56 protein-coding genes, 1 tRNA gene, 1 rRNA gene and 1 riboswitch (1 of these 59 running past the window's edge) are annotated in these 57,671 nt (G+C 46.7%); of the genes, 34 read left to right on the plus strand and 24 right to left on the minus strand.

Annotated features, from left to right (window positions below):
• The first annotated feature begins 2 nt into the window (after positions 1-2).
• The 13 genes from rrf (at position 3) to C558_RS0126430 (ending at position 10,976) form a co-directional block, all read left to right on the plus strand.
• Positions 3-119: ribosomal RNA gene (gene rrf / locus C558_RS0126370) — 5S ribosomal RNA — on the plus strand.
• Positions 120-323: 204 nt separating this feature from the next.
• Positions 324-1,535, plus strand: a complete 1,212-nt coding sequence (locus C558_RS0126375; RefSeq protein ID WP_018759301.1) for a putative glycoside hydrolase — start codon at positions 324-326, stop codon at positions 1,533-1,535.
• 114 nt (positions 1,536-1,649) lie between these two features.
• On the plus strand, positions 1,650-3,107 hold the full coding sequence (gene guaB, locus C558_RS0126380) for an IMP dehydrogenase (protein WP_018759302.1): 1,458 nt from the start codon (positions 1,650-1,652) through the stop codon (positions 3,105-3,107).
• Between the two features lie 164 nt (positions 3,108-3,271).
• On the plus strand, positions 3,272-4,663 hold the full coding sequence (locus tag C558_RS0126385) for a D-alanyl-D-alanine carboxypeptidase family protein (RefSeq protein WP_026264153.1): 1,392 nt from the start codon (positions 3,272-3,274) through the stop codon (positions 4,661-4,663).
• 136 nt (positions 4,664-4,799) lie between these two features.
• Positions 4,800-5,684 (plus strand): pyridoxal 5'-phosphate synthase lyase subunit PdxS, encoded by an 885-nt coding sequence (gene pdxS / locus C558_RS0126390; protein WP_211220804.1) that lies wholly within the window; start codon positions 4,800-4,802, stop codon positions 5,682-5,684.
• A 17-nt stretch (positions 5,685-5,701) separates the two neighbouring features.
• Positions 5,702-6,286, plus strand: coding sequence for a pyridoxal 5'-phosphate synthase glutaminase subunit PdxT (gene pdxT, locus C558_RS0126395; protein ID WP_018759305.1), 585 nt, complete (start codon positions 5,702-5,704; stop codon positions 6,284-6,286).
• Positions 6,287-6,355: 69 nt separating this feature from the next.
• On the plus strand, positions 6,356-7,636 hold the full coding sequence (gene serS / locus C558_RS0126400; protein ID WP_018759306.1) for a serine--tRNA ligase: 1,281 nt from the start codon (positions 6,356-6,358) through the stop codon (positions 7,634-7,636).
• A 60-nt stretch (positions 7,637-7,696) separates the two neighbouring features.
• A tRNA-Ser gene (locus tag C558_RS0126405) sits at positions 7,697-7,785 on the plus strand.
• A gap of 187 nt (positions 7,786-7,972) precedes the next feature.
• Positions 7,973-8,323 carry a hypothetical protein gene (locus C558_RS0126410; RefSeq protein ID WP_018759307.1) on the plus strand — a complete coding sequence of 117 codons (351 nt, stop codon included), beginning with the start codon at positions 7,973-7,975 and terminating at the stop codon, positions 8,321-8,323.
• A gap of 39 nt (positions 8,324-8,362) precedes the next feature.
• Complete coding sequence (locus C558_RS34350) at positions 8,363-8,533, plus strand: hypothetical protein (RefSeq protein ID WP_018759308.1); 171 nt, start codon at positions 8,363-8,365, stop codon at positions 8,531-8,533.
• A gap of 17 nt (positions 8,534-8,550) precedes the next feature.
• Positions 8,551-8,703: a small acid-soluble spore protein P gene (locus C558_RS0126420; protein WP_018759309.1), complete on the plus strand. Its 153-nt coding sequence runs from the start codon at positions 8,551-8,553 to the stop codon at positions 8,701-8,703.
• Positions 8,704-8,880: 177 nt separating this feature from the next.
• Complete coding sequence (locus tag C558_RS0126425; RefSeq protein ID WP_018759310.1) at positions 8,881-9,780, plus strand: YitT family protein; 900 nt, start codon at positions 8,881-8,883, stop codon at positions 9,778-9,780.
• 119 nt (positions 9,781-9,899) lie between these two features.
• Positions 9,900-10,976 (plus strand): DUF6612 family protein, encoded by a 1,077-nt coding sequence (locus tag C558_RS0126430; protein ID WP_026264154.1) that lies wholly within the window; start codon positions 9,900-9,902, stop codon positions 10,974-10,976.
• A 94-nt stretch (positions 10,977-11,070) separates the two neighbouring features.
• On the opposite strand, the gene serS (C558_RS0126435) is transcribed toward C558_RS0126430, so the two are convergent.
• Together serS (C558_RS0126435) and tadA are read right to left on the minus strand one after the other, a co-directional pair.
• Positions 11,071-12,354 carry a serine--tRNA ligase gene (gene serS / locus C558_RS0126435; protein WP_018759312.1) on the minus strand — a complete coding sequence of 428 codons (1,284 nt, stop codon included), beginning with the start codon at positions 12,352-12,354 and terminating at the stop codon, positions 11,071-11,073.
• 499 nt (positions 12,355-12,853) lie between these two features.
• The gene (gene tadA, locus C558_RS0126440) at positions 12,854-13,333 is read right to left on the minus strand and encodes a tRNA adenosine(34) deaminase TadA (protein WP_018759313.1); all 480 of its coding nucleotides are present in this window, start codon (positions 13,331-13,333) and stop codon (positions 12,854-12,856) included.
• 290 nt (positions 13,334-13,623) lie between these two features.
• On the opposite strand from tadA, the gene C558_RS0126445 reads away from it, so the two are divergent.
• Positions 13,624-15,915: a PAS domain S-box protein gene (locus C558_RS0126445; RefSeq protein WP_018759314.1), complete on the plus strand. Its 2,292-nt coding sequence runs from the start codon at positions 13,624-13,626 to the stop codon at positions 15,913-15,915.
• A 25-nt stretch (positions 15,916-15,940) separates the two neighbouring features.
• Positions 15,941-16,642, plus strand: coding sequence for a pseudouridine synthase (locus C558_RS0126450; protein ID WP_018759315.1), 702 nt, complete (start codon positions 15,941-15,943; stop codon positions 16,640-16,642).
• Positions 16,643-16,696: 54 nt separating this feature from the next.
• Here C558_RS0126450 and motB read toward each other — a convergent pair whose 3' ends face one another.
• Both motB and motA read right to left on the minus strand, forming a co-directional pair.
• Positions 16,697-17,506: a flagellar motor protein MotB gene (gene motB, locus C558_RS0126455; RefSeq protein ID WP_018759316.1), complete on the minus strand. Its 810-nt coding sequence runs from the start codon at positions 17,504-17,506 to the stop codon at positions 16,697-16,699.
• Positions 17,490-18,290 (minus strand): flagellar motor stator protein MotA, encoded by an 801-nt coding sequence (gene motA, locus C558_RS0126460; protein WP_018759317.1) that lies wholly within the window; start codon positions 18,288-18,290, stop codon positions 17,490-17,492. Before motA ends, motB begins: the two co-directional genes overlap by 17 nt.
• Positions 18,291-18,470: 180 nt before the next feature.
• Here motA and C558_RS0126465 point away from each other — a divergent pair, with 180 nt between their 5' ends.
• Complete coding sequence (locus C558_RS0126465; RefSeq protein WP_018759318.1) at positions 18,471-18,764, plus strand: hypothetical protein; 294 nt, start codon at positions 18,471-18,473, stop codon at positions 18,762-18,764.
• Between the two features lie 81 nt (positions 18,765-18,845).
• Here the strand turns inward: C558_RS0126465 and C558_RS0126470 are convergent, their stop codons facing one another.
• Together C558_RS0126470 and C558_RS0126475 are read right to left on the minus strand one after the other, a co-directional pair.
• Positions 18,846-19,208, minus strand: coding sequence for a c-type cytochrome (locus tag C558_RS0126470; RefSeq protein ID WP_018759319.1), 363 nt, complete (start codon positions 19,206-19,208; stop codon positions 18,846-18,848).
• Between the two features lie 115 nt (positions 19,209-19,323).
• Positions 19,324-19,830, minus strand: coding sequence for a GNAT family N-acetyltransferase (locus C558_RS0126475; RefSeq protein WP_018759320.1), 507 nt, complete (start codon positions 19,828-19,830; stop codon positions 19,324-19,326).
• A gap of 61 nt (positions 19,831-19,891) precedes the next feature.
• On the opposite strand from C558_RS0126475, the gene C558_RS0126480 reads away from it, so the two are divergent.
• Positions 19,892-20,770 carry a sulfurtransferase gene (locus C558_RS0126480; protein WP_018759321.1) on the plus strand — a complete coding sequence of 293 codons (879 nt, stop codon included), beginning with the start codon at positions 19,892-19,894 and terminating at the stop codon, positions 20,768-20,770.
• Positions 20,771-21,051: 281 nt separating this feature from the next.
• Here the strand turns inward: C558_RS0126480 and C558_RS0126485 are convergent, their stop codons facing one another.
• Positions 21,052-22,275, minus strand: a complete 1,224-nt coding sequence (locus tag C558_RS0126485) for a hypothetical protein (RefSeq protein ID WP_018759322.1) — start codon at positions 22,273-22,275, stop codon at positions 21,052-21,054.
• Positions 22,276-22,528: 253 nt separating this feature from the next.
• On the opposite strand from C558_RS0126485, the gene C558_RS34035 reads away from it, so the two are divergent.
• From C558_RS34035 to C558_RS0126545, 12 genes are all read left to right on the plus strand, one after another.
• A complete protein-coding gene (locus tag C558_RS34035) occupies positions 22,529-22,690 on the plus strand; it encodes a hypothetical protein (RefSeq protein ID WP_156826280.1) in 162 nt (53 codons plus the stop codon).
• A 104-nt stretch (positions 22,691-22,794) separates the two neighbouring features.
• Entirely contained in the window at positions 22,795-23,250 is a 456-nt protein-coding gene (locus C558_RS0126495) for a GNAT family N-acetyltransferase (RefSeq protein WP_018759324.1), read from the plus strand.
• A gap of 149 nt (positions 23,251-23,399) precedes the next feature.
• A complete protein-coding gene (locus C558_RS31985) occupies positions 23,400-24,260 on the plus strand; it encodes an alpha/beta fold hydrolase (RefSeq protein ID WP_018759325.1) in 861 nt (286 codons plus the stop codon).
• 26 nt (positions 24,261-24,286) lie between these two features.
• Positions 24,287-24,877 carry a TetR/AcrR family transcriptional regulator gene (locus C558_RS0126505; protein ID WP_018759326.1) on the plus strand — a complete coding sequence of 197 codons (591 nt, stop codon included), beginning with the start codon at positions 24,287-24,289 and terminating at the stop codon, positions 24,875-24,877.
• A 28-nt stretch (positions 24,878-24,905) separates the two neighbouring features.
• Positions 24,906-25,289: a nuclear transport factor 2 family protein gene (locus tag C558_RS0126510; RefSeq protein WP_018759327.1), complete on the plus strand. Its 384-nt coding sequence runs from the start codon at positions 24,906-24,908 to the stop codon at positions 25,287-25,289.
• Positions 25,290-25,331: 42 nt separating this feature from the next.
• Entirely contained in the window at positions 25,332-25,910 is a 579-nt protein-coding gene (locus C558_RS0126515; RefSeq protein ID WP_018759328.1) for a histidine phosphatase family protein, read from the plus strand.
• A 250-nt stretch (positions 25,911-26,160) separates the two neighbouring features.
• Positions 26,161-27,552 carry a hypothetical protein gene (locus C558_RS0126520; RefSeq protein ID WP_018759329.1) on the plus strand — a complete coding sequence of 464 codons (1,392 nt, stop codon included), beginning with the start codon at positions 26,161-26,163 and terminating at the stop codon, positions 27,550-27,552.
• 188 nt (positions 27,553-27,740) lie between these two features.
• Complete coding sequence (locus tag C558_RS0126525) at positions 27,741-28,214, plus strand: DinB family protein (protein WP_018759330.1); 474 nt, start codon at positions 27,741-27,743, stop codon at positions 28,212-28,214.
• Between the two features lie 28 nt (positions 28,215-28,242).
• Entirely contained in the window at positions 28,243-28,674 is a 432-nt protein-coding gene (locus C558_RS0126530; RefSeq protein WP_018759331.1) for a hypothetical protein, read from the plus strand.
• 275 nt (positions 28,675-28,949) lie between these two features.
• Positions 28,950-29,918 (plus strand): iron-hydroxamate ABC transporter substrate-binding protein, encoded by a 969-nt coding sequence (locus tag C558_RS0126535; RefSeq protein ID WP_018759332.1) that lies wholly within the window; start codon positions 28,950-28,952, stop codon positions 29,916-29,918.
• 192 nt (positions 29,919-30,110) lie between these two features.
• The gene (locus tag C558_RS0126540) at positions 30,111-30,548 is read left to right on the plus strand and encodes a VOC family protein (protein ID WP_018759333.1); all 438 of its coding nucleotides are present in this window, start codon (positions 30,111-30,113) and stop codon (positions 30,546-30,548) included.
• Positions 30,549-30,661: 113 nt separating this feature from the next.
• A complete protein-coding gene (locus tag C558_RS0126545) occupies positions 30,662-31,426 on the plus strand; it encodes an HAD-IIB family hydrolase (protein WP_018759334.1) in 765 nt (254 codons plus the stop codon).
• A 60-nt stretch (positions 31,427-31,486) separates the two neighbouring features.
• Here the strand turns inward: C558_RS0126545 and C558_RS0126550 are convergent, their stop codons facing one another.
• Together C558_RS0126550 and C558_RS0126555 are read right to left on the minus strand one after the other, a co-directional pair.
• Positions 31,487-32,251 (minus strand): glucose 1-dehydrogenase, encoded by a 765-nt coding sequence (locus tag C558_RS0126550; protein WP_018759335.1) that lies wholly within the window; start codon positions 32,249-32,251, stop codon positions 31,487-31,489.
• A gap of 131 nt (positions 32,252-32,382) precedes the next feature.
• A complete protein-coding gene (locus tag C558_RS0126555) occupies positions 32,383-33,552 on the minus strand; it encodes a GNAT family N-acetyltransferase (protein WP_018759336.1) in 1,170 nt (389 codons plus the stop codon).
• A gap of 301 nt (positions 33,553-33,853) precedes the next feature.
• On the opposite strand from C558_RS0126555, the gene C558_RS0126560 reads away from it, so the two are divergent.
• A complete protein-coding gene (locus C558_RS0126560; protein ID WP_018759337.1) occupies positions 33,854-34,447 on the plus strand; it encodes a sugar O-acetyltransferase in 594 nt (197 codons plus the stop codon).
• 52 nt (positions 34,448-34,499) lie between these two features.
• On the opposite strand, the gene C558_RS0126565 is transcribed toward C558_RS0126560, so the two are convergent.
• The 3 genes from C558_RS0126565 to C558_RS0126575 form a co-directional block, all read right to left on the minus strand.
• Positions 34,500-36,023: a flavocytochrome c gene (locus tag C558_RS0126565; protein ID WP_018759338.1), complete on the minus strand. Its 1,524-nt coding sequence runs from the start codon at positions 36,021-36,023 to the stop codon at positions 34,500-34,502.
• Positions 36,024-36,254: 231 nt separating this feature from the next.
• Positions 36,255-36,893 (minus strand): DUF2306 domain-containing protein, encoded by a 639-nt coding sequence (locus C558_RS0126570; protein WP_018759339.1) that lies wholly within the window; start codon positions 36,891-36,893, stop codon positions 36,255-36,257.
• Positions 36,894-36,906: 13 nt separating this feature from the next.
• Positions 36,907-37,671, minus strand: a complete 765-nt coding sequence (locus C558_RS0126575) for an exodeoxyribonuclease III (RefSeq protein ID WP_026264157.1) — start codon at positions 37,669-37,671, stop codon at positions 36,907-36,909.
• A 170-nt stretch (positions 37,672-37,841) separates the two neighbouring features.
• Between C558_RS0126575 and murI the strand changes: the two genes are divergently transcribed.
• Positions 37,842-38,636 carry a glutamate racemase gene (murI, locus tag C558_RS0126580; RefSeq protein WP_018759341.1) on the plus strand — a complete coding sequence of 265 codons (795 nt, stop codon included), beginning with the start codon at positions 37,842-37,844 and terminating at the stop codon, positions 38,634-38,636.
• Between the two features lie 74 nt (positions 38,637-38,710).
• Here the strand turns inward: murI and arcC are convergent, their stop codons facing one another.
• From arcC to C558_RS0126610, 6 genes are all read right to left on the minus strand, one after another.
• The gene (arcC, locus tag C558_RS0126585; RefSeq protein ID WP_018759342.1) at positions 38,711-39,661 is read right to left on the minus strand and encodes a carbamate kinase; all 951 of its coding nucleotides are present in this window, start codon (positions 39,659-39,661) and stop codon (positions 38,711-38,713) included.
• Positions 39,662-39,680: 19 nt separating this feature from the next.
• A complete protein-coding gene (locus C558_RS0126590; RefSeq protein ID WP_018759343.1) occupies positions 39,681-41,159 on the minus strand; it encodes a cytosine permease in 1,479 nt (492 codons plus the stop codon).
• Positions 41,160-41,222: 63 nt separating this feature from the next.
• On the minus strand, positions 41,223-42,647 hold the full coding sequence (locus C558_RS0126595) for a YlbE family protein (protein WP_018759344.1): 1,425 nt from the start codon (positions 42,645-42,647) through the stop codon (positions 41,223-41,225).
• Between the two features lie 6 nt (positions 42,648-42,653).
• Positions 42,654-44,198, minus strand: coding sequence for an acyl-CoA synthetase FdrA (fdrA, locus tag C558_RS0126600; protein WP_018759345.1), 1,545 nt, complete (start codon positions 44,196-44,198; stop codon positions 42,654-42,656).
• Entirely contained in the window at positions 44,180-45,085 is a 906-nt protein-coding gene (locus C558_RS0126605; protein WP_018759346.1) for an oxamate carbamoyltransferase subunit AllH family protein, read from the minus strand. The genes fdrA and C558_RS0126605 overlap by 19 nt, the downstream gene beginning before the upstream one ends.
• 81 nt (positions 45,086-45,166) lie before the next feature.
• A complete protein-coding gene (locus tag C558_RS0126610) occupies positions 45,167-45,775 on the minus strand; it encodes an ankyrin repeat domain-containing protein (protein ID WP_018759347.1) in 609 nt (202 codons plus the stop codon).
• 155 nt (positions 45,776-45,930) lie between these two features.
• Between C558_RS0126610 and C558_RS0126615 the strand changes: the two genes are divergently transcribed.
• Positions 45,931-47,625 carry a PucR family transcriptional regulator gene (locus tag C558_RS0126615; RefSeq protein ID WP_018759348.1) on the plus strand — a complete coding sequence of 565 codons (1,695 nt, stop codon included), beginning with the start codon at positions 45,931-45,933 and terminating at the stop codon, positions 47,623-47,625.
• Between the two features lie 75 nt (positions 47,626-47,700).
• On the opposite strand, the gene gdhA is transcribed toward C558_RS0126615, so the two are convergent.
• The 5 genes from gdhA to C558_RS0126640 form a co-directional block, all read right to left on the minus strand.
• The gene (gene gdhA, locus C558_RS0126620; protein WP_026264158.1) at positions 47,701-49,074 is read right to left on the minus strand and encodes an NADP-specific glutamate dehydrogenase; all 1,374 of its coding nucleotides are present in this window, start codon (positions 49,072-49,074) and stop codon (positions 47,701-47,703) included.
• A gap of 254 nt (positions 49,075-49,328) precedes the next feature.
• Positions 49,329-50,306, minus strand: a complete 978-nt coding sequence (locus C558_RS0126625; RefSeq protein WP_018759350.1) for a diaminopimelate dehydrogenase — start codon at positions 50,304-50,306, stop codon at positions 49,329-49,331.
• 194 nt (positions 50,307-50,500) lie between these two features.
• Positions 50,501-51,001 (minus strand): C40 family peptidase, encoded by a 501-nt coding sequence (locus C558_RS0126630; RefSeq protein WP_018759351.1) that lies wholly within the window; start codon positions 50,999-51,001, stop codon positions 50,501-50,503.
• Positions 51,002-51,006: 5 nt separating this feature from the next.
• Positions 51,007-51,143: riboswitch (cyclic di-AMP (ydaO/yuaA leader) on the minus strand.
• A 319-nt stretch (positions 51,144-51,462) separates the two neighbouring features.
• Positions 51,463-52,266: a hypothetical protein gene (locus C558_RS0126635; protein WP_018759352.1), complete on the minus strand. Its 804-nt coding sequence runs from the start codon at positions 52,264-52,266 to the stop codon at positions 51,463-51,465.
• A 12-nt stretch (positions 52,267-52,278) separates the two neighbouring features.
• Positions 52,279-54,267 (minus strand): M1 family metallopeptidase, encoded by a 1,989-nt coding sequence (locus tag C558_RS0126640; protein ID WP_018759353.1) that lies wholly within the window; start codon positions 54,265-54,267, stop codon positions 52,279-52,281.
• 102 nt (positions 54,268-54,369) lie between these two features.
• Between C558_RS0126640 and C558_RS0126645 the strand changes: the two genes are divergently transcribed.
• On the plus strand, positions 54,370-54,870 hold the full coding sequence (locus tag C558_RS0126645) for a YwhD family protein (protein ID WP_018759354.1): 501 nt from the start codon (positions 54,370-54,372) through the stop codon (positions 54,868-54,870).
• A gap of 117 nt (positions 54,871-54,987) precedes the next feature.
• Here the strand turns inward: C558_RS0126645 and C558_RS0126650 are convergent, their stop codons facing one another.
• Positions 54,988-57,078 carry a transglycosylase domain-containing protein gene (locus C558_RS0126650; protein ID WP_051106932.1) on the minus strand — a complete coding sequence of 697 codons (2,091 nt, stop codon included), beginning with the start codon at positions 57,076-57,078 and terminating at the stop codon, positions 54,988-54,990.
• Positions 57,079-57,395: 317 nt separating this feature from the next.
• Here C558_RS0126650 and speE point away from each other — a divergent pair, with 317 nt between their 5' ends.
• Positions 57,396-57,671 carry the 5' end (the start) of a polyamine aminopropyltransferase gene (gene speE, locus C558_RS0126655; RefSeq protein ID WP_018759356.1) on the plus strand. It continues 552 nt past the right edge of the window, so 276 of the gene's 828 nt are visible here — the first part of the coding sequence; the start codon lies at positions 57,396-57,398; its stop codon lies off the right edge, out of view.

Here is a 57,671-nt window from a genome sequence, read left to right on the forward strand (position 1 = left end):
CGTTTGGTGTCGATGGCGGAGGGGTTCCACGCGTACCCATCCCGAACACGACCGTTAAGCCCTCTAGCGCCGATGGTACTTGGACCGCAGGGTCCTGGGAGAGTAGGACGATGCCAAGCAGCTAAAGACCACTTTTGAGATTTAATTCTCGAAGGTGGTCTTTTTTTGTGTTTATTCGGGGTCCCTGCAAAGTATCAGATTCGACATCAAGCTAAGACACCACTTTGCGGGACTATATATGTATTTTTTACCTGAATATCCTTCAACCCCCATTCAAGATTGCAGGGATTTACGCCCATACTACGGGGTAGGAGGTGGAAGACATGCCAAATCAACTCAAGTTGCTCTTAAATCTTCTTGGACTGGCAATGATTCTAACCAGTTGTCAATCTTCAGCAGCTCTATCGCAAAAGAACGCACAAACGGCTCAATCTCAAGGGACATATTCTTCTTATACACCCGAACAAGCTCAACATGTATTGGCACATAAGCTGCCGAAGAAAATTCATGCCCGGGGAATCTACGTTTCTGGATGGGTTGCTGGGAGTAATAAAGCACTCAATCGAATGATTGGACTGTTAGATCGGACCGATTTGAACACACTTGTCATTGATGTGAAGGCCGATGAAGGAAGATTAACATATACGTCTTCCATTCCACTTGTGAAAGAGATTGGTGCGGATGCTAACCCTGCCATTCAAGATATTCGCGCTCTGCTCAATCGGCTGAAAGCCAAACAAATTTATACGATTGGCCGTATCGTCACTTTTAAAGATCCTTACCTCGCCAAGAGAAAGCCAGAATGGGCATTACATAAGAAGAATGGAGCCGTATGGCATGATGTCAAAGGGACAGCATGGCTGGATCCTTACTTAGAGAAGACATGGGATTATAATATTGCAGTTGCAGTTGAAGCTGCGCGGTTCGGCTTTGATGAAATTCAATTCGATTATGTGAGGTTCCCGGACAATGCAAGACGAGTGAAGCAGGAAGTCGCCTTTACTAATCAGCAAGGACGGACTCGTGCGGAGGCCATTCGTCAATTCCTCCATCGCGCACGGCCTGCGATCCATGCTGCAGGCGCCTATGTGTCGGCAGATGTATTCGGACTGGTCACTTCCGAGAAGAATGATATGGGCATTGGTCAAGTGTGGGAACAAATTGCAAGCGAAGTAGACTACATCTCCCCAATGACGTATCCTTCGCACTATTCCAGTGGAGTCTATGGGATCACCCATCCTGATTTGGCACCTGGAAGCGTCATTCGGCATGCCATGATCGATGCGAAGAAGCGAAATGACGAGATCACAGCTTCGAATTCAGAGCAAGTCATCGCTTCTCAACCTGGATATCAACGATCCGCTAACGATCCAGCGGAGATCAGACCATGGTTGCAGAATTTTACTGCCACATGGATGCGCTCTCATCGCTCGTACGGGGAGAGTGAGGTAATTCAGCAAGTTAAAGCGTTAGAGGGACAAGGGATTCATCAGTTTTTGCTGTGGAATTCGAAGTGTAAATATAACTACAAATAACTGAATTATATGACTATTTCGGATTCCTTGACAGCCCATACCCCCTTTGCTAAGATGAACAATAATATTTGACGGCAATACTTAAAAATACAGATTTAAGGGAGGAACTATCCGGTGTGGGAAACGAAATTTGCTAAAGAAGGATTAACTTTTGATGATGTGTTGTTGGTGCCTCGAAAGTCAGAGGTGCTACCGCGTGAGGTTGATATTTCTGTATCGCTCAGTAAATCGGTGAAATTGAACATTCCTCTAATTAGTGCAGGTATGGATACAGTAACGGAAGCTGCGCTCGCTATTGCGATGGCACGTGAGGGCGGTATTGGGATTATTCATAAAAATATGACGATTGCACAACAAGCGGAAGAAGTGGACCGTGTTAAACGTTCCGAGAGCGGCGTTATTACCAACCCATTCTCGCTTACTCCTGATCACCACGTCTACGATGCGGAAGCATTGATGGCAAAATATCGTATATCTGGTGTTCCGATCGTCGATGAAAATAATAAGTTAGTCGGGATCTTAACAAATCGCGATTTACGTTTCGTACATGACTTTGCGATCAAAATCAATGAAGTGATGACACGTGAGAACTTGGTAACGGCACCGGTGGGTACAACCCTTCAAGCAGCAGAAGGCATCCTTCAGAAGCACAAAATTGAGAAGCTTCCGATTGTAGATGAGACGAATACCCTTAAAGGCCTCATTACGATTAAAGATATTGAGAAAGCCATTCAATTCCCACGCGCTGCAAAAGATGCACAAGGTCGCCTGCTAGTAGGGGCAGCGGTTGGAATCTCGAAAGATACATTTGAACGGACAGAAGCACTTGTTCAAGCAGGTGCGGACGTGATTACAGTGGATTCAGCACACGGACATCACATTAACATCGTTGAAGCGGTTCGTAAGCTTCGCGAACTCTATCCTGATCTAACAATCATCGCAGGGAACGTTGCAACAGGCGAAGGTACACGCGAATTGATCGAAGCTGGTGCATCCGTTGTCAAAGTCGGTATCGGTCCAGGTTCGATCTGTACAACGCGTGTAATCGCAGGGATTGGTGTTCCACAAGTAACTGCAGTTTATGATTGCGCAACGGTTGCTCGTGAATACGGTATTCCAATTATTGCAGATGGTGGGATCAAATATTCCGGTGAGATTGTAAAAGCAATAGGTGCTGGCGCAACGGCGGTAATGCTCGGAAGCCTATTCGCAGGTACAGAAGAAAGCCCAGGCGAGACAGAAATCTACCAAGGCCGCAGCTACAAAGTATACCGCGGAATGGGTTCACTCGGTGCGATGAAAGAAGGCAGTAAAGACCGTTACTTCCAAGAAAACGAGAAGAAGCTCGTTCCAGAAGGTATTGAAGGTCGTGTTGCTTACAAAGGGCCATTAGCAGATACGATTCACCAACTTATGGGTGGTCTGCGTGCAGGAATGGGCTACTGCGGTACTGCATCAATTGAGGAATTGAAGAACGATACACAATTCGTTCGGATTACAGGCGCGGGTCTTCGTGAGAGCCACCCACATGATGTACAGATTACGAAAGAAGCGCCGAACTACTCGGTGTAATGGTTCGATTTTACCAAATTTTATAAGTCTAAATCTCACAGGCAGAGTTCCTACTCTGCCTGTCTTTTTTTTGGGCATAGGCGTGTGTTACAATGATTTATAGGTTTATTAATTTATATTATTTGTGCTAGTGCATGAGAGGAGACTTACCTGTTTTGAAAGAGATGAATAATAACAAGTCACGTGATCATAAAAAACGTCAAATATTAAAAAAGACGATTGCTATATTCCTAGGTTTCCAACTTCTATGTGGAGCGCTTGCACCTGCGGGTGCGATCTTCGCGGAAGGTGAGAAGAAGACGACAACAACAACAACGCAGTCGCTCACGAAGGAAATTACGTCTGCAAATACGAAAATGCCTACTGCTGAATCGTTGAATCTTGAAGTGAAGTCAGCGATTTTGATGGAAGCTTCGACAGGTCAGTTACTCGTGGATATTAACTCAGACGTGGCTTTGCCGCCGGCGAGTATGACGAAGATGATGACTGAGTATATTGTTCAAGAGCAAGTGAAGCAAGGCAAACTCAAATGGGACGAAGTTGTTACAACAAGTGAGAATGCTTCATTAACCAAAGGATCGCGTATTTTCCTTGCCCAAGGGGATCAACATACAGTAGAACAGCTTTTCATCGCGATGGCGGTTGGATCTGCGAATGATGCAACGGTTGCGTTAGCCGAACGGGTAGCCGGCTCTGAACAAGAATTTGTTAAGCTAATGAATGAAACAGCGCAAAAAATGGGGATGAAAACAGCATACTTCATTAACTCGACGGGATTAAGCCGTGCAGATATGCCGGAGAAATACCGCCCGTCAGAAGATCGCGAGACCGTTGTGTCGGCTCGTGATATCGCGAAGTTAGCACAGCATATTGTCGAAGACCATCCGGATTTCTCCAAGTTCACAACGATTCAATCTTATAAATTCCGTGAACGTGATAAAGCGCCGATCATTAACTATAACTGGATGCTTGAATCTAATGCCTCCATTCCGTCCTTTAAGCGTTATGCTTATCCGGGATTAGACGGTCTGAAGACAGGTCATACATCTCAAGCTGGTTACTGCTTTGCAGGTACTGCGACACGTAACGGCATGCGTCTGATCAGTGTTGTCATGGGAACGAAGACCGAACCAAAGCGATTTATCGAGTCGAAAAAAGTGCTTGATTACGGCTTCAATAACTTCGAAGTGAAGCAAGCGGTAGCGCCGAAATCGGTCGTTCCAGGCGCAGACAAAGCGAAGTTGAAGAAAGGTAAATCAACTGAGGTCGGAGCGGTAACAGAGTCGGCTGTGAGCTTTGTTGTACCGAAGGGTGCCAATATCGATAACGTGACGTTTACAACGAAAATGGACGATACATTGGTAGCCCCAATTAAGAAGGGTCAGAAAGTCGGAGAGATCACTTATACGTTCAAATCGGATAAAGGCGATCAGAAGAAGACTGTGAATCTTGTCGCGTCAGAAGACGTGGAAAAGGGCGGATGGTTGCGCCTATTCTTCCGTGCTATTGGCGACTTCTTCAAGGACTTGTTCGCTGGAATTAAAAATCTGTTCTAATTTGCCTGAATTCCGAGCTAGATGGTTGTCTATTTCAAGTGCATACTGTAAAATATTTTGTTAGATTCATGCATTCTTCAAAGAGCTGTATCGATCCGTATAAATCCATGATTTAATATATTTCGGGGGGCAGAGCATAATGGAAACAGGAACATCTCGTGTAAAAAGAGGTATGGCAGAAATGCAAAAAGGCGGCGTCATTATGGACGTCATGAATGCTGAGCAAGCAAGAATCGCTGAAGCGGCAGGTGCAGTAGCAGTTATGGCACTTGAACGCGTTCCTTCGGATATTCGTGCAGCAGGCGGAGTCGCTCGTATGGCGGATCCAACCATCTTTGAAGAAGTTGTAAAGACGGTATCTATCCCAGTTATGGCGAAAGCACGTATCGGGCATTATGTTGAAGCAAGAGTATTAGAAGCACTAGGTGCTGACTATATTGATGAGTCCGAAGTGTTAACACCTGCGGACGAAGTTTTCCATATTAATAAGAAAGAATTCACAATCCCATTCGTATGTGGCGCCAAAGACCTTGGCGAAGCACTTCGTCGAGTAGGCGAAGGCGCATCGATGCTTCGTACGAAAGGTGAGCCAGGAACAGGCAACATCGTTGAAGCGGTACGTCACTTGCGTCTGATCAACAGCCAAATTCGTAAAGTACAAAACTTGTCCAAGGACGAGCTGTATGCTGAAGCGAAAAATTTAGGTGTATCCTATGATCTATTGCTTGATGTGCATGAGACTGGTAAATTGCCAGTTGTTAACTTCGCAGCAGGCGGCGTTGCGACACCATCCGATGCAGCGCTTATGATGCACCTCGGTGCAGACGGTGTATTCGTTGGATCGGGGATCTTCAAATCCGACAACCCGGAGCGTTTCGCACGTGCGATTGTTGAAGCAACAACACATTACACAGACTACAAGTTGATCGCTGAAGTGTCCAAGAACCTTGGTACGCCGATGAAAGGGATCGAAATCTCGAAATTGAGCGCATCCGAGCGCATGCAAGATCGCGGCTGGTAAGAAGGAAGGGACTTGCAATGAAGGTTGGCGTATTAGCGCTGCAGGGAGCTGTAGCTGAACATATTCGCAGTATCGAACAAGCAGGTGCGACAGGCGTAAGTGTAAAGCGCGTGGAGCAACTGGACGAGCTGGACGGCTTGATCATTCCAGGCGGCGAGAGCACAACAATCGGTAAATTAATGCGCAAGTATGACTTTATCGATGCGGTTCGCAGTTTCTCGGAGCAAGGCAAGCCGATTTTCGGAACTTGTGCAGGACTTATTGTTCTCGCGAAGCGAATTGAAGGACAAGACGGGGCGCATCTCGAATTAATGGATATGACTGTTGCGCGTAATGCCTTCGGTCGTCAACGCGAGAGCTTTGAGACGGATTTACCTGTTCAAGGTATTGACGAGCCGATCCGTGCCGTATTCATCCGTGCGCCGCTCATTACGCAGGTTGGTCCAGAGGTGGATGTACTATCCACATTTAATGGAGAGATTGTAACAGCACGGCAAGGCCACTTGCTAGCAGCTTCGTATCATCCAGAGCTGACGGACGATGTACGTCTGCATGAATATTTCCTGGGTATGATTAAAGAATCTGCTGTTGTAGAACGATAATCCATAAGGTAAATAACACCTTGACTCTTTTTCACAAGGGTTAAGGTGTTTTCATTGGAGGGAAAACATTTGTTAGATGTAAAAATTTTACGAAATGAATTCGGACGCGTGGAAGAGGCGCTTAGAAATCGCGGTAAATCGCTTGATTTGATCGCTGAATTTCCAGCGCTTGATGTTCGTCGCCGTGAATTACTGCAAGAGAGCGAGACCCTTAAGAATCGTCGGAATGTGGTATCGCAAGAAGTAGCAAGATTGAAGAAAGCGCGCGAGAATGCAGATGACTTGATCCTTGAAATGCGTGAAGTATCGGACCGCATCAAGGAGCTGGATGAAGAAGTACGGGTACTCGATGAGAAGATCACAGAGCTAACGCTTGCGATTCCTAATATCCCGAGCGATGCAACACCTGTAGGGGCTTCTGAAGAAGATAATGTTGAGATTCGTAGATGGTCTGAGCCTGCGAAGTTCGATTTCGAGCCGAAGGCGCATTGGGATGTTGCACAAGACTTAGGTATTCTAGATTTCGAAGCAGCAGCGAAAGTAACTGGCTCACGCTTTGTATTCTATAAAGGACTTGGCGCACGTCTTGAACGGGCTCTACTGAACTTTATGATGGATTTACATAGTGATCAGCACGGTTATGAAGAAATTCTACCGCCTTACATTGTAAACCGCGAGAGCCTGATTGGTACGAGCCAATTGCCGAAGTTCGAAGAGGATCTATTCAAGCTTCGTGATACGGATTATTATTTAATTCCAACGGCTGAAGTGCCTGTGACGAATATTCACCGTGAAGAGATTCTGAATGTGGAGGATTTGCCGAAGAAGTTCGTTGCGTTCAGTGCATGTTTCCGTTCCGAAGCAGGTTCTGCGGGCCGCGATACGCGTGGATTGATTCGTCAGCACCAATTCAACAAGGTGGAGCTTGTGAAGCTTGTGAAACCGGAAGATTCCTATGCAGCGCTAGAGGATCTCACTCAAAATGCGGAGAAGGTACTACAATTGCTTGAGTTGCCATACCGTGTATTGACGTTATGTACAGTGGATATTGGTTTTGCATCGGCGAAGACGTATGATCTGGAAGTCTGGCTTCCTGAGAGCAATATGTACCGTGAAATTTCTTCGTGTACGAACTTTGAGGATTTCCAAGCACGTCGTGCGAATATCCGGTTCCGCCGCGATGCGAAAGGCAAACCAGAGTTCGTGCATACATTGAACGGATCGGGTCTTGCCCTCGGTCGTACGGTAGCTGCAATTCTTGAGAATTATCAGCAAGCGGACGGCAGTGTGCGCATTCCTGCTGTACTTCAGCCTTATATGGGCGGCCTAGAAGTCATCTCTAAAAAATAGGACTTGCTTTTTAGGGGCATCCTATGGTAAGATCTTTTTTGTCACGAAAAGATTTTATCTGGAGAGGTACCGAAGTGGTCATAACGGGGCGGTCTTGAAAACCGTTAGGGTGCAAGCCCACGTGGGTTCGAATCCCACCCTCTCCGCCATACTTATAACATAAGCAGACTCTAGCGTCGATCATCGATGTTAGGGTCTTTTTTATTTTTCCGGGGTCCCCGCAAAGTATCTGAATCGACTTCGAAGCCAATGCCCCACGTTGTGGGGTTATTTTGCGTATAAAAGATATCCTCCCTTCACAGAATAATGGGTGTACGTAAGTAGGAGGTGCCATATATGCAGAATAATGAACCGATATCGGTTAACCAGGATCAATTGGTAAATGCTTGGCAGCAGACGTTGCCAACAACACTGCAAGAAGGTGATCATGCGCAGATAGAGCCTGACGGAGCCAATCCGCAAGGGCTGCGTATCCATATTGAGGCTGCAGGACGACAAATGTATACATTCGATTTTCAATGCGCCTATGTGGACTCGAGAGAAGTAAGAGTGGATCTGGTGGATGTCGAACGTGATGGCGTGTCTGTCGATGAGCGCACACAGGTGATTCAGGAAATGGCTCAGACGTATACACGCAATATTCATGAATGTGCACAAGCGCTTCACGACATTACCCATGAGCATTGAACCTCATCAACCAATGAATAGGATCAAGGGGGCAGCATCATGACGAAAGCCAAAGGCAGTGTGGATAAAAATCTAAGCAATGTTGTGGATGATTTGAATCAGACAGCAGTGAACAGTCATCAAGCTCAGCAGCAGCAGCAAGACCGCAATGATCGGCGTCATCAGGATGCCTTGAATCATGACAACACGACGGATACCGAGCATCTATAATAGGGAGGTACAACAAGATGGCCAAATCGAAAGCAATACCTGTTCCTGAAGCACAGCAGAAAGAACGTCACCATCAAGCTGACAATGGCACAGGTCAACAAGAACCGTTATCCGGATCGAAAAAAACAAAACAACATAATCATGTGAGTCACAATAATCCGCAAGGATAGCATTTTTACGAAAACATAGGAACGTTTAAGTTAAATCAAATACAAAAAAAGACCTTATTTCTAATTAATTTTAGATTTAAGGTTTTTTATTTTGCAGATATCTTATATAATAAATAGTATAGTAACTAAACTAATTGAATTGAATAGAATCAGTTCAAGACAAAAAGGGGAAATTTGATGCAAGAACAAGCAAGCGCAGTTGCAGCGCAGTCCACACGTAAACATTTGAGAACACCACTGTCGATTATTTTGAAGCGTGTCGTATTTATTTTGATTGGTGCCATATTAATGGCCGTCGCCCTAGAGTTCTTCCTCGTGCCCAACAATATTGTCGATGGCGGGATTACAGGGATTTCGATTATTTTGTCACATATTACTGGATTTAAGTTAGGTCTCTTCTTATTCGTCCTCAACTTACCGTTCTTATTCCTTGGATATAAGCAGATAGGTAAGACTTTTGCACTATCCACATTACTTGGAGTTGCCGTGATGTCGGCTGGTACTATGTTGTTCCACCATTCGCCATCCTTTACAGATAACCCATTGCTCGCAGCAGTATTCGGAGGTATCCTGCTCGGAATCGGCGTCGGACTTGTTATTCGGTTCGGCGGTTCCTTGGACGGTACAGAGATCGTAGCAATTCTACTCAATAAGAAGCTGCCGTTCTCTGTCGGTCAGATTGTTATGTTCTTCAACCTCTTTATTCTTAGTAGTGCAGGGCTTGTATTCGACTGGGATCGTGCCATGTACTCTCTAATTGCGTATTTCGTTGCTTATAAGATGATGGACACGACTATTGAAGGTTTCGACGAGTCGAAATCGGTCTGGATCATTAGTGATAGTCATCGTGAGATTGGTGAAGCGCTCCTCAGCCGCTTGGGACGGGGCGTAACTTACCTCAACGGGGAAGGTGGATTCTCTGGTGATAATAAGAAAGTTATTTTCGCCGTTATTACGCGTCTAGAAGAAGCCAAATTAAAAACCATTGTACAGGAATTAGACCCGTCGGCCTTCCTCGCGATTGGTAACATTCATGATGTAAGTGGCGGACGATTTAAGAAGAAGGATATCCACTAGGATAAAAGCACCAAATGAGAATATTTTGAAAATATTACAGAAAACCGTTTGCAATTCATGGAAAATGTACTATGATAGTACGGTATGTAATTTTTCTATGGATTGAGGGGGAAATTGATTTGAACAGGAAGTTATGGATGTCCGTCGTGATGGGTATGCTTGCAGTCATGCTCGTATTATCCGGTTGTGGGGCAAAGAAAGATCCGAAGGAAGCACTTCAAGCTGCAATGGATAATGCTGCGAAAATGAAATCTTATGATTTCAAGGCGTCATTTATTTTAAATGATCTGAACGTATCCAGTCCGGAGCTTACAGCGAATCCGGAAGTGGGCATGGTCTATAATATGTTGAAGAATGCTCAGGTTACAGTGACAGGTGCTTATCAGAAAGATCCAATGCAAATGGAAATGAATGTGGATCTGACGATTAAAGGTGATGCATCCTTCACGCTGAACATGCCGATCGTACTCACGAAAGAAAAAATGTGGGTGAAGATTCCGAGTATCCCAATGATTCCAATGCCAGAGAATTTGGTTGGCAAATTCGTTGAGATCGATATGAAGAAGCTTGCTGAACAAGCGGGTGAAACGACGGTTCCAACATTTGATACAGCGAAATCGCAAGAGCTATCGATGGATATTATGAAGATCTTATTCGAGAAATTCGATGGCAAAACATTCTTCCAAGAGCTTGATGCGAAGTCTGTCACATTGCCTGAAGGTGTAGAAGCGAAGCAAATCGTGAAGCTTGCCATCAACAATGAGAACTTGGAGCAAGGTATTACGGTTCTTGCGAAGGACGTTGTGCCGCAAGTACTTGATTTGCTCGCAAGCGATAAGTATAAAGACGTGATCCCAAGCTTGAAAGCAGAAGATATCGCAGCAGCGAAGAAGGACCTGACAGATGAAGCGAAGCTGAAAGAAGCGCTTGCTGAGATCAAGAAGGGCTTCAAGATCAATGATCTGAACGTTGTTACAGCTGTGAACAAAGATCAGTTCCCTGCTTATCAAGAAGCGAACATCAATGTTGATGTAACAGCAGAAGGATCGACTGTAAAAGTAAACGCGAAGGTAACTTCAGAGTATTCGAACATTAACGGCAAACCAAACTTCAAGATCGGAACGCCTCCACCAGATGCAATTCCGATGGATGAGCTTGCACAAATGTTCGGCGGCGCTGGCGTTGGTGCACAATAATAGAGAAATCCGCCCGAGCCTCGGGCGGATTTTTTTGTCGTCTATCAGAGCAGCTGCTGTCCACTTCAGGTGGGCTAGCAGCTGTTTCTTTCTATTAGAGGTTAATGGTTGGACGAATCTCGGTCATACCGCGCATATAAGGCTGCAGCGCAGCAGGAATGCGAATCGAGCCGTCTTCGCGTTGATGGTTCTCAAGGAGCGGGATTAGAATGCGCGGTGTAGCCACCATCGTATTGTTCAGCGTGTAGCAGAATTGAGGTTTGCCTTGTTCATCCATGAATCGGATTCGCGAGCGGCGAGCCTGGAAATCGAGCAAGCTCGAAGCCGAATGGGTCTCACCGTAAGCATTCCGGCTTGGCATCCACGTCTCGATATCGTATTGCTGATAATTCTTCTGCCCCATATCTCCCGTGCATACGGCGACAATGCGGTATGGCAGCTCGAGCAGCTGAAGTAACTCCTCGCTATTGTGCATCATATCGTGCAGGATCGATTCGGCCAAGTGGAGGTCGTTCTTGCAGATGACAACCTGTTCGACCTTTGCGAATTGATGCACGCGATAGAGACCGCGCACGTCGCGTCCAGCCGAACCAGCTTCGCGGCGGAAACAGTTCGACACCGCTGCAAGTCGAATGGGCTCAGTGACATCGACGATCTCGTCGCTGTAATACGAGACGAGCGGGACCTCACCGGTACCGACGACCCAGGCGTTGTCCTCCGGTACGGCATAGCTCTGATCGCGGCCACCTGGGAAGAAGCCGGTGTTCGTCATGGCGTCCTCGCGTGCGAGCAGCGGGACGTCCATCGCAGTGAAGCCTCGATCCGTCAGGAGATCGAGGGCGAGCTGCTGCACGGCGCGGTGCAGGCTGAGCCCCGCGCCGCGCAGGAAGTACTGGCGCGTGCCGGCGACCTTGACGCCGCGCGCGAGATCGAGGAGATCACACGCCTCGCCGAGGGCGGTGTGATCTCTCGCATCGAAGTCGAAACGGGGGGCTATGCCGACCCGTTTCACTTCGATGTTGTCGGCGTCGCTCACGCCCACGGGCGTGGCGGGCGACGCCAGGTTCGGCACGAGCAGCATCAGCTCGTGCCAGGCTTCGAACGCATCGCGCAGCTCGCGTTCGAGTGCCTTCAGCACGGCGCCTTGCTGCCGTGCTTCGGCCGTAAGGCGCATCGCTTCGCTCGATGCGCGGTCAACGCTCGCGCCCTGCTGGGCGAGCGTGTTGCGTGCGCGCCGTAGCGCTTCGACTTGCTGGAGCAAGTCGAGCCTCCGCGCGTCAGCTTCCAGCACCGCCGCAATCGATACGGCGATGCCTTTCTGGTCTGCGACTTGTTGCAGCTGCTCTGCATGGTCTCGAATAAATTGAATGTCTAACATGTGGGTGGTCTCCTTCCGCTAACGCGTTATTGTGGTAAAAACACAAAAAGCGCCCCTCATCCGATTGGGACGAGGAGCGCTGTGCTCGCGGTGCCACCCAACTTGATTCGCTTCTGTCGTAAGGCAGCTGCAAATCCACTTTGGTACCGCGATAACGGAGCGGTGACCGGTTAACTTAGGGAGTTCATGAGGGGTGACCTGGAACTCTTGTCGCAAACGCCTCAGAGTTGGAGTCTCTTCATCGGCATAATTCCGATCTGAAATTATTGTATGCATTATAACGCAAAATGGTCTCATCCACAAGTGGATAACTTTTAGAGGTTGTTCAAAATGTCATCATTTGATCACGAAGTCATTCAAGAAGCATAATCGACATCGAATCTTGCGTTCACCTTCGAAGTCCGGTACTCATTTAGGTTTTGCCTAAACTCCGTTCCTCCTTCTTCAGATTCTCACAACCTTCTTCGTGCTGAAATGCCGCCTTTTTGAACATGCACTTTTAGATCTCGTCCTTCACTTTATTTTTTCTCAGCTTCCGAAAGAAATTCGTTAACAGGGCAGCGCATTCTTCTTGTGCGATGCCATCGATGACCTCAGTCCGATGATTGAACCTCGGTTCTTGCAATAGGTTCATCAGCGTCCCAGCGCATCCTGCTTTGGGATCCGTCGTCCCGTAGACCACCGTGGGAACCCTGGCTTGTACAATCGCGCCTGCGCACATCGGACAAGGTTCTAGTGTCACATAGAGTGTGCAGTCGAGCAGACGCCATGCGCCAAGTTTCTCACTAGCTTGTCGAATCGCGATTAATTCGGCGTGGGCTGTCGCATCGAAGGTCGTCTCGCGCAGATTATAACCGCGACCAATAATTTGATTCTGCCAGACGACAACCGCACCGATCGGCACTTCGCCGATGGCTTCGGCCTTCTGCGCCTCTTGAATCGCCTCGCGCATCCAGTAATGGTAAGTATTTTCATGCATGGGGTAGGTCCTCCTGCGATTTGTTCGACGAACATTTATTCGTTGTTAACATGATGTGCACAAATCTGTGGATAACTAGCGTGTTGTACACAGACTTATACACATATTATCCAAATCATCCACAGAACTGTGTGTAAAATGTGAATAACATAGAATCTATTGTAGGAAATTATCCCTTGGTTATCAAGTTTGAACATTTGTTCTTTGCCAAATAGAGTGGAAGGGGTTATTATTAAAGGGAACATCATCCAGATTTAACCTACCCGATGAGTTATAAGGTGGAGTGAACTTTGTCGATTAAAGTGAAATTATCTCTCATTATATCAAGCACGTTGATCGCTATTATGTTGTTCAATATCGTACTCAGTTATTTTTCTACCAAGGAGAATATGCGCGAAGACAGTAAGAATAAAATGAATGCCACCGCTAAGCAAATTGCGTTAGAGTTCGAACAGGCGCGAACGGGGGCTGATTATGTTGAGCAACTTATTAGTGAGAAGCTATATATGGCTTCGATTGCGGTAGCGCGCGAACTTGACCCTGATATTCATCGGATCCGCAATGAGGACCTGAAGCAGCTCAGCCGAAGGCTTGGCATTTCGCATATTGCACTCCTAGCTCCTACTCGCGGAGAGATGGTTATTCAGCGTTCCTCGAATTTATCAGACATGGGTCTCGTGGCAAATAATTGGTACTACGGGTATCCTGCCTTCCAACAATTTATTCATACAGCCGATCTTAAGAACGATAAGCCGTTGGAGAGATTCTGGCCCGCCCCGTTCAACACCAGTGCTAGAACAGATCTCACGGATAAGCGAAGCTTCTATGAGGATGGTAAGCGCAACTATATTATTTGTACATATATGTTAGAGAGTGATCTGAAAGATTACAAACGAATTTCCGATATGGATGAGATTGTTCGCAAGACGATCGAGGCTAATCCGAATATTCTTGAAGTGACAGGCCTAGATCCTCGATTGTTCAGACTCGCATCAGCACTGGATTTGTCGAACCCTCTCGAGGATCGTGTGGGCTATTTTCATTCGGAACAACCCATCAAATTCGGTAGTTATACTTACGTGGATCCAATCAATGATATCGAGTACGTACAGAAGGCGGCTCGTGGAGAATATATTAGCTACGAAGCAGAAATTAACGGAGAACATGTCATTAAAAGTTTCATTCCCGTGTCGGATGATGACTCTTACTTGATCAGTATCGTGATGGATTATAAAATGATCTCTAGTGTATTAAATGAACAGCTTGTAAATTATATCGCGATTTCCATTGTACTGCTTGAGATTATGATTATTACGAGTTATTTGATCGCAGGCCGAATGATTCGTCCCGTTCAATCGATTTTGGATAAGGTCAATGATGTGGCGAACGGTCACTTCGGTGCTCGGCTCAAAATTAAGAGTAAAGACGAGCTGGGGCTTCTCGCAAGGCGGATTAATATGATGGCGCGTAACCTGAGTATCTATACCAATCAGCTGCAGCAGACCTATGAAGAGAACCGAGCGATGAAAGAATATTTGGAATCCTTCATTAACCAGACCGCGGATGCGATCCATGTGGTGGATCTAGAGGGTCGAGTGATTCTGGCGAATTACGCCTTCCAGCAGCTCTTCGGATGGAATACGGAGCAGATTATCGGGAAGCATCTAACGATTATACCGGAGTCGAGACAAGAGGAAGAGGAACGGGTAATGAACTGGCTCGTATCTGGGAAGAACCTAATGGCTCGTGAGACACAGCGAATGACCAAAGATGGACGGCTTGTTGATGTTAGTGTATCGACCTCAGCCATCTATGACGAGAATGGGAATTGTATCGCTTTTGCTAGCATTACCCGGGATGTTACGGAGCATAAGAAGATGGAAGAGCTGCTTCGACGTTCGGAGAAGCTCACAACCGTTGGTCAGCTGGCGGCAGGGGTAGCGCATGAAATTCGCAATCCGCTAACTACCCTTCGAGGCTTCCTGCAATTCCAGCAGCAGAAGAAAGTATTAAACCTCAATCATACGGATATTATGCTATCGGAATTGGATCGAATTAATCTAATCGTGAGCGAGTTCTTAATTTTAGCCAAACCGCAGGCGGTACACTTTCAGAAGAAGGATGTACGGTTTATACTAGGGGATGTGATCTCCCTTCTAGATAGTCAGGCGAATATGGTGAATATTCATTTTGATACGCATTTTACGCCAGAGCCTTGTGTGATTGAGTGTGAAGAAAACCATTTGAAGCAGGTGTTCATCAATATTTTCAAAAATGCATTTGAAGCCATGCCGTCTGGGGGTACGATTAAGTTAATTACCGAGATTTGGAATGAGAAGGATGTACGTGTGCAAATTATCGACCATGGGCATGGGATTCCAGAGGAGAATATCTCCAAGCTGGGTCAGCCGTTCTATACGGATAAGGAAACTGGAACGGGGCTCGGTCTGATGGTGAGTCAGCGTATTATTCATAATCACAAGGGTACAATGGAGATTACGAGTGTAGTGAATGAAGGCACGACTGTAACGATCCTATTGCCTGTATTATATGAAGTGCAGCTAGACAATCCGATGGGTTGATTTAAGATTTTTGAGGTGAATGGCAGTGCGAATTAATAAGTTTATTAGTGAGACCGGATTTTGTTCGCGGCGTGAAGCGGATAAATTGGTCGCCGACGGTAAGGTAACGATTAATGGGGTTGTTGCAGAATTAGGAAGCCAGGCTGAAATGGGCGATGATGTTCGTGTTAATGGCCGGCCGATTGCAGATGCAAGCAAACATGTCTACATTCTGTTGAATAAGCCTGTGGGCATCACATGTACGACGGAGTCCCATGTCCCGGGAAATATTGTTGATTTTATTAATCATAAGGAACGGATATTCCCGATTGGTCGATTGGACAAGGACTCGGAAGGGCTGATTCTGCTCACGAATGACGGGGATATTGTGAATCGGATTTTACGGGCAGAAGGACGGCATGAGAAGGAGTATATTGTGACTGTGAACCGCCCGATTACTCCTCAATTCCTACAAGGGATGGCGAGCGGCGTGCGGATTCTAGGCGCGATGACACTGCCGTGTACAGTAACGCGGATTAGCGAGCGGGAGTTCCGGGTCATCCTAACGGAAGGGAAAAACCGCCAGATTCGAAGAATGTGCCAAGCATTCGGATATGAAGTGAGAAAGCTGCGCCGCATTCGGATTATGAATATTCATCTGGGTTCCCAACGAGTCGGCACATGGCGTGATTTAACACCGGAAGAGAAGGCAGTTCTTGGACAGACTCTGCAATACCAATTAGGCTAATAGCTGTTTTGGGTAAAAGGAAGGCGCTTCGTTCATCGAAGCGCCTTTTGTTATTCACTTTTTCACGGTAATGCTCTTCGTGTCCTCGTTGTTCACGAACTTCCGCATGATCGAGATTTCAACCCGGCGGTTCTGTGCCCGTCCTTCGACTGTCGCGTTGCTCGCCACAGGGTGATATTCTCCTTGACCGATAACACTGAACAATTTCGGATCCAGCTTCGGATTCTGCAATAGAATCTTCATGAATTTCGAAGCCCGGGTGGAGCTGAGCTCCCAGTTGGACTCAAACTCTGAATTGGAGATCGGTTGATTATCCGTATGCCCCGCGATAATGATCTCATAGCCTGGGAATTGCTCTAGCATGTCCGCCATGGTCACGGCTAGATTACGAGATTCCGGCTTGACGGCCGCGCTTCCTGAAGAGAAGAGTGCTGTATCGCTAATCGTTATCATGAGCTGTGACTGATTGAGCTTGGTACTGAGCTGTGACGTCAAATTATTCTCTTGAATATATTGATCCAGCTTCTTTTTGATTTTGGCCATGTTCTCTTCTTCTTGCTTCATAGCCGCCATCTTATCTTTATCTTTGATATCAACATTCCCTGTGTTCTTGTCCTCTTTATCTTTCTTGCCGTTCGCAGGTCCTGACTTGATGACGGAGGTCTGATCTAAGATGCCCGTACTGCCACTAAAAGCGGCACTGAAGGCTTGGCTCATCTCTTCGAATTTCTTCGCATCGACAGCACTCATCGAGTAGAGAACGATAAACAGCGCGAGCAATAGGGTTAGAATATCGGCATAAGGAATGAGCCAGGATTCATCAATATGTTCATCGTGATGGGCCTTTCTACTCTTTTTGCTCACCGCCGGATTCCTCCTTTTCCTCCATTTTCACGCGTTCTGCAGGAGTTAGGAATACAGCTAGCTTCTGGCCGATCGCGATCGTAGATACACCAGATTGGATGGAGAGTAGACCTTCAACCATCATTAACCGCACTTGAATTTCACGCTCAGATAGACGCTTTAATTTGTTCGCTAGGGGATGCCAGATGACATATCCGGTAAAAATACCTAATAGCGTTGCGATAAACGCAGCAGCAATCGCATGAGTTAGATGCTCCATGGAGGACATATCCGATAATGCGGCGATCAGTCCGATAACGGCTCCGAGTACCCCGAGTGTCGGTGCGTACATCCCCGCTTGTGCGAAGATCAGAGCTCCTGCACGGTGGCGCGTCTCGGTTGCATTGATGTTCTCCATCAAGACATCACGCACGAAATCTTGTTCGTTCCCATCGATGATCATTCGCATGCCGTTACGCATGAAGTCATCATCGATCTCTTCGACCTTTGCTTCCAGCGCGAGCAGACCTTCACGACGTGTGATGCTTGCCCATTCTGTGAAAAGACGGATCAATTCTGTCCGGTCAATCATTTGCTGTTTTTTGAAAATGATTTTAAAAAGTTTCGGTACTTTCGCGAGCTCCGACATAGGGAAGGCCATAAATATCGATGCTGCTGTACCTACGAAAATAATCATAAAGGCAGCTGGGTTGTAGAGCGCATCCAGGGGTGCACCTTTTAATACCATCCCGATCGTAATCGCAGCAATTCCTAAAATAATACCGATAATTGTTGATTTTTCCACGAGCACACCTCATCCATGAGAATAAAATAGGTACCATCCTTAGTTTTCGACGCTAGTCGCCAAATTGGGCGGTAAAGAGTTGTAATATACTATTTATCGTCAGCTTTAGCCAAAAAATTTAGGTATAATAAAGAAGGAATTGTGCTGGGACAGGACAACGTTAGAAATGGAGTGAGGTTCATGGGAGTTAAACACGGCAGAGAATATGCAGATATTTTGGTGGATTTAATGGCAGCTGTCGCTCAGATTCCGGATTGCTACGAGTTTTTTGAGATGACCGTAGAGGAATGGGAGAGGCTCGGGGAAGGAGAACGAAAGGAAGTTCTCGAGGCATTGGCGGATGATGTGTTCTATGGGCTTGGTGAAGATAAGATCATCCAGGTTGGTAGCGCTGAGGTGACCTACGATTCGAATTATCATTTGATCGATGTGAGCATTGGAGAGAATATTGTCGCCATGATCCGTCTAACGTAACGACCAGGGAACACAAAAAAACACGTCTTACTTCTCACTCGGGTGAGAGGCAGGGCGTGTTTCTTCTATTTATTGCGGTTCTTATTTTTTCGCAGCGAGCCATTTAGCTACATTCGCGATTTCTTCTTCTTTTAGCTTGTCTTTAAAAGAAGGCATCATGCTGCCTTTCCCTTTAGTGATAATCTTGTAAAGCTTTTGTTCGTCCAATTGCGCTCCGATTTTTTGCAAATTCGGTCCGACGCCGCCTTCAAGGGAGTTACCGTGGCAAGAAATACAGTTCGCCTTCTTCACAGTTGCTTCCGCTGCTGCTGCATCAAGAGTTACTTCAGGCATCTTCGCTTCTTGCTTTTGTTCGCCTTTAGGACCAGCGTTCAACGTAAACATCAATACAATGGCTAAGGTACAAGCCCCGAAAAACAATGTGCTCATAATCCACTTTTGCATATGTTCGCCCCCTTTGCATGCTACTTCTTAAATTTACCACAGCTATACACCATCGTAACACTATATTCCAAAAGGTGTAAATGACAATTTTGTGACTAATGCCCATTAAGCAGCCTTATCGTGATGAATGTCCTTGCAGAACCATGCAATGGAATTCAGCGATGCCTGTTGGGGTACGTCTGTCATAGGTATCGGTAATTTCAAAACCTGCCTTCTGATAGGTGCGGATTGCACGCTTATTCCAGCTATGAACTTCAAGATCAATCTCATCTAGCGGTGCACGACGGATCGCTTCTTGTACAATGGTATCCATAAATCGGCTTCCTAATCCTTGTCCGCATAAATCGGGCCGCATACAGATGCCTAACCGGGTGACATCGACCATGGGGAAAAATTGCGCGAATCCGATCAACTCGCCGTCCGGGGATTCAATCGCACGGTATTGTTCATCACGAAGCTGCGGGTCTCCGAATTCGATTCCAATCTTCTGCATCTCTTCCCATGGTAGGAATCCGTAGATATTGTATGGCGGTTCGAATTCCCAACTGCAGACGGCTGCTGCATGTGTTGTCGTCATTGGGACGATATGCATGGCTGGCAAGTTGTCTTGGAATGCGTTCATCGTTGACCTCCTCTATCCAAATCGATATTGTTATATTATAGCAAAAAGGAGGCGGTAGAACATGAGACAAGGTAACATTGTATCGATGGAATGGGTACATACGCATCTAGCGGATTCGAACGTAATTTTGGTTGATTGCCGGTTCATGATGGGCGGAGCTGCACCGGATTTGGGGCAGCGGCAATATGAAGAGGGTCATTTGCCTGGTGCTTTTTATTTGGATTTGGATCGGGACCTGTCATCTCCGGTTGGCGAACATGGCGGGAGACATCCTCTCCCTCATCTGGATACACTAGCAGCCAAATTTAGCAGTATCGGAATCGATGGTTCGAAGCATGTCGTGGCCTATGATGATCAAGGTGGCATGATGGCTAGTCGTCTATGGTGGCTTTTACACTACACAGGGCATGCAGGCGGCGCTTCTATCATGGACGGAGGATACAGCGCTTGGGTAGCTCGGGAATATCCGACAACCATCGAGAAACCGGAACCGACAAGTTCCGCAACCTATGTGCCGCAGATCGACAATCGCTTCGTCATTCATATCGACGAGTTACGGCAAGAAATGACGAAGCCGGACGTCCTCCTGATTGACTCACGAGAAGCACCACGGTATCGCGGCGAGATCGAACCAATTGATCCTGTTGCGGGTCATATTCCGGGTGCGGTGAATGCGTTCTGGAAAGAAGCCTTGAATGAGCAGGGGACGTGGAGATCAGCAAAAGAGCAGAAAGTTCGGTTCGCGGAGCTTGGTGCAGATCAGGCAGAGCGTATAATCGTCTATTGCGGATCGGGTGTGTCGGCGTGTCCGAACGTGATCGCGCTGCAGGAAGCGGGATACCAGAATGTGCGGTTATATGCAGGAAGCTGGAGCGACTGGATTTCGTATAGTGAGAATCCGGTTGCGACGGCGGACGAGGAAGAACGGAAAGACAAATAGCAGTATGCGAAGTCCAATACAGGGCACGGTGCGAAGAATGCCGTCGCTCTGTATTTTTTCGAGCCCTGGAGTCAACTCGAAGTCAACGGGCGACCCCTGAATGCACTGACAGGGCTGGTTAAGCCAAATGCGCGCTCGTATTCCTCACAGTGCGCTGTATAGAAACAAAGGGCCGAGATAGCCACTCTCAATGTGACTGTCTCGGCCCCAACTTTTAATCAATAACAAAAAAATTAATAAAACTGATCAACGATGAATCAGCAGAAACCAAATAAGCTTCTTTAACGAACATCTTTGGGAGGAAACTTTGTATATTGTATGATGGCATTATCTTTGATAACTTTGCCTGATTTGTCCTGAACGAAGTTTTGATTAATCTCGATTACCCACTGATTCCGTAGAGAGAACTTTTCATAGTTATATTCTTTTTGCTGTGGTACAGAGATATTCTCAGACTTACCTGAGACAATATCGTATTTTTCATAGTAAGAGCCAATGACATCCGGGTCGCTATTTTCGTAATGTTTGAGCTTGAAATAATGCAATACGATTTGATCGGGCGAAAGCCAACTGTAAATCTCGACATACTGATTCGATGTAGGTTTAGTTTGAATCCTACGAACCAGTTCTCCGGATATTTTCTCGATATCGATCGCTTGCGAGGCGAAACTCCAATCGAATACGGCAGTATAAGGGTCTAACGCATGTTCCTCGCTTCCGTCGAAAGTATATGAACGCGTAATGTACTTGTCTTCTAATCCAAAATCGAATCGTTTGAAAATGTCCTGTGGTACTGTAACATTAGGGTTATGATTATGTATTTTATTGACGACGTTACCATTCAAATCATATATAGTCCAAGCTTCAAAGTAGTTGCCTGTATTTGAAATAGAAATTGCATCATAAGGCCATTCGGCAGGAAATTTCTTTTTAATAACGAATGATGTGAGCTTTTTTAGGTCATAGTGAACGATTTCCCCCATGTTAGACGCCACCATAAGAATATCCTTGTTTTTATTTAACCAAATGGGACCACGGCCAAAACGAATGTTTTTTAATACATTATCGAATAACATTGTTTCTTTGCCACTAGGAATGTGAATGCTCTTTATGCTATAAATGGCTTTATTAGAGACAACCCTGGCAGAAGTGTAAATAAAGTCATCCTCAGTCAAAAACCCGATTGGCTTAATGAATTCTGCGCTGAAGTTGTCCACACCACCTTCAATGTCTCGACTGATAGCGATTCTTTTTGCAGTTTTGGTCAAGGTATTAAAGAAAAATAAATCCTCTTCAAAGTTATCTTTAAATAGCCAGTAAGTGACCCAGTTTCCTTTCCCGGGAGGCAAGTAAGTCCCCTGAACTCTGTACCCGCGGTCCTTCACTTCAATCCTAAGACCCTTTGACGTGTTTGTCAGTTGATAATTGCTTGGAACGCTAAAAGCAAGAGTGAATAAAGAAAATGTTATTAATATGATAAGAGGTATACTTTTTCGTAGGTTCATCTTATTCTCCTGACGGTTTAAATTGAATGAAGCATCCTAGTCTGATTAAGATTATAAATGTTTTTGTAGGAAAAAAAAGGATATTTTATTTTTCAACTCTGAATACATCGTACAGTGGGCAATACCCTGTGGCGATGTTTTTTATGCCCCGAAGTCAACTTGGTTGAAGATCAGGAAAATAAGCGCCTAATATTATCACGGACCCCATCGATCATTCACGTAGGTCTGGCCTGTCTCCAATTCAATCTTAACGGTGTATGATGTACGCGTATTGACGAGCAGCACGCACGAAGGTACCCTTCAATATAGACAATTCGTGCTGCTAGCTCTCGTAAAAGCCTCGGACGGCAAATGGTATTTGGATCCGGACAACGATCAATTTTTGGATGAGCAGAAAGTTTACGGGATTCTATAAGTAAACCATAGCTGGAGCGACTGGATTTCGTATCCGGACAATCCGATTGCGACAGGGGAAGAAGTAAGGAAAAGCATAAGTAATTGAGATTTGGAGTGATCGTTGTGGAGATTCGAGTGGATGACCTGACCGGAGATAAAGTAAAAGCATTAATTATGGAGCATCTGAGCGGCATGTTTGAGAACTCACCGCCGGAAAGCGTCCATGCGCTCAATCTGCAGGGGTTGAAAAAATCTGAAATTACGTTCTGGAGTGCATGGGAACAAGATGAATTGCTTGGCTGCGGGGCACTTAAAGAGCTCGATGGAACACATGGGGAGATCAAATCCATGCGCACCTCTTCCTTGCATTTAAGAAAAGGCGTTGCTAGTCAGATCCTTGAACATATCATTGCCGTAGCTGAGCAGCGTCATTATAAGAGACTCAGTCTGGAGACGGGCTCAATGGAATCCTTTAAAGCTGCAAGGAATCTATATGAACGTTCCGGATTCCATTACTGCTCTCCATTTGCTGATTATATTGAAGATCCCTATAGTGTTTTTATGACAAAGGAATTATAATTGCTGGACCTCACGCACTTGCTTGCGTGGGGTTATTTATTTTCTAGTTATTGACAAATGTTGGAGATCGATCTATTCTTGTATTGACTGATTTAGTCAATCAAAAATGAAATTAAAGCTGCAATGGTGTTTAAAGGAGGGTTTGCAACATGGAAACTGTGATGAAAGAGGATTTAGGTAAAGATTCATTTCACTATTCAACCGTTATTTCGCAAGATGGAACCCAGATCGGATATCGGAGCATTGGACACGGCCCAGGGCTAATTGTCGTTCCTGGTGCACTTACGACTTCGGCTGAATTCACGACATTCGCACGCTATCTATCCGATACATTTACCGTCCATATCCTCGATCGTCGGGGACGCGGGGAGAGTGGACCTCAAGGCACAGAATACTCGATTCGCAAGGAATGTGAAGATATAATGGAGATACAGGCTTTAACAGGGGCCACTTACTTGTTCGGCCACAGTTATGGGGGGCTTGCCGTGTTGGAGACCGTCCTAGCGAATCAGACATTTGAGAAAATAGCACTTTATGAGCCAGGCGTAGTTATTCATTCGGATCCAGCTGATTGGAATTGGCTATCCGAATATGAAGAAGACATGAGGAGAAAAGACTATAGAGGCGCATTCACAACCTTCGTACAAGGCGCGAGTCATAACTTCTTATCCCGAATACCCAAGTGGTTCGCAGATCTCAACTTGCGCATCGGGATACGCGGTGAGCACTGGAATCGAATTATGCAGCTTTTGCCGGAAAACCTGATAGAACATAAAGAAGTGCAACGCCTAGCATCTACGTACCGTAAATACGAGGCAATTCCTGCAGAAATACTCTTAATGTCAGGGATGAAAAGTCCAAAGTCCGTACATCACATGATTCATGAACTGGATCATACCATCAAGCGGACGCAAATGATGACGATTCCGAAGCTGCATCACCTATCCCCTGAGAACGACTATTCGCCAATTCAAGTGGCACAACCCGTAAAGGCGTTTTTCCTCAGCTAAAAACTATAACAAGGGAATGAATCGATGTGTCACCTATCAGCGGAGAACAATTAAATCACAAACGCGATGAGCGCAGAGAACAAATTATTCAGGCTGCGATTAAAGTTTTTGCTAGACGGGGGATTATTGGAACCAAGATGAGTATGATCGCTGCCGAAGCGGGGGTCAGCCACGGTCTGGTGTATCATTATTTTGCGACGAAAGATGAACTGTTCACGTTGCTTATTCAAGGTGCAATAGAAGTATCGATCTCTTCCATTGAGGGCCTCTATGACGTTTCAGGATCGCCTACAGATAAGATAAAACTTCTAACAGAACATATTCTTGATCCGGGAAATACACCTTTCTTCATGCTGATCTACCAGGCGAACCATTCCGATGGTGTACCAGAAAAGGTAATAGAATTGATGCAACAATATCCTCTGCAAGCTTATATCGAACGGCTGGTGCCTATATTCCGGGAGGGACAGCAGGCGGGCGAAATTGTGGAAGGAGATCTTGAAGAGCTCGTCGGCAACTATTTCACAATCCTATCGGGAATTATGGTCTTAGGTGAAGGCTACCGTATTCCAGTGGTTGATTTTGTAATGCGGACCATCACCAAGACGATAAAATAAGTATTTATCATATGAGAGGAGTATGAGGATGACGAGCAAAGAGAACAGAGAACTTATTGAACATTATATTGAGGCTTACAATGCATTTGATGTTGCAGGTATGGTTCAGCTCTTGCATCAAGATATCGTCTTCAGGAATTTTGCTAATGGTGAGTTGAATACAGAAACCAGAGGGGTAGAAGAGTTCAAAATGCTAGCAGAACAATCCTCTCAGATTTTCTCAAGTCGTCGTCAGAGCATTGCCAGCTATAGTGCTGCAGATAACCAAATTGAAGTGAAAATTGATTATGAAGGCATTCTTGCCGTGGATTTGCCTAACGGATTGAAGGCTGGAGATAAGCTGCAGCTGGAAGGTAAGTCCGTATTTGAGATGACTGATGGAAAACTCTCATTGATCGAAGATTACAGTTGAGTATCGTGATGTAACATGATGATCCACGCGGAGGATAGTATAATGAGAACCTTTATATATATGGTTAGACACGGAGAATCACCCAAAATAGAAGGAAACGAGAGAACACGCGGTCTAACGGACAAGGGTAAATTAGATGCCCACATCATAACCGAATTATTGAGAGATGAAGGAATAGATCATTTTGTATCAAGCCCCTATCGAAGAGCTACACTGACGATCGAGGAACTAGCTCAATCTTCGGGTAAAGAAGTCAACGTTCTTGAAGAGCTTAGAGAAACGGTGTTTGTAAGTGACGATAAGATTGTGCCTGATAAGGAGCTGTATCCTCTTGTTGAGAAGCTGTTCTCGGACCCAGAATATTCGGCACCTGGCGGGGAATCCATCATGATTTGCCAGAACCGTGCCATCCTAGCTCTGAAACGAATTTTGAAGGAATATCAGGGGCAGAAGGTTGTAATAGGAACGCATGGGGTTGTTATGACATTAATGATGGGATATTATGACCGTCAATACGACTTGGAGTTTCTGTGGAAGACCTCTAAACCAGATATCTACAGGATGGAATTCGATAAAGACGAACTCGTGGAAATTCAGAGATTATGGAAGGTTCAACTATAAAATTAAGGAAGTAAATTTAATAGCAGAGATCAGCAAAATACAGCCTGGAACTCATGGTTCCAGGCTGTTCTATATCCATTTCCATAGAGACGGGTTATCATATTCATCACGAAGCTCAGATTGAAGTACGAACAAAATGCTGCAACTATGATTTTTTTAATGCTATTTGTGATATGGTTAAAATATCCAATAATACATATGAATTGAGAATTTACCCCCCATCCTATTGAAAAGGAGAACCTTCCGCCTGATGGTTATACAGCTCATCTATTTTGGACTTATGTTTTGGTTTGGCTTATATCTGATCAATCGGGATATCAGAAACGTCCGGCTATTACTGACTGGACTTGGTGTATTGGTGTGCTCACTCGGATATGGAGCAGCTGTCTTGCTCCCCTACAGTGCAGCAGCCCAGCCCAATATGGTATTGGTGCTGAGCAAGGTGCGGGACATCGGCGGCTACTTACCTCTCGTATTGTGGCAAGGCGCCGTTCTATCGATGTTCGTTGTGCAGGCGCATCAACGGAGCCTAGTATGGCCGTTATGGAAGTATGGGCTAACGTCGTTAGTGCTAGGAAGCGGGATCTGGCTGACTGTCGTTAACAATCCGGAGCGCTATCGTATTTCCTATACAGCCGTTCTGTGTGTGCTGCTTATTCTGTTGCTGCTGTTCACTATATGGGGATCGATGTCCAACGGGACGAAGCGACCGATTGTCTTCTATGCCTTCATTTATGTGCCGCTTCTGACCTTTATCTGCATGACGGCTGAGACGCTCTTTTACTTAGATGGTGGATGGAGCCAAGGTATGCTCGTCGCAAACGGTGCTGGAATGCTGTTATTTGGCGGATATATATTGATTAAGGAAATCAGAGAGCAAGGCGAGACATGGCTGCCCGATTTGTTCCGGTCGCTCGATTATTCCATCTTTTTTACGCTTATTTTTTCTGGGCAAGTGGCACTTGTTATTTGGCTCGGGACGGAGACGGGGTTCAGTGCTACGACACTGTCATTACTGATGGTCAGTATGATGATATCCATTGCATTTCAGGTGTTGGTGTATCCGATTCGGGCAATGCTCGACAGCTTTGCGCTCATGACGTTCCCCAAGCTTCGATCAGAGCGATCCAAGCTGCGGTTGGTCGAAAGTGTTCAAGTACGTATCAATGAAGAATCGAAGCCGGATGAAATGGATGATGAGGAGCTCTACCGCCTCATTCGGCGGGCGCTCAGTAACTTAGGCAACCTGGAACGATTGGCGTCGAGCCCGCTTACACAATTGAAATTGATGGACGAGAGGCTTCGAATGCGCGGAGCAGCGGATGGTGTGTTGGAACGGGCGAATGAGCTGAAGTCTTTGTTGATCCACAGTATTATGCAAATGAAGCCGAATCAGGATGAACCATTCGGCACAACAGATGAATGGAAATTCTACAATGCATTGTTCTTCCCCTATGTCATTGGAATCAAGCCATACAGTGTACGGTATTCGGACGATCAGTTGGACCAGACTTCCAAAGATGCGTTGGAGTGGTTCCGTACCTATGTGCCTGAACGAACCTGCTACAATTGGCAGAATGCTGGATCACGTCTGATTGCAACGAGTTTGAAGGAGAAAAATATCCTTAGTAGAGCACAATGAATAGACCTATAGATATGGCGGTTGTTTCCCGGGGAATACATGGGAAGTAGCCGCCATTTGTGCTGCTAAACGAAGAAAAAACGCCATGTTGGCACCAAATGGCAGTGAAAAGCATGGTTCTGGCAGTGGTTTGTGATCTAAAGTCGGTGGTGTAAGCAAGAGAACCAAACCATTAGGAGGAATGTACAATGTCTCAAGCAAGCATCCAAACCGCAATAACGGCACATCAATTGGTGATCGGATCCATTCAAGCAATTCCGGAAGAAATCTATGATATGACACCCGCAGGATTTAACAATACAATTCGTTGGAATGTTGGTCATATCGCCACGATGCTGAATTGGTTCCTCTCCGCAGGCCCTGCATTAAATACGAAGCTTCCGGAAAGTTATGTCGGCCTATTCATGTCCGGAACGAAACCGGCAGATTGGACCGCTGCACCGCCGTCGAAAGAGGAGCTCATTCAATATTTGTCCTTACAGCTTGATGATCTGTCCCACGTTAACCCCGAGTCGCTCATTATGCCATTGGACGTACCGTTTGAAATGGGGCCGCTGAAGTTCGCCACAGCAGGCGAGGTGTTTAACTTCGCGTTCATCCACGAAGCTGTGCATTTAGGGGTTATATCATCGCTTGTTAAAGCACTTCAAGTTGGTAATTAAGTATTCACGAATGAAAGAGGTGTTAACTATGAAATTCAATGAATCCTTAATCCCGGCGGGTGAAGCTTTGATTCGCAAGGTGCTGCTGACGAATGCTGTTTCGTCCGGAGTATGTGGTCTGCTGCTGCTTTTATTTCCCGGGTATGTCGGTGAATGGACAGGACTAGACAATAGAATCGCACTAACCGAAACCGGGATTTTCCTGCTGGTGTTCGTTGCATTTCTCGTGTGGGTTGTCTCTAGAAGGATTGTCTCACCTGGGGCTGTGCTGGTTGTTACCGTGCTCGACCTCCTTTGGGTCGTCGGAAGTGTGTTACTACTGGAGGATAAGGGCATTACGATGATGATGACGGTGTTTGGCGTCTGGGCAGTTATTTTGGTCACCGCAGTCGTCGGCGTGTTTGCGATTTTCGAGGCGGTTTACTATTGGCGTAATCGTGCGTTCGGAAGACAAAATTGACCTCTTCGGATGGATCATCGTATATTGCCGACTTTATATAAGGATCCTCATTCGACTTGAGTGAGGTGGATATTTCAACAATATATAGTGAAGAGCGATGAAATAAGCCGTGTTCTCCTTCCCCCGGGTGGACACGGTTTTTTGTGCACGAACAATTTCTGTAATATGTATTGACAGCTACAACACTACCCTTTAGAATGTTTAATTGATGATGATAATCATTCTCATTAATAAATCGATGGAATAAGCATGATAGACAAAAGGGGAGTCATTCTATGAAAAAGTTGTTCATTTCGTTAACTTTGGTTCTGGTCCTTCTACTTAGCGCTTGCGGCAGCAAGACAGCAGACACTACGAACAATGCAAGCAGTACGTCTTCGGACACGAAGACAGATTCGCCGACATCGACGGCTTCCGAAGAATCAGGTACATTTACTTACCAATCCGAAAATGGTCCTGTTGAGGTTCCGAAGAATCCGCAACGCGTCGTTGTCATTACGCGATTCTTAACGGGCAACGTCATGGCGCTTGGGGTGCCTGTGGTCGGCGTGGATGAAATGTCTAAGGAAAACCCAAGATTCGAAGAGCAGTTAAAGAATATTGAGGCGGTGTCAGACGAGAGCGTAGAGAAGATCATCGAGTTGAATCCAGATCTTATTATCGGGCTGTCAGATATTAAGAACGTCGATAAGTTTAAGCAAATCGCTCCAACGGTTACTTATACATACGGTAAAGTCGATTATTTGACGCAGCAGCTCGAAATCGGGAAATTGTTGAATAAAGAAAAAGAAGCGCAAGCGTGGGTAGATAGCTTCAAAGTGAAGGTACAAGAAGCTGGGGAAAAGATCAAAGCGAAGATCGGTGAAAATGCGACCGTTTCTGTCATTGAGACCTTTAATAAGCAGCTCTACGTCTATGGTGACAACTTTGGCCGTGGTACAGAAATCCTGTATCAAGGAGGATTTGGGCTCAAGAAGCCTGAGAAAGTCAGCGAAGCAACGAAGAAAGACGGCTACTTTGCTGTGTCGCAAGAAGTGTTGAAGGATTACTTTGGCGATTACGTCATTTTCAGTAAGAATGCAGAGGAAGACAACTCATTCCAGAATACGGAGACGTACAAGAACATTCCTGCGGTGAAGAACAATCGTGTCTATGAGGCGAATGCAAAGGCATTTTACTTTAACGATCCACTGAGCATGGAATATCAGTTGGAATTCTTCATTAAGAGCTTCCTTGGTGAATAAGTATTGAATTAGCTATAAAGAGCATCTGAGAACTAACTCTCAGGTGTTCTTTTTCTATTTGAATATAAGGGGGTTGCTTTTTCGTAGTATATTTTTCCATTTAATACTATTAAAATAGATAGAGATGATGCAACAAGCGAACTTCAACATGGATATGCCCCTGGTAATGATCATGAAGGAGGAAGATTGGTTATGGAAAAGAAGGCATTATTAAAACGTATAGAATGCGCTTACCTGCCGGTAACGGATGTTACTGCATCCGCTGCATGGTATGAGCAAGTCTTGGGGTTGACGCTACGTGCGCCGGTAGAGCCAGGAAAAGGAGCTATTATGATCTTGGGTAGCGGACAATGGTTGTTCCTGCTGCCAAGCCCGGGAGGTCACCCGCTGCACTTCATGACAACAGGTTGGGCAGAAGACGGTTCCCCGTTCGAGATGTTTCCGATCTGTTTCGAGACGGATGATATTCAAGCATTAGAGGCATCCCTGCGTGAATCGGGTGTGTGGATAGAGCCAGAGATGCGTGATGAAGGCGGATGCGGGCTGCAGTTGAACTTTAAAGATCCGGACGGGAATAAATTTCAGGCGTGGCAGCAGCCGGTTGCAGTTGAAGCGGGCGTGTCATCATAGCCGATATAGAGTTAGTCAAGGCCGTCCATCAGTGACTTGATGGGCGGTCTTTCACTATAAGAAATTTATGGTAGGATGGGAAGATAGAAATAGATTCATAGGAGTGAGGTCAAATGAAATTTGTCTTTGACTTAGACGGTACAATTTGTTTCAAAGGGAAGCCGGTAACTGAAAAAATACTAAGCGCGCTAGAGGCGCTGCAATCGAAGGGCCACCAGGTGATATTTGCCTCCGCAAGGCCCATTCGTGATATGCTGCCGGTGCTACATGAGCGGTTCCATACGCATACCATGATTGGAGGCAACGGATCGCTCGTCTCTCAGCAGGGGCAATTAACGCATGCCCATGCGTTCTCGGAGGATCAGATCAACACGATCACTTCACTGATCCAAGAGTTCGAAGCCACCTATTTGATTGATGGGGAATGGGATTATTCCTATACAGGTCCGTCAGATCATCCAATTCTAAACAATGTTGACCCCGCTAAGCTCGCGAAGATGGTCGACATCGATCAGCATCCATCGATCGTCAAAGTATTAATATTGACAGCCAATCGGATGGAAGAATTAGCGGAGCGTTTGTCAGACCTTGATGTCGTCGTCCATCGTCATAAGAGTGAGAATGTGCTGGATATGAGTCCGAATGACATCCATAAATGGGGGGCACTTAGCAAAATTAGTATCGAGCAGGGCCAATATGTTGCGTTCGGAAATGATGCGAATGATATTTCGATGTTCATGCATGCGTCGCATTCGGTTATGATCGGCCATCATGATGAACTTGCGATTCATGCCTCCGAGTCGATCTCTTTAGGAGATGATGTAGAAGATAAGATCGTTGAGAAGCTTAAGTATCTTGCTGCATTGGAAGCAGAGTAGTGATATACACACATCAAAGCCACCGGATTTAGATCCGGTGGCTTTCTTCCGAGGAGGGCATTATAACCGGGAACCCCCACTCGCATCGATTATCTGTCCAGTCACCCAACGGCTGTCGTGTGAAGCGAGGAAAGCAGCGATATCCGCGACATCTGCAGGTTGGCCCCATCGACCGAAAGTCGAGAGTCCTGCGGCAAACTGCTGGCCTTCTTGCGTAGCCAAGGTTTCCACGTTCATATCCGTATCGATAAACCCCGGTGAAATTGCATTCACGGTGATCTGTCGACTACCCAGCTGCTGGGCCAACACAAGGGTGAGCGTGTTCACAGCGCCTTTCGATATGCTGTACTCCAAGAGGTGGGGCAGGGCGAATCTTGTAGCCATCGAAGCCATATTGATGATGCATCCCCCATCTCGCATACGAGACAAGGCTTGCTGAATGACAAAGAGCGGTGCTTTGACATTGATGTTCATGATTGCATCAAAGGATTCTTCCTTCACTTGATCAATGGTTGCGGCATGCCCCCACCCGGCGTTGTTCACCAGAATATCGAAGCGATGGTAACCTGTGTGTTCGATGAGCTGTTCATCGAGGCTGGCGAATAACTGATGTACACCATCCAGTGAGGACAGATCGGCACCGACGGCCAACGCGGCACCTCCGCTTCCTTGTATTTCACGAACGACTTCTTCCGCAGCGGTCTGTTTGGTCCCGTAATGAACGGCCACCAACGCACCTTCTTGTGCCAGTCTTAACGCGATCCCCCGGCCGATCCCCCGGCTAGCTCCTGTAACCAGTGCGACCTTCCCTTGTAGTTTATCCACGTGCTCATCCCCTTCATATGTTTGACAATTTAGTTATATCACAGGGTTCTATTTGAAATGTTGCTCTCTAATTGATGTTGATGCAGGTACTAAAAAGCCGCCGAATGAGCTTCGACGGCTGAGAATCAATGTTATATGGTTGTCATCTTGCAGGCTACCGTCAGCGACTGAGCGATTTCCTCGCTATCTGCTTCACGGTAGATATGATCGTGATAATGAGGTTGGTGGATGTCTTGCCACCCTAAATCGATGGCCTGCTTGTAATACTGCTTGGCACGTTCTTGATTACCGGTTCGATAGAACATGCATGCTGCATTCCAATATAGAGCAGTATCTCCGCCCCAGTCCCAGCCTTGATCCAGCGCCTCAGCGTAGCTCCAGGCTGCGCGGGCATAGTCTTGGGCAACGCCATACTTCATATCTCCACGCATATAATGGTTGCCGTTCACGAGAAGGTTATTCAGCGGCTTATTCCATCCGAAGAGAACGGGGAAATCCGCTAACAGCTTGAACCCGACAGACTGTGCTGTTCGTTGTGAGCCGATGTTGTTCGACCAACACTGCCATCCGACTCTGGTGAGTCCATGTTGTTTCGCAAGCAGTAATGCACCCGCTGCGGTCTTGTGCGCCCATCCAAGTCCACGATAATTCCCATCGGTCTCAATACCGAATTCACACACATCGCCAACGACCCAATCGGTCAGACACCAGCTGATAATAGCCGGTCCTTGCTCTGTATCTTGAATGGCTACACATCCGAAGCCTGACTCGAGGAAGGCTTCAATGGAAGGCCAGCCTCCTTGTATTTCATCAATAACACCGTCTAACCCTATTAACCCTTGCTGCTCGAATAAATCGCGATCGACAGGATAGATTTGATCCGCTAGCGTATCGTCTAACCCATGTAAATCATGCGAGAACGTCATCCGTCCACTGCGCAAGGGGAGCAAGTCTTTCGTTACGACACGGAGGGTCTCTGCCCACAGTTCATCTGATGGATAGAACAGAACGTAGTCCAGCTTGTCTTTGGCTGCACGATTCGGCAGCAGTTCTTCTCGGAGAAGAAGATTCACCTCTTCGAAGAATAGTTGATTGTCAGGGCTCCCTCCAAGGAATATGCCTTGAGGGCTCGTTAATAACGCGGATGCGCCATTATGGGACAGAAATACCCGACCGGATAGCGTTCCTTGAATAACGCCATAGATCGATAAATGATGCCATAAATCTTCGAATAACGCTGCGACCTTCGTGAATCCTTCACGAGTACATTCTTTTCCATGGTTCATTTGTTCTGAATACATATTGCTGGTTGCCTCCCATAAGTCGATGAGAGGGATTATTCGTTATACGCCGAAACCTCTCATTGGCTTGTTGATTTGTTGGATCGTTTTCAAAACACCATCACTCCTTTAACATTCATCGTGGGCGTTGTTCTAAGCTGCACAATATGAGATGCCCCACTCCATTATGGGTAAATCAACCAATTTTGGCAATATCATTTATGGCGTGCAATTATATTTATTTCCTTGAGTTACGAGGATATGTGTCTATGCTGAAGGAATAATAGAGTGTAGTACGAATAGGAGAGAAGGAGTGGACCCCATGACAGAGAAAGAAAAAGCAGCACAAGGCTACCTTTATAATGCGAACTACGATCAGGAGCTCATCGATGAGCGTACGTATGCGAAGGGGCTATGTTACGAGCATAATCAACTGCATCCGCTGAAGCTGGAGGAGCGGGTGGCCATCCTGAGGAAGCTGTTCGGCAAGACGGCAGAGACGTTCCACATCGAACAGCCCTTTTATTGCGATTATGGCTATAATATCGAAATCGGCAAGAACTTCTATGCGAATCACAATTGCATCATGCTGGACTGTGCCACAATCACCTTTGGTGACAATGTGTTCATCGCGCCAAATTGCGGCTTCTATACAGCAGGGCATCCGCTCGATGTCGAGCAGCGGAACGAAGGGTTAGAGATTGCGTTTCCGATTACGGTTGGCAACAACGTATGGATTGGTGGCGGGGTTAGTGTCCTGCCGGGCGTAACCATTGGAGACAATAGCGTGATTGGTGCGGGGAGCGTCGTGACGAAGGATATCCCACCCGGTGTTATTGCTGCGGGCAATCCATGTCGAGTGATTCGGCCAATTACGGAAGAGGACAAGAAGAAGTATCGTCACTACCGGGACTAATATAGCAAAAGACCCTCATTTCTGAGGGTCTTTTTATGGGATACGTTCAGCTTTACTGTGCTTGTACGAATTCAGCCGACTTGATACCCGCTTGGCGGCCGAAAATAATGATCTCCGCTACGGAGTTGCCGCCGATCCGGTTCTGACCGTGTAAGCCGCCTGTTAGCTCGCCTGCTGCATACAGACCTGGAATAGGTTTGCCGTCTTTATTCAGCACTTCCGTATTTGTGTTGATTTTCACGCCGCCCATGGTGTAGTGAATCCCAGGAGCGATTTTAATGGCATAGTAGGGTGCGCCGGACAAGTCGTTGTCCATTCCTGTCGTTCTGCCGAATTCGGCGTCCTTTTTGTTTTTCACTGCGCTGTTCCATGTATCGACCGTGGCTTTCAGCTGATCAGCTGGAACGTTCAATGCTTTGGCTAAAGCCTCGATCGATTCGCCATGAAGGACAAATCCCATTTTCTCATACTGCTGAATTGCTTTCGCACGGGATTTTACACCGGAATCAAATATGAGATAAGCTGACTTTTCAGGAAGCTTATTGATTGCAGCCGTCACATTGTCACGAGTGTTCAGTTCATTTGTGAAGCGTTTGCCCTCACTGGATACGAGGATAGCTCCTTCACCACGGACAGCTTCCCCGATGAGATAGGATTTCTCTTGCTGTACCGTAGGGTGAACTTGGATTTGATCCATATCCACGGTTGTACCGCCGAGTTTTTCAATCATCTTAATGCCGTCACCGGTACTACCTATTTGGTTGGTAGTCACGAGACCTTTTAAGTCAGATCGAACTTCGGAAATCATATCCATATTAGCGCCAAAACCGCCGGTTGTCACAACAACAGCATCCGCTGCAATAGTTTTCTCTTCATTCCCATCGATCACGACTTTGACGCCGTTCACTTTGCCGTCCTTTTCCGTAATTTCCTTCACATCCGCTTTGACGAAAAGTGGAATTTCTTTCTCTTGGATATTCTTCATCAAGCCTTTGACAAGATATTGCCCTACTGCTGAGCCGTCTTCCGGACGGTGTGTGCGTTTCTCGTTCATGCCGCCTGTAATCGTGATATTGTTCAGACGAATGCCGATGGAGTCGAGCCAATCGATCGCACTAGCTGAATTGTCAACGAAAAAACGAAGCATTTCTTTGTCGTTGGTGTTATGACCGCCTTTTAGAGTCTCTTCATAAAATAAATCATTGCTGTCTTGAATGCCTTGTTCTTTTTGGAACTTGGTCTCGGAAGCATTCATGCCCGAAGATGATTTCATCGTATTTCCCCCGGCAATCGGCATTTTTTCGAAAATAACCGGGTTCAAGCCCTTTTCTTTTGCCTCAAGTGCAGCAGACATCCCCGCACCACCTGCGCCGACAATGATGATGTCATATTTATCTTTAAGCTGATCGATTGGTGTATAACCACCTTGAGTAGCTCCTGACACGGCTTCTGTTTCTTTTGCCTCTTCTTTTTTCACACTGTCCTGACTCTGATTCTGGCTTCCTTTACCGCATCCTGTGATGATGAGCATGAAGGAGAGAATGAGAACAAGCATTGCTGATACTTTCTTTTTCATGATGTACCCTCCACTTTTCTATCTTTCATAGATTTCGTTAAACATAAAGAGTCACATCAATCCGATAATTCCTTGATCTGATGGTATCCTCTTTTAGTCCGCTTCAATTCTAATATATAATCGGATCGAATATTGTGATTTATTTCACAAGTATGTGGATTTTTTCCTAGGGTCATGTCATGGAAATAGGTTGTGCGGGGGTGTGAGAGGACGGAGGTTTGCCGTCCCCTTTTACTCGATTCTTGGTAAGACGCGGCGAATGATCCATTCAGCGAGCAGGATATTGATCACGATCGCGCCGTAGACACCGATCGTATAACTCGTCACGTATGGCAGTCCAGCGCCTTTGCTCGCAAGATAGGTGAGCAGATGAATGAATAGATTCGTATAACAGAAGACATAGCTTCGAATCATCCACTTCCGGTGCTTCATCACTTGCCTACACTTAATGAACACAACTGCTGTAATCGTCATGAGTAGCCAGATGAGATTGATAAAGTTAAAAGCCATGCTATTGATTTTCCCGCCTGTGGCGAATGGAGCCATGTAGCCTGATGTAATATCCACGATACAGACGGCTATGATATAGAGATAACCGTTGGCCCGGTGGAAAGAACGATACCGCGTCAGAACCAGGTTCGAGAAGTTCACAGCCCCAGCAAGCATGGCTACACAGGCAAAAATAATATGAACCATCATGACAGGCAGCCATATGTCGGTGTTCACCGAGCGTTTAAGGCCCGCTTTATGACCGAGAAACGCAGTAGCCTGCGGATCATGAATGAAGTTCATAAAGGTGACATAGAGAATGTACACGACAGCAATACCGATCATCCCTATATATAACCGTCTATTTCGTAACGTATTCATAAGTGCGGAACCTTCATGATTGGTCTAGATCTAGCTCCAAGATGACCGGACAATGATCACTGCCCATGATGTGACAATCAATCTTAGCGTCTGTAATGGAGTCATTCAACTGTGAAGAGACGAGGAAATAGTCTATCCGCCAGCCCACGTTCCGCTCCCGTACCTTCGGCATGTAAGACCACCAGGAATAGATGTCTGTCTGATCCGGGAAGAGGTGGCGGAACGTATCCGTGAATCCTGAGCCGAGCAACGTCGTCATTTTGCCCCGTTCTTCGAGTGTGAAGCCAGCATTGCCTAAGTTAGGCTTCGGATGCTTCAGGTCAATCTCCTGATGGGCGACGTTCAAATCTCCGCATACAATGACGGGCTTATGGTTGTCCAATTCTTGCAGATAACCTCTGAATCGATCTTCCCATTCCATTCGGTATTCCAGACGTGATAAATCGCGTTTCGCATTTGGGGTATAGACTGTTACGAGGTAGAAGGTATCGAATTCGAGCGTAATTACGCGACCTTCAGGTTCGTAGTCTTCCTCGATTCCATACCGGACAGATAACGGCTTCAGCCGAGTGAATACCGCTGTCCCCGAATAGCCTTTCTTCTCCGCGTAATTCCAGAACTGCATATATTCTTCGCCCAGTTCTAATTCAATCTGCCCTTCCTGCAGCTTCGTTTCTTGCACACAGAATATATCTGCATCCATGTCTTTGAAGTAATCATAGAACCCTTTGTTCACGCAGGCACGGAGGCCGTTTACATTCCAGGATACGAACTTGATCATGACTTATCTCCTTGCTTATTGACGATAGTTTATTTTCTCTAGTGTACCATAGAAGGGACTTCCGTTCGAAGAATCAACTTGCGATCATCGGCAACCCGCGATATTCTAGAATTAGCTATGATTTCTACCACATAACTATAAATCTTTACGATAGGAATTGATGACACATGACAATCGGGTTTTTCGATTCGGGGATCGGCGGCCTTACGGTATTAGCTGAATCGCTGCGCCGGCTGCCGACAGAGAATTATCTCTTCATGGCAGATACCCTGCATGTCCCTTACGGAACGAAATCGAAGGATGATGTAAGATCATTCATTCTAGAGGGCGTAGAACAGATGGTGCATGTGGGCATCGATGCGCTGGTCATCGCGTGTAATACAGCGACCAGTATTGCGATTAACGAGCTTCGTGAGCGGTATTCATTCCCGATTGTTGGTATGGAGCCTGCGGTAAAGCCTGCAGTAGAGATGAATCGTGCGACAGGGAAGCGGGTGCTCGTCTTCGCAACACCATTAACCTTGCAGCAGCCTAAATATTATGCGCTTGTACATCGTGTGGATGAAGGGGGAATTGTCGATTCTCTGCCGCTGCCAGAACTTGTCGAATATTGTGAGGCCATGCAGTTCGATCGTGAGACGATGCGTGATTATTTCCGGTCGCAGCTTGCGGCTTATAACTTAGATGATTATGGAATGATTGTCCTTGGCTGTACCCATTATCCGTATTACAAAGGAATTCTCCACGACATCCTGCCATCGCATATCGAGATGATCGACGGCAATGCGGGCACGATTAAGCGGCTGTCTGCCCTGTTGAACCGATATGGTATTCCTGCCGGCAGTGGAAGTGGCAGCGTACGGTTTATGTGTTCGGGCAATGACCCTGTCTATTTGGATAAAATGAAGACCGCACTCGCACTAATCCGCGAGGACGGATATGTAACCCAGAGTGTAGTGTAGACCATTGTGTAGATCTATGAATGATAAGGCCGGAAGTTCACGAGCGTGAACTTCCGGCCTATTATTCGTTCTAGTTATTTTACAATATGCGTTCCTGCATGTTCATGAATAGCATCTTTAAGGCTCTCTGGATTCGTAATAATAACACGAGATCCATTCTTCTCTAAGAAGCTAAGGCTTGCTTCGATCTTCGGCAGCATACTGCCTGGAGCGAAGTGGTTCTCAGCGACATATTGCTTCGTCTCTTCGACGGTAATCTTCTCCAGCGCCTTCTGATTCGGTTTGCCGAAGTTGATGCATACGCGGGATACGCCGGTTGTGATGATGAGGGTCTCCGCATTCACTTGCTCTGCGAGCAGGCTTGTTGCGAAGTCCTTGTCGATCACCGCGTCAACCCCGTCATACGTGTTGTCGCCTGTCCGAACGACGGGAATACCGCCACCGCCTACAGCGATCACCACGTAATCTGCATCGACCAGAGATTTGATCGCATCCTTCTCAACGATATCGATGGGCTTCGGTGAAGGAACGACACGACGATAGCCGCGTCCCGAATCTTCGATCATTACCCAGTCTGGATGATCCTTCTTCATCGCCTCAGCTTGCTCTAGGGTGAAGAAGGAGCCAACCGGCTTCGTCGGGTTCTGAAAGTTCGGATCATCCTTGCTGACTTCCACCTGGGTAATGACGCTTGCTACTTTTTTGTTAATACCGCGTCTCGCGAATTCGTTCGTTAGTGCTTGTTGAATTTGGTAGCCGATTCCCCCTTGAGTATCTGCGACACAGTTCACCAGTGGAATCGTCTGCATGCCGCTCACTTCGCTGGCAATCTCGACACGTTGCATAGCAAATCCAACTTGGGGGCCGTTACCGTGGGTAACGACAACCTTATAACCTTCCTGAACCATATCTGCGATATTAACGACGGTCTCACGAACGGCTTCATATTGATCTTGAATCGAATCGCGGCCGTTATCACGTACTAATGAATTGCCACCGATGGCTACAATGACGAGTTTACTCATGGGGATTCCTCCTAAGAAATTAAGATGCTTTCACTCCTGTCTCACGTTCTTGGACAGTCGTGTGGTTGTTGAATCGATAGAATATGCCATAGAGCACACCTGAGATAATCAATCCGCTCAGGAATGCGGATTTGCTGATGGCGGCAAGGACGGCGACGTCTTTGAAGAATGCGCCGGACAATACGATCAGGAAGCTGATGATGAATACAGTACAAGCTATGACATTATAGCCGCTCTTATGCTCGCCGTTATCGCCTTGCTTCAAGTAGATCGCGGATAGGTTCAGCATTCTTTTCCGTTCCAGGAAGAAGCTCGTTAGCATGATACCCGTAATCGGGCCATACATGGAACCGATGAAGCTATAGAATAGATACAGCGCTTGTGTGCCATTGACGAGCTTCCAAGGCAAGATCGCTGTTCCGATAATGGCAGTAAGAATCGCCGCCGTCTTCACATTGAACACCTTTGGTAGAAGCGCGGTCATTTGCAAGCCGGAAGGAAGCAAGTTACCGAATACAACATAGCTTGTCGATGCAATATTTAAGGTAAGCAACAGCACGATAACGATGAACGGATTACCGATTTGGTCGATGGCTGCAACGATATTGAATCCTTCGATGCCAAATGCGATTTGTGTACCTACGAGTAGAGCTACGCAAGTGATACCGAATAGGATATACGAAGCGATCATGCCGAGCGGTAAGCCGATCATTGGTGCTTTGTCTGTCTTCGCACGCTGCGTAAGATCTGAGATGTTCACGATTGGACCGCCCCAGTTCGATACGAGTGCACTGACACAAGCGATAAAGACAAGCGGGCTTGAAGTCGGATTCGCTGGTGTGTAATCAAAGATCGGTCCGAATCCGCCAGCCACGCTGATGGCCCAGATTGCAGCGCCTACGATGAAGATATAAATGATGGGTGAAGACCATTTACTGAACACACTAAGAATTTTCATGCCGCCTAGGAATAATCCCACGGTGATGACCCACAGAATGATGTAGGATATCATCGTCGGGAAATCGAGTCCTAGGAAGTTAAAACCGGGAACCATGTCCATATAGCCTGGGAAGATTTTCGTGAAAATAACGTTAAAGGATTGTGCCCCAATAATCGTCTTTGTTCCGAAGAATACGACCCCCGCTATTAGCCCGCGGCATAATGCAGGAATAACCGAACCTTTCACGCCAAAGGAGCTTCGTAGTAACATCGAATATCCAATGCCGTATTTCGAACCTGCGTAGCCATTCAACACATAACCGACCGATACGATAATTGCCGCTGTCATGACCGCCCACAGCACTTGCGGGACAGACAAACCAAGTACGAAAAATCCCGCCACGGTCATGTACGACATCAAGTTATGCACAGCGCCCATCCAAACTGTAATGTAGTTGAAAGTGCTCCAATCACGCTTCTCAGGGGATTTCGGTAGAATATCCTCTGCATATCCGTAAGATTTGAACTCTTCGATACTACGATTGTTGACCTGTTCCATCGTAATTCTCCTATCTCTATTAAGTTGACAAAGATCTACTGCGGCTTGTTACAAGATAAGGATTTAGCTGATTTTGTCACTTAAAGCGAGCAATGCTTTCTCGAACGCTTCCGTTGGTGGGTACGTAATTCCCGCACCAATCATGCCAATACCCGGCTCCTTATGAGCAATCGCTGTGTTGATGACGGGAAGAATACCTGTCTGAATGACATTGCGAACATCGATACCTGTTGCAATCCCGCTGAAGTTCAGCAGAGGAATTGTCACGTTCGGATTCTCTGTTGTCGTAATTTCCTTCATTTTTGTCGAGAAGCCAAGTGCTTCTTCTACCGTACCGCCGACAAGAGCGACAATCGCTGGCGCTGCTGCCATCGCGAATCCGCCGATTCCGTACGTCTCTGTAATCGCGCTATCGCCGATATCTAGGCCCGAATCTTCTGGCTTGTAGCCCGCGAACATTGGTCCAATAACCTTCTGTGCAGGGCCCGTGAACCACGTGTTGCCTGGTATACCGCTGACACGAATACCGAACTCAACCCCATTACGCGCCATGGTCGTAACAATTGTACTGTTCTCAATACCATGAGCTGCATCCAGTGCGCATTTGCAGAGGGCCATCCACGTTGGTCCGGAGAAGTAATCGCTGCTCGCAACGAAATCGAAGACTTCACGTTTCTCTTCTGTTGTGAAATTCGTCTCTAGAATGAAAGGTGTCAGCGCTTGAATGAGCAAGCTTGTACCAGCATTGTTCCGGTTATGACACTCGTCGCCCATATGAAGCGCTTGTGCCAGCATGAGACGAAGATCGATACCATTCGACAATTTCATCGCGTCACGAAGCATCGGACCGAGTACGTCGCGCATCCAGTTCAGGCGAGCGATAACCGTCTCGTCATTCGCACCCATGCGCAGGATTTTGGACATTTGCTCACTGAGGTTCGTGTAAGCGATGTTGCCATACGTTCTATTTTCAACGATGTGCATGAACATGGATGCGGAGGTGACGCCAGCCATGGAGCCTACACAGTTGTGTTCGTGACAAGGTGCAAATGTAATTTTGCCGGATGCAGCGACTTTGGCAGCTTCTTCCAGATTCTTCGCTAGGCCTTCGAATACGATCGCGCCCGTTACCGCGCCTCTCATGGCACCGTTCATGCGATCCCACGTAATCGGAGGACCCGAGTGAAGAATCGTTGTTTTCGTCATACCAGGCACGCAGTTGATCGCTTGGTCGAAGCCGATCAAGATCGGTTGGGAGTTCACGATACGCTCAACTGCCAATTTGTTCGCTGCTTCGATTTTCTCGAGCAATGCTGGATCCTCGAGTTTATCGAGTGCTGTGATCAATTCTGGTTTGCCGCCACCTGGTGGTTTCCACTCAAGGTGTGTCGCTGTCGCGTTTTGCTTCAAGATATCGTCTTTGAAAAATTCGATCCCCACATTGATGACATTCAATTTGCTGTTAAAAAGTTCATTTATTTTACTCATGATTCATTAAGCCCCTTTCACGACAAATTCTCTGGATAGCAGACCTGCATTCGTGCTACTGCTTGCGATCGTAACGCCTGCTTCCATCAACTTGTTCACTTGGTCTTCAATCTTCGGACTGTCGAGATCTGTACCGAGAACGTAGCCGAGGATTTCAAGATGTCTACCTTCCTTCGCAGCCAGTTCCTTCGCTTCGATAATCGCAGGAAGCATGACGCCAACTGGATCCTCATGCGAGCCGAAGCCAAGAATGAAGTCCATGACAATGACGCCAACCTCGGGATCTTTCGCTTCTTGCAAGAAACGTGCGATCCGTGTCGAAGGGTCAATCATTGGATGCGGTTTGCCGTTCGTGAAGTCATCATCGCCAAGATCAAGGAATGTATGCTCTTTGCTAACATGCAGATCTTTCAGTTTGTAGTCAGGGTTCTTCTGAATATTGCTATAGACGTTATCGAACTTATCCATGGCGATGTACATCGCTTCATCACACAGCGTACCGCCGCAGAACAATCCGCGAATATATTTTTGCTCGGGTGTTAATTTCGCACGAATTTCTTCAACAAGTGGAATGTTAAGCGCGCGCTTGTTGATGGTGCTCTCGTCTGCGCCAGCGAGTACAACGGCTTTAAGCGCTGCTTCCTTAGAGGTCTTCGCGAAATGCCCGCCTGCAGCAACAACCGATTCTTCCGTTCCGCCGATGAAGTAGACCACGACGGGCTTCTTGCACAGCTTGATTTGATCGAGCACTTTTTTCTCAACACTTGGTGCTGGTGGCTTAGAGATCAAGACGATCACTTTGGTTGCCTCATCTTCATCAAGCGCTTTCATGCCATCCAGCATCATGATGCCGCCAACTTGTTCACTCAGGTCACGACCGCCTGTACCGATCAACTGTGTAATGCCGCCGCCGAAGTCATGGATACGAACGCTAACTTCTTGGCTGCCAGTACCGGATGCGCCGACGATCCCGATGTTGCCGCGTCGAACGGAGTTACCAAAGCAGAGTGCGACATTACCGATAATCGCTGTTCCGCAGTCTGGACCCATGACGAGCAAGCCTTTTTCATGTGCATATTGTTTCAATGCGATCTCATCTTCGATACTTACGTTGTCGCTGAAGAGCATAACGTGTAGGTCGTTATCTAACGCTTTCCTAGCTTCTCTTGCTGCATATGCACCGTTTACGGAGATGACCGCTAGGTTAGCTTCTGGGATGCTTTTTGCTGCGGAATCAATCGTTGGATATTTGATGTCGCTTGTTCCTTTTGCTACGCCTTTGTTCTTGAATAGCTCTTCGATTTTCAGGAATGCGCTTTCACAAAGCTCATCAGTTGCTGCTTTCACGACAATCATCAGGTCGCTTGTTTTGGCCTCTTCCAGTTCAGGTGTTAAGAGTCCAACATTGCGAAGAACTTCTTTATTCATTTCCGTTCCCATCGCGATAACCGCTTGCTCCACACCTTCAATTTGGTTCGCTTTGGTGGATAGGGACATCAAGGACACAGAATCGAAATACGTACTTTGTTTGATTACAACTTTTGTGGACATACTGTACCTCCTGCTTTTATGTTGATCTCCAATCCACAGACAATCCCGTAGACGATGTCCGTGCCTGATGAAGATCCGATATTTAATACCTTATCTAAAGAGAGAATCAACTCTTCTTGTTTACCGCATGTAATGGAATGAAGCAAACGGGTGATAGATTCCCTCACTCGACCCTTGGATGCTTGCTTGAGTGCTGTATAACTAATCTCATTGGTCAATGTTCTTGCGACGTCGACGATTTTCTCGCCGAATCCTAGATAGATGCGGCCTAGGCTGTTCTCCATATGGAAAGTAGAGAGCAGGCCGACGAGAAAGTCATCTCCCGAAGGGGTTAGCCCAGGCCCAAGGCCGATGAGCCCAGCCGCATGGCGAAGTGCATCCGAGACGCGATGTTGAAGTAGTGCTTCCTGAAGCATCAGGGAACGTTCGCTTAGCAACCTGGATGTTTCTTGTTCAAATATGCTGCTCGTCGTTAAATCGGGCTTCATGCCACCGCATTTCCCGCGTTGTTCGATGATTTTTTTCGTAAATGCTAGATGATTGATAACAGATCCGATGTCATTCGGGAAAAAAGGAAGCTGACATTCCCACGTCGTAACTTGATCCATCACGATCAACAATTGATCTCCAATGTGTACAATTCGTTGGTCAGCATATACCTTGTCGTTGACTTTTATCGCAAGCTCGCTGAATCGATCCATGTCGATTAGCATTGTATTGGGTGCATTATCCAAGTGCTGGCATGCCAAGGTATATAATTCGCCATTTTCGCTGCATTCGACATTTATCGTTCTGTCGAATACACTATGCACATAACCATGAAATGTCGTGTGCTGTAGTTGATTGATCCAATCCAGATCACCAGATCGTGCATGATGAATACGCATTTGCTAGCACTTCCCTTCTTGTATTTCTAAGATGGACCGCGGTCAATGCGCAGGCTGGATGGTTCATCGCACGGCAATGTTTTACTTTGCTCCTGCTGCTAACAAGATTTGCTCGATTTCGCCGAAACCTTTCTTTCTTGCAAGCTCAAGTGGTGTTACACCGTACTTATCCACCATGTGTACATTTGCGCCATGTTCGATCAAGAGCTTAATGATGGTTTGCTGCTTCTCTCCGCCATCATTCAAGATGATCGCTTCGATGAGCGGCGTCCAGCCCACGAAATTCGTATGATTCACATTGATGTCGGTTGTGGTCAGAAGTTCACGAACGACTTCAACATGGCCTTTCTCGCTGGCAGGGGTAATGCCGACACCGCCGAAGCGCGTCAATAATTCAACGTTCGTATTCGCTTTGACCATCATTTTAACAAGCTCTAGTTTGCCGTTAATGCAGCCGAACAAGAAGGGATTGAAGCATGTCTCGTCTTGCAAATCCACATTCACTCCAGCTTCAACGAGGAAGGATACAGCCGCCAAATGATCATTCATTGCAGCGATCAGAATCGCCGTTCTTTTTTGCTTGTTTCTTACGTTGATGTCGATACCTTGCTCTAAGCATTTCTTCAAAGTTGCGACATCGCCCTGACTTGCTGCTTCAAGGAACTGTTGTACCAAGTTGTTGTCTGACATCCGAAAACCTCCACATCGTGAATTGGTGTTGCAGAATTATTGTAGTGCGGTTACATGAATTGGGCATTGGTTATCAACACTAAAAAAAGTCGAAGTCCATTGTGCAGGGTGCACAATAATACAATCGAACTGGTAAAAATAAAGGGGTGAGGAAAATGCTTACAGTAAAAGATTTACTCCATATCCAATCAATCGAAGGCATTAAGGTCGTTGCTGGAGAGCAGGGAATCAATAATGTGATATCGATTGTCAATATTATGGAGAATCCAGATGCATTTGACTGGTTGTCCTCGAACGAATTACTTTTATCTACGGGTTATATTTTCAAAGGAAATGAAGAGCTTCAGAATCGGATTATTCGTGAGCTTGCGGAAATCAATTGCGCGGGGTTGTGTGTCAAAATGAAGCGTTATTTCGATAAGCTTCCGCAGAATATGATTGATCATGCGAACAAATACGGCCTGCCCTTACTAGAGCTCCCATTCACTTATCCGTTGTCCAAGGTGATTGCGATCATTAATGAGAAGGCATCGGGAAGATACGATTTATTGAATCGAAGAACGCTGGATATGCATAATATTTTGTTCAGAATTGCGCTTGAAGGCGGGGGGATTGAGCGGATTTCGATGGAGCTGTCAGAGACGATTCATAATCCGATTATTTTCCTTGATCGGGATTGGAATTTGCTGCACTATACGGAGCTGGAGGAGAACCCAATTCCGCTCGAGGGAAGCCTGCATCTGATACCGAACCGGCCTGTCTTCACCCGGGATTTTCGTGATTCCATTCCGAGTAATATGAGTGAAATGAAGAAGTCGGTCAAACGGATCTACCATACGAAGGGGCAGGAGATCAAATGTCGTATTCTGCCGGTTGCTGTTGATCATTACATCTATGGCTACATTGTCGTCTGGCAGACGGTCCGTGAGCTGACAGAATTCGACTATATCGTCTTGGAGCAATCCTCGACCATTATGGCCCTGGAGCGCATCAAGGCGAAGGAAATTGAAGAAGTGAAGCTGCAAATTCGTCAAGATTTCTTCGACGACTTATTGACCGGGAAGCTGACTTCGACGGATACCATCCAGACGTTGTGTGATTTGCATGGCTTGAATTCGAATTATATGTATTACTGCATTGTGATCAACATGGAACCCATGGATCCGGAACGGTTCGAAGATATGGTCGTCCGTAAATATGAAATGGATAATCTGGCGAAAAAATGCGTGGAATTGGTCTATGAGGATTCAAGTGGAGCGAGTGGGGAAGTAACCTGTTTCTACCGAAATCAACGGATTATTATTATGGTCGGTCAGAATGAATTTCGGCCGAACGTGACGGTCTCGGAGACGAAGAATTATGCCATTGAGCTGCATGAGAAGCTGCAGAAGCAGATTAAGAAGACGACATTTACGATTGGCATTGGTAGACAGTATAAGTCGATCAGTTCGCTGCACAAAAGCTTCTCAGAGGCCCATGAAGCGATTCGGCTGATGCAGAAATTCGGCAGTCATGGCGAAGTGTCGCATTTCGAGGACTACTCGGTCTATCATTTCTTAGACTCCAATATCAAAGAGATGGAGCTCGAAGACTTCTTCCTGAAACGGCTCGGCAAGCTCTATGAACATGATAATACGTACGGGACAAGCTTTATGATTACGCTGGAGAACTACTTCATTCACAATCACAATGTCAGTGAAGCAGCCAAAGCGATGTTCATTCACCGCAACACCTTCATCTATCGCATCGATAAAATCAAGGAAATGCTCGGTACGGATTTGAAAAATTCGGAGGAGCTGCTGCAGATTCAATTGGCGCTCAAGATCTTCAGGTTATTGAATAAAGTATAAAGAAGGAGCCGGGCCATCGCTTTTGCGATACACCCGGCTCTTGTTCTATGTTTATTCGTTCAATGATCTTGGATATTATACGACGCCTTGTGCGATCATTGCATCAGCTACACGAAGGAATCCGGCGATGTTCGCGCCGACAACCAAGTTACCGGAATAACCGTACTCATCAGCTGCACGAACGCTGTTCGCATAGATGTTCTTCATGATGCTGTGAAGCTTCGCATCGACTTCTTCGAATGTCCACTGCAAGCGCATGCCGTTCTGTGCCATTTCGAGGGCGGATACTGCAACGCCGCCTGCATTGGCAGCTTTCGCAGGTCCGAACAATACTTGATTGTTCAAGAATACGTCGATCGCTTCAAGCGTCGAAGGCATATTCGCGCCTTCACTGATTGCTTTCACGCCGTTCGCAACCAGCAATTTCGCTGATTCTTCGTTGATTTCGTTTTGCGTTGCACAAGGAAGTGCGATATCACAAGGGATGGACCAGATGCCGTCGCATCCTTCGGTGTACACAGCGCCTGGATGCTCTGCTACATATTCTTTAATCCGTTTGCGTTCTACTTCTTTGAGACGCTTAACTGTTTCAAGGTTGATCCCGTTCGGATCGTACACATAGCCGTTCGAATCGCTGCATGCGACAACTTTCGCACCAAGCTGGTGAGCTTTCTCAATCGCATAAATCGACACGTTACCTGAACCAGAGACAACAACGGTGCTGCCTTCGAAGCCTAGGCCTTTCGCTGTCAACATTTCGTTCGCGAAGTATACGCAGCCGTAACCTGTTGCTTCTGTTCTCGCCAAGCTTCCGCCGTAGATAATGCCTTTGCCTGTCAATACGCCAGCTTCGTAACCGCCGCGCAGGCGCTTGTATTGCCCGAACATATAGCCGATTTCTCTTCCGCCGACGCCGATGTCTCCCGCAGGAACGTCAACGTCCGGTCCAATATATTTCGACAATTCGGTCATGAAGCTTTGCGTGAAGCGCATAATTTCGTTGTCGGATTTGCCCTTCGGATCGAAGTCGGATCCGCCTTTACCGCCGCCAATAGGTTGTCCGGTCAGGGAGTTCTTCAAGATTTGCTCGAATCCGAGGAACTTGATGATGCTGGCGTTAACGGAAGGGTGGAAGCGAAGTCCCCCTTTGTAAGGTCCGATCGCGCTGTTGAATTGCACGCGGAATCCACGGTTGACTTGAACTTTGCCGTTGTCGTCGACCCAAGGCACACGGAACGATACCATCCGCTCAGGCTCAACGATGCGCTCAAGAATGCCATGCTCCTTGTATTTAGGATGCTTCGCGAATACAGGCACGAGGGAATCGAGGATTTCTTTTACCGCTTGGTGGAACTCGCTCTCGTATGGGTTGCGTTTGATTACCAATTCATAAACCGATTGTACATATTCTTTTGCTGCCGTTTGATTTTGTTCTGGGATGGCCGTGATCACTGTTCAAACACTCCTTTATTAAAATTTTGCTTTACACTTTGTGTACGATGATTTGCATTTTATACTATACAAAATGACGTCATTTCTCCAATAGAAATTATTTTACAAAGCGATTAAATAGCGCTATCGCGCTAAAGCGATAAACGGTAAAAACGTTTACATTACTATTGCACAAACCATGTAATCGCTTCCGCAAAAAAACAAAAAACCTGATCATCGTTAAGATGACCAGGTCTGCGCAAATATATCTACTATAGCAATTCGCGGCGAAGCTCTTCAGCCGATTTCGGCGACAAATATCCAAGTGGAATATCGAATACTGTTTTCGCGCCAGTAGCACCCTCTTGGCTAAGGCGATGAGCCGCTCTAGCGTAAGCTACAAGTACGCTTGCCGTGAACTCAGGGTTGCTCTCAAGCTTGAGTCCAAACTCAATGATTTGCTTCGTATTCTCACCAGTTACACCACTGCGAATAACGAATCCGCCATGCGGCATGCCTTGGTGCTCAGCCTGAAGCTGCTCCTCGGAGATAAATGTTACCGTTGTGTCATAATCAGAGAAATAGTTCGGCATATTCACGATCGTCTCGCGAATTTGATCTTGGTTCGCGCCTTCTTCAGCGACAACATAGCACTCACGCAAATGCTTCTCACGTGTAGCAAGCTCAGGCGTTTCACCTGAACGAATGCGGTCGATCACTTCTTGAACAGGTACGGTGTATTGTACGCCAGCTTTTACGCCTGGTACGCGACGAATCGCATCCGAGTGGCCTTGGCTAACGCCTTTGCCCCAGAACGTGTAATCTTTGCCTTCTGGGAGGATAGACTCAGCAAGAAGTCGATTAAGGGAGAATAATCCCGGATCCCAGCCTGTCGAAATAACGCTGAGGTTGCCGCCTTCTTTCGCAGCTGCATCCACCGTGTTGAAAAATTCGGGAATTTTCGCATGCGTGTCGAAGCTGTCGATTGTGTTGAACATTCTGGCGATGACAGGTGTCTGTTCTGGAAGATCCGTCGCCGAACCTCCGCACAGAATCATCACGTCAATGATGCCTTTATATTGCTCTGTAGCGGAAATGTGCTCGAATTTGATACCTTCTGTTGCGATTTGATCTGGCTGTCTGCGAGTGAATACCGCTACGAGCTCCAAGTCTTGGTTCTGACGAATGGCTTTCTCCACGCCTTTCCCCAAGTTACCGTAACCAACAATACCTACTTTAATCTTTTGCATTGATAAAGTCCTCCTCTAGGGTATTCCAATAATCTGCTTGTCCACCCTTTAAAGTATATAGATATATTACATTAAATGTAAACGTTATTGGTGAGAAAAAACCTCTATCGAGGTTCTTACTTTTATTAATACGACTTTGGTTAAAAAGAAACCCGCGATGTGTCCAATGGATGGACTTCGCGGGCTCCTCCTTATTATTCTACATCATCGTGATCTTGATTCCCGTCATTGTCATTGGTGTCATCAAAAATGTCCGAATTCGTCACTCTTGTTGCACCAACATAACGTTTCACATAATACGAATCGCTTAAGCTAGAAATTGTAATCCCTTTTTTGCTGGATGCATGTGCAAATTTGTTCTCGCCTACGTAGATGCCGACATGCGAGATGCCTTTACCGTTTGTATTGAAGAATACGAGATCTCCGGTTTGAAGATCAGATTTTGCAACTTTCGTCCCCATCTTGTACTGGGATCCTGATTGGTGTGGAAGTTTGACGTCGAATTGCTTGAAGATATACATCGTAAATCCAGAGCAATCAAATCCACTTGTCGATGTGCCACCGCTCTGATAGCGAGTACCAAGAACATCCTTAACTTCTTTGTCAAGTTTGGAATCAGCAGCGAAAGCGCTACCAACTGAGACTGCCATCGTTAATGCAAGTGTGACGATCATAGAGCTGAATAACTTTTTCAAAAGGGTAAAACTCCTTCCAACGCCTACGAGGTTAGCTAAGGGTTCGGTTGAAGGCTCCCTATGATCCCTTACTTGCAAGATCAATTCACCCAAAGATGGTTCCCCCGTTTCCTGGTGCGCAGGAACTCGGCTTCAATGATTTGGTGCACCGGATACAAATAACAATAATGACAAAATTGATTACAAACTTATTACAAAATCTTAACTAATTGTTATTCTACCAGACGGTCTGCGCTTTGACAAACCCTTTTTACGTTTTTATCCCATTTTTTTGCGAAAAACAGCGAATAACCCGAGCTTCGCTAGGCGAAATTCGGGTTTATTCGTTACTTCTCATGACATTGGACGAGCATCAGCATTCTGAGCTTCCAGGGCGCTCGCTTAGATTTATTTCTTTTTCGGGGCCTCCCGCAAAATACCTGAATCACATCGAAGCAATAGCATCATTTTGTGGGGATGTATTAACATTTGCTCTGCCACAATTTATATTGTGCTGCAATACCCCATACCTTGACGATAGAGCGGACGAGATGATAGGTCTGATGAAGAATAATGGCAAGGAGTCCTGTCCAGATCCATGCGGCCGCTGTGAAAATTCCGCTTATCAATAACAGCAATGCAAGTAATAGAAGGGTGATCCCCAGGATCATCGGCAGATTTTTGAGGGAGAGGAGCAGCCCTTGGAATACCCCGGCCTTGCTCACCTGTCCAAATTGCATAAATAAGAACAACTGGTGAATGATCCAAGCGAATACAATCCATCCGAAGATGATCGGGAGGAAGGATATCCCTAGGTGCTCTAGATCGTAGAGCTTCCATTCCTGATAGAAGTATGGAACTACCCAGTATGCAGGAGCAAGGATCAGCAGGTTCTCCAGCCAATAGAATAAGCAGACCGGCTTCCAAGCGTATTTGATGCCTTTGAAGAACAGGAGTCCTTTATCGTCTTGGTGATGAATAGAATAGTAGAGTCCTGCGTTGATGAATGGGGTAACTAACATGCGAATCAAGAACAGCCCTGCGAGCATCCAGAGGTAATAATCGAGGATGTCCGTCTTCATAAGTTGGAACTGACTCTCAATCAGGAACATCTGCATACTCGTCTCGGTGGGGTGGGGATCCGGGTAGTGTTCCAGAATAGGGACCACGATGGCGTCGATAAATCGATAGAGGAAGAAGCCCCAGATCAGCTGGTACAAGAATAGAATAATGACGATATAAAAATGATGTTTGACGATGCTAAAGCTTTCTTTAATATAATTCATTCCGGGTTCACCTCACCATCCGAGTGCGTTCAAGATACTCTCGATCAGTTTCGCTGTGCTGAAATTGATTCGTGTTTTGACGGCCTCATCAATTTGGGCCTTCATATAGTTATTGATGCGTTTATTCTCGAGCACCATGGTGTCTTGCGGGTCAATCATGACCCAATCCAGCGGTGTCTTATGGGTGAGTGTATATTGAATCGTTGTTGATGCGCCGTCCCAAGTTCGCTTGACGGAAGTGCCGTCTTTGAACATGAATACGACAGGAACCTGCGGATAATCACCGCCTTTTTTACGAAGAATGACTTTGGATTCATACGCGGATGTTCCGTTATTATCTACCTTCTTAGCGGTAATACTCTCTACAGCATAGTCCGTCATGAACCCTTTATAGACATATTGATTGAAGAAATCGGTCCAATCCTTCTTCGTGACTTGTTCGACGACACGCTGGAAATCTGAGGTGGTTGGATGACGGAATGCCCATTTCTTCGTATATGTCTTCATAATTTTGGCCATCGTCTTGGCTCCCACTTGCTTCTCTAGGGCGATAAGCACCAGCTTGCCACGTGTGTACACATTTTCGGCGTACTGATTGGAGTCTTTGTACTTCCATGCAAAGAGAGACAGAGGAGCTGGGTCAGTCATGTAGCTCGATTCAATCGGCAAATTCGCGACGATCCCGTATTCCGTCTCCATGACGCGGTCCTCTGCATAGGAGGTGAATCCTTCATCCAGCCAAGCTTCTTCAAATTCATTGCTCGCGAGCATGCCGTAGAAATATTGATGTCCGATTTCATGCACAACGGTACGCTCTAGATCATATCCGGGGTTGTCATCCATCGCGCCAAAAGCCGTAATGAGGGTTGGGTACTCCATCCCGCCCGCGCCGTTCCCTTCTTTGGGCGGTACGACGATCGATAGCGTAGAATACGGATATTCTCCGTACCATTCACTGTAACGGGCGAGCGCCACCTTGGCGGCATGGAAGTACCGCTCTTGCAGATCCTTATGCGCTGGATCAAGGTATAGCTTGATTCGTACGCCAGGAACGTTCGGCGCAGAGAATGGCTGCTCCGCATAGATGAAATCCGGCGATGCGGCCCATGCGAAGTCGTGCACATCCTCCGCATAATATTGATAAGTTTTGTAGCCGTCTTGTTGGGCTGCGCTTTTGGTTGGGAAGCCTGAGGCGGCCACTTTATACGCTTCAGGGACCTGGATGCGAACGTTGTAAGTTCCGAAATCAGAATAGAATTCGGAGTTCCCGTGATATTGATGGATATTCCATCCTTCAGTGGTCCGTCCTCGCATGCCTGCAGGTTCGTAGACAGCGAGCTTCGGGAACCATTGTCCCGCCATGACGAAGTTGCCTGCGACACCCATACGTGCGAAGACACCCGGCATTTTCACATTGAACTTCATATTGAGCGTGATGGACTGGCCGGGCTTGACCGGTTGAGAGAGCCGAACCTTCATTAAGGTGCGATCATTCGGATTGTTGTCATCGGGCTGCACATATTGCATTCGTTTCATGAGCGACATACCTTCTTCGGTCTGCATGTCGGTGATTTCCATGGACCCGTAGCTGCCTTCCTTCATAACATCTCCGCGCAATTTGCCTCCTGATTCTTGAATAAAGGTGGACTGCTTGGACGCAAATGCATTCGGATAGAGGTGGAAATACAGCTCATTCACGATATTTTTGCCGGGGTTGGTCCACGTGACGGATTGGCTGCCTTGCAGCGTTTTGCCGATGGGTGAGTCTTCGAGCTTCACATTCATGTGATATTCAACGATACGTTTGCTATACACTTTAGAGGTGGGCTCCTCAATGGTCTGCTTCGGCTCTGCCGGTTCGCTTGCGGCCGTGCGCTGTTCTGCAAGCTTCGACATGGCGGTCAGATGATCTGCCTGGTTTCTGCTGAACCAGATCGCATAGCCGAGCAGACAAACGATGAGCGAGATCGTTAGAATGCGTTTTGTTAGGCGTGGGGTCATACACGTTTACCTCCCGTTGACAAGCATGTACAGCATGTATATGTTTGCAATTTCAATAATATTAGCTAAAATAAAATTAAATCACTTGGAGGTATAATGCGGATGAGTTCTGAAGAGCAAAAACCGAAGAAACAGCTAGCCCTGAATGTTGTTAGCAAGAAGGAACATAAGGGATTTGGCGCAGGTTCAATCGACTTGAATAATGTCTCCCCGGTCATTATCGATCAAGGAGAAGCTTATATTGATATTGGTGCAATGCACGCGAAGAGTAAGGTGGAACGCGGGATTAAATTCCTGACGAACCGGGAAGATGTGCCGAATGGCCGGAAATGCTGGATCGTCTGGGTTGCGGTTGACCGTAATGAAGAAGGTCCGTTCTACGGCGGTATGACGGCTTGTGAAATGGCTGTTGATCCGGAGATCAAGCGCGGATGGAAAATTCTTGCGGAGCATGTGAACAAGCTGGATTATGCGTTGAAACGCCGTGTGATGCTGGAAGGACTAGATGCGGAGGAGAAGAAGCTTCTTCGTGAGTTGCTCATGCAGCACAATCCAGAATGGTGGGAGCGTACCAGCGATAGCGTGAAGGAAGCATTAGCATAGGGCTATATTATAGAAGAAGAGACAGCGATCCGAGATGGATGGCTGTCTCTTTTTTTCGGGGCCCCGTTAAGTGCCTGAATCACTTCGAAGCCGAGTCCCCACTTTGTGGGGTTATTTTTAACCCGTCCACCAACGTTTGACATCTTGCCACCAGGAGCGGTGCTGCGGCGAAGATTCTGTTCCTTCTTGTTTGGTCTCTTCTCCGTGGTGTACGCTGCAGGATTCGGTTGGCTCGGTACCGACGACGAAGGCTTCGAGCCGCTTGTCCGGACATGCGGTTGTCGCGAGCTGACCTGTCTGCGGATCAATATAGACATTGACGACGCCTTCGGGAATCGGAAATATCTTCGGCGGCACATTGCGCAGCGCTTCTTCGGTGAATTGCGCGAAAATAGGGGCTGCCTTGTGGGCATCAACGGCATGGATCATTTTCCCTCGATCATAACCGACCCAGACAGCGGTCGAGAGCTCCGGTGTATAGCCTACCAGCCAAGCGTCGTTATCGGTCGTTCCTGTCTTACCGGCGACAGGACGCTTCATGAGCGATGAGACCCGGTTGCCGGTTCCGCCGGTATCGAAGACGCTCTCGAGCAGGTTAGTTAAGACATAGGTATGCGCGGCATCCGTCACCTGCGTATGCTGCGGGGTCGGGGCTTCATAGATTGAGTTCCCTTTGGCATCGGCAATCCGTAAGACGGCAATGGGCTCAACCCGTTCGCCTTGATTGCTAATGACAGCATAGGCGGAGGCCATCTCGAATGGACTGATCGGGAATGTGCCTAGTGCGAGTGACGGTAGGGGCTTTAGTAGGCTGTCAATGCCCATCTTCCGGGCCATTTCGACCACATTGAGCGGATCAATCTTCATAATCGTATTCACGGCATAGATATTATCTGAGACGGCAATAGCTCGGCGCATATCAATCTCACCGAAATATTTGCCTCCATAGTTACTGGGCTCGTACGTTTTCCGGTTTTCATCATAATGGAACAAGGTCGGTTCGCTCTTGAACCGGGACATGCTGGTCATTTGGTTACTCTCAAGCGCAGCTAGATACATAATGGGCTTGAAGGCAGATCCGGGCTGTCTCGTCTTCGCGAATACACGGTTAAACTGATTAGTCTTATAGTGTGTCCCGCCGACCATCGCTTTGACATAGCCGCTGCGCGGATCAATGGAGACGAGCGCTGCTTGTAAATCCGAACCTTCGGGGATTTGTTTCGCGATGGCTTGTTCAGCTGCCTGCTGCGCTTGCAAATCGAGTGTCGTATAGACGGTAATGCCGCCTTCGGCTAGCAGAGACTCGTCGAACCCGAGCCTATCCGTCACAACATTGCGAATATAGTCTCGGAAGTAAGGAGCGATCTCTCCTTCTTGCGGCGTCTCGAGCGGCTTGAATTTCAAGATTTCATGATAAGCAGTGTCCGCTTGCTGCTTCGTAATGTATCCACATTCGACCATCGCGAGGAGGACTGTTCGCTGCCGATCTTTGGCATTTTTCATATCGCGAAATGGGGAATAATACTTAGGTCCCTTCGGTATACCCGCGAGCATCGCGCTCTCCGCGAGCGTCAGTGATTTGGCAGGCTTACCGTAGTATAGCTCTGCGGCGGGTTCAATCCCGTAGGCGCCGTGACCATAATAGATATTGTTCAAATATTGGTTCAAGATCTCATCTTTACTTAAGTTCATTTCCAGCTGAATGGTATACATGGCTTCCTTCGCTTTGCGTGTCCATGTGCGTTCATGACTCAAGTACAGATTGCGAGCCAATTGCTGGGTTAGCGTACTAGCACCTTGTTTCGTCTCCAAATGCTCTATATTGACAAGCGCTGCACGAGCCATCCCTTTGATGTCGAATCCAATATGATTATAGAAGTGACGATCTTCGACAGATAACGTGGCATGGATCAGGTCAGGTGCAATATTAGAGAGTCCTACAGGACGTCTCGAAATACCGGATTGCGGTTGAAAATAACCAATGATTTGCCCTTCGCGATCCACGAACTTGGAGGCTATTCCCATCGAGGAGACAGGCAGGGAATCGGCGCGCAGATAGATAAGTAAGCCACCTGTACCGATGAGGAGGAGTAGGAACAGGAATAACGCTGCCGCTCCGAGACGCTTCAATAGACGCACCCTTCGCGAAGGTTTTGATTTGGCATGGGCCGCATGGGACTCTGATTTTCTCGCCTGATGACGCGACATCCCTTCCATCCTTTCTTGTTCCAATCTGGGTGAATTCCACCTATCCCTTAGTATGGAAAAAGTTAGAAAGTCATATTCATTCGTGTCCGAAATATTAAATTTTAGATTCTGACAACTTATACTGTTGCTTTTTTGGCAAGTTTTATTATAATACATCTTGTCCTAGAAGAAGCGACTTCGACATCTATAGCGGATGATCAGCGTTTCTTCGAGAAATATAAGACCAATTTCTTATATTTCAAAAAAACATGGGAAAGAGCGTGATACGTAATCGTCCCTAAACGATTAATCTACGAGAAGAAAGAAGGCTAACTACGATGGAATTGTGGTACACGGAGAAACAAACGGAATCCTTCGGGATTACAGCTAAAGTGAAAGAAACGTTTGTAACAGAAAAAACGGATTTTCAAGACCTCGCGATGATCGATACGGAAGAATTCGGACGTATGCTTGTCTTGGACGGCATGGTCATGACAACGATTAAAGACGAGTTTGTCTATCATGAGATGGTCGCTCATCCGGCGTTGTGCACGCACCCGAATCCGAAGCATGTGCTAGTTGTTGGCGGCGGAGACGGTGGCGTTATTCGTGAA

It is taken from the genome of Paenibacillus terrigena DSM 21567 (assembly GCF_000374845.1).
Lineage (GTDB): Bacteria > Bacillota > Bacilli > Paenibacillales > Paenibacillaceae > Paenibacillus_K > Paenibacillus_K terrigena.

What these genes read in the sequence shown, in the direction of transcription:
- C558_RS0126485 (WP_018759322.1), bottom strand. Translation starts at nt 22,275, where the DNA reads ATGAACCTACGAAAAAGTATACCTCTTATCATATTAATAACATTTTCT.
- C558_RS0126595 (WP_018759344.1), bottom strand. Translation starts at nt 42,647, where the DNA reads ATGAGTAAAATAAATGAACTTTTTAACAGCAAATTGAATGTCATCAAT.
- pdxT (WP_018759305.1), top strand. Translation starts at nt 5,702, where the DNA reads ATGAAGGTTGGCGTATTAGCGCTGCAGGGAGCTGTAGCTGAACATATT.
- murI (WP_018759341.1), top strand. Translation starts at nt 37,842, where the DNA reads ATGACAATCGGGTTTTTCGATTCGGGGATCGGCGGCCTTACGGTATTA.
- C558_RS0126465 (WP_018759318.1), top strand. Translation starts at nt 18,471, where the DNA reads ATGGGAGTTAAACACGGCAGAGAATATGCAGATATTTTGGTGGATTTA.
- C558_RS0126570 (WP_018759339.1), bottom strand. Translation starts at nt 36,893, where the DNA reads ATGAATACGTTACGAAATAGACGGTTATATATAGGGATGATCGGTATT.
- fdrA (WP_018759345.1), bottom strand. Translation starts at nt 44,198, where the DNA reads ATGTCCACAAAAGTTGTAATCAAACAAAGTACGTATTTCGATTCTGTG.
- C558_RS0126650 (WP_051106932.1), bottom strand. Translation starts at nt 57,078, where the DNA reads ATGTCGCGTCATCAGGCGAGAAAATCAGAGTCCCATGCGGCCCATGCC.
- C558_RS0126640 (WP_018759353.1), bottom strand. Translation starts at nt 54,267, where the DNA reads ATGACCCCACGCCTAACAAAACGCATTCTAACGATCTCGCTCATCGTT.
- C558_RS0126560 (WP_018759337.1), top strand. Translation starts at nt 33,854, where the DNA reads ATGACAGAGAAAGAAAAAGCAGCACAAGGCTACCTTTATAATGCGAAC.
- tadA (WP_018759313.1), bottom strand. Translation starts at nt 13,333, where the DNA reads ATGCATGAAAATACTTACCATTACTGGATGCGCGAGGCGATTCAAGAG.
- C558_RS0126470 (WP_018759319.1), bottom strand. Translation starts at nt 19,208, where the DNA reads ATGCAAAAGTGGATTATGAGCACATTGTTTTTCGGGGCTTGTACCTTA.
- C558_RS0126375 (WP_018759301.1), top strand. Translation starts at nt 324, where the DNA reads ATGCCAAATCAACTCAAGTTGCTCTTAAATCTTCTTGGACTGGCAATG.
- C558_RS0126475 (WP_018759320.1), bottom strand. Translation starts at nt 19,830, where the DNA reads ATGAACGCATTCCAAGACAACTTGCCAGCCATGCATATCGTCCCAATG.
- C558_RS0126420 (WP_018759309.1), top strand. Translation starts at nt 8,551, where the DNA reads ATGGCCAAATCGAAAGCAATACCTGTTCCTGAAGCACAGCAGAAAGAA.
- C558_RS0126605 (WP_018759346.1), bottom strand. Translation starts at nt 45,085, where the DNA reads ATGCGTATTCATCATGCACGATCTGGTGATCTGGATTGGATCAATCAA.
- C558_RS0126480 (WP_018759321.1), top strand. Translation starts at nt 19,892, where the DNA reads ATGAGACAAGGTAACATTGTATCGATGGAATGGGTACATACGCATCTA.
- C558_RS0126625 (WP_018759350.1), bottom strand. Translation starts at nt 50,306, where the DNA reads ATGCAAAAGATTAAAGTAGGTATTGTTGGTTACGGTAACTTGGGGAAA.
- C558_RS31985 (WP_018759325.1), top strand. Translation starts at nt 23,400, where the DNA reads ATGGAAACTGTGATGAAAGAGGATTTAGGTAAAGATTCATTTCACTAT.
- C558_RS0126535 (WP_018759332.1), top strand. Translation starts at nt 28,950, where the DNA reads ATGAAAAAGTTGTTCATTTCGTTAACTTTGGTTCTGGTCCTTCTACTT.
- C558_RS0126555 (WP_018759336.1), bottom strand. Translation starts at nt 33,552, where the DNA reads ATGTATTCAGAACAAATGAACCATGGAAAAGAATGTACTCGTGAAGGA.
- C558_RS0126385 (WP_026264153.1), top strand. Translation starts at nt 3,272, where the DNA reads ATGAATAATAACAAGTCACGTGATCATAAAAAACGTCAAATATTAAAA.
- arcC (WP_018759342.1), bottom strand. Translation starts at nt 39,661, where the DNA reads ATGAGTAAACTCGTCATTGTAGCCATCGGTGGCAATTCATTAGTACGT.
- C558_RS0126425 (WP_018759310.1), top strand. Translation starts at nt 8,881, where the DNA reads ATGCAAGAACAAGCAAGCGCAGTTGCAGCGCAGTCCACACGTAAACAT.
- C558_RS0126410 (WP_018759307.1), top strand. Translation starts at nt 7,973, where the DNA reads ATGCAGAATAATGAACCGATATCGGTTAACCAGGATCAATTGGTAAAT.
- C558_RS0126515 (WP_018759328.1), top strand. Translation starts at nt 25,332, where the DNA reads ATGAGAACCTTTATATATATGGTTAGACACGGAGAATCACCCAAAATA.
- C558_RS0126645 (WP_018759354.1), top strand. Translation starts at nt 54,370, where the DNA reads ATGAGTTCTGAAGAGCAAAAACCGAAGAAACAGCTAGCCCTGAATGTT.
- C558_RS34350 (WP_018759308.1), top strand. Translation starts at nt 8,363, where the DNA reads ATGACGAAAGCCAAAGGCAGTGTGGATAAAAATCTAAGCAATGTTGTG.
- C558_RS0126610 (WP_018759347.1), bottom strand. Translation starts at nt 45,775, where the DNA reads ATGTCAGACAACAACTTGGTACAACAGTTCCTTGAAGCAGCAAGTCAG.
- C558_RS0126635 (WP_018759352.1), bottom strand. Translation starts at nt 52,266, where the DNA reads ATGAATTATATTAAAGAAAGCTTTAGCATCGTCAAACATCATTTTTAT.
- C558_RS0126510 (WP_018759327.1), top strand. Translation starts at nt 24,906, where the DNA reads ATGACGAGCAAAGAGAACAGAGAACTTATTGAACATTATATTGAGGCT.
- C558_RS0126590 (WP_018759343.1), bottom strand. Translation starts at nt 41,159, where the DNA reads ATGGAACAGGTCAACAATCGTAGTATCGAAGAGTTCAAATCTTACGGA.
- C558_RS0126525 (WP_018759330.1), top strand. Translation starts at nt 27,741, where the DNA reads ATGTCTCAAGCAAGCATCCAAACCGCAATAACGGCACATCAATTGGTG.
- C558_RS0126530 (WP_018759331.1), top strand. Translation starts at nt 28,243, where the DNA reads ATGAAATTCAATGAATCCTTAATCCCGGCGGGTGAAGCTTTGATTCGC.
- serS (WP_018759312.1), bottom strand. Translation starts at nt 12,354, where the DNA reads ATGTTAGACATTCAATTTATTCGAGACCATGCAGAGCAGCTGCAACAA.
- C558_RS0126615 (WP_018759348.1), top strand. Translation starts at nt 45,931, where the DNA reads ATGCTTACAGTAAAAGATTTACTCCATATCCAATCAATCGAAGGCATT.
- C558_RS0126520 (WP_018759329.1), top strand. Translation starts at nt 26,161, where the DNA reads ATGGTTATACAGCTCATCTATTTTGGACTTATGTTTTGGTTTGGCTTA.
- C558_RS0126540 (WP_018759333.1), top strand. Translation starts at nt 30,111, where the DNA reads ATGGAAAAGAAGGCATTATTAAAACGTATAGAATGCGCTTACCTGCCG.
- C558_RS0126545 (WP_018759334.1), top strand. Translation starts at nt 30,662, where the DNA reads ATGAAATTTGTCTTTGACTTAGACGGTACAATTTGTTTCAAAGGGAAG.
- C558_RS0126565 (WP_018759338.1), bottom strand. Translation starts at nt 36,023, where the DNA reads ATGAAAAAGAAAGTATCAGCAATGCTTGTTCTCATTCTCTCCTTCATG.